The organism is Desulfosporosinus acididurans, from assembly GCF_001029285.1.
Classification (GTDB): Bacteria; Bacillota; Desulfitobacteriia; order Desulfitobacteriales; family Desulfitobacteriaceae; genus Desulfosporosinus; species Desulfosporosinus acididurans.
Genome location: NZ_LDZY01000012.1, coordinates 115,343 through 173,013, shown reverse-complemented (window position 1 = coordinate 173,013; position 57,671 = coordinate 115,343). Strand labels below are relative to the sequence as shown.

General features: G+C 42.9%; 57 protein-coding genes and 1 rRNA gene (2 of these 58 running past the window's edge). 3 read left to right on the top strand and 55 right to left on the bottom strand.

Annotated features, from left to right (window positions below; translation table 11 throughout):
- From DEAC_RS16795 to DEAC_RS16790, 3 genes are all read right to left on the bottom strand, one after another.
- Window positions 1-200 (bottom strand): 16S ribosomal RNA (locus tag DEAC_RS16795) (its annotated part extends 665 nt beyond the left edge of the window); the annotation flags it as partial.
- Between the two features lie 216 nt (window positions 201-416).
- Window positions 417-572: a hypothetical protein gene (locus DEAC_RS23630; protein ID WP_161796465.1), complete on the bottom strand. Its 156-nt coding sequence runs from the start codon at window positions 570-572 to the stop codon at window positions 417-419.
- Window positions 573-892: 320 nt separating this feature from the next.
- The gene (locus tag DEAC_RS16790) at window positions 893-2,557 is read right to left on the bottom strand and encodes a ribonuclease J (RefSeq protein ID WP_047811230.1); all 1,665 of its coding nucleotides are present in this window, start codon (window positions 2,555-2,557) and stop codon (window positions 893-895) included.
- 416 nt (window positions 2,558-2,973) lie between these two features.
- On the opposite strand from DEAC_RS16790, the gene DEAC_RS23340 reads away from it, so the two are divergent.
- The gene (locus tag DEAC_RS23340; protein ID WP_088187445.1) at window positions 2,974-3,117 is read left to right on the top strand and encodes a DUF1540 domain-containing protein; all 144 of its coding nucleotides are present in this window, start codon (window positions 2,974-2,976) and stop codon (window positions 3,115-3,117) included.
- A gap of 262 nt (window positions 3,118-3,379) precedes the next feature.
- On the top strand, window positions 3,380-3,535 hold the full coding sequence (locus DEAC_RS23625; RefSeq protein WP_161796464.1) for a hypothetical protein: 156 nt from the start codon (window positions 3,380-3,382) through the stop codon (window positions 3,533-3,535).
- Window positions 3,536-3,660: 125 nt separating this feature from the next.
- Here the strand turns inward: DEAC_RS23625 and dapA are convergent, their stop codons facing one another.
- From dapA to DEAC_RS16565, 45 genes are all read right to left on the bottom strand, one after another.
- Entirely contained in the window at window positions 3,661-4,599 is a 939-nt protein-coding gene (gene dapA, locus DEAC_RS16785) for a 4-hydroxy-tetrahydrodipicolinate synthase (RefSeq protein ID WP_047811229.1), read from the bottom strand.
- A 42-nt stretch (window positions 4,600-4,641) separates the two neighbouring features.
- Window positions 4,642-5,871, bottom strand: coding sequence for an aspartate kinase (dapG, locus tag DEAC_RS16780; protein ID WP_047811228.1), 1,230 nt, complete (start codon window positions 5,869-5,871; stop codon window positions 4,642-4,644).
- Window positions 5,872-5,991: 120 nt separating this feature from the next.
- The gene (locus tag DEAC_RS16775) at window positions 5,992-6,981 is read right to left on the bottom strand and encodes an aspartate-semialdehyde dehydrogenase (RefSeq protein ID WP_047811227.1); all 990 of its coding nucleotides are present in this window, start codon (window positions 6,979-6,981) and stop codon (window positions 5,992-5,994) included.
- A 90-nt stretch (window positions 6,982-7,071) separates the two neighbouring features.
- The gene (locus tag DEAC_RS16770) at window positions 7,072-7,659 is read right to left on the bottom strand and encodes a dipicolinate synthase subunit B (RefSeq protein ID WP_047811226.1); all 588 of its coding nucleotides are present in this window, start codon (window positions 7,657-7,659) and stop codon (window positions 7,072-7,074) included.
- Window positions 7,660-7,677: 18 nt separating this feature from the next.
- Window positions 7,678-8,589, bottom strand: a complete 912-nt coding sequence (gene dpsA / locus DEAC_RS16765) for a dipicolinate synthase subunit DpsA (protein WP_047811225.1) — start codon at window positions 8,587-8,589, stop codon at window positions 7,678-7,680.
- Window positions 8,590-8,674: 85 nt separating this feature from the next.
- A complete protein-coding gene (gene dapB, locus DEAC_RS16760) occupies window positions 8,675-9,478 on the bottom strand; it encodes a 4-hydroxy-tetrahydrodipicolinate reductase (protein ID WP_047811224.1) in 804 nt (267 codons plus the stop codon).
- A 112-nt stretch (window positions 9,479-9,590) separates the two neighbouring features.
- Window positions 9,591-9,860 carry a YlmC/YmxH family sporulation protein gene (locus DEAC_RS16755; protein ID WP_047811223.1) on the bottom strand — a complete coding sequence of 90 codons (270 nt, stop codon included), beginning with the start codon at window positions 9,858-9,860 and terminating at the stop codon, window positions 9,591-9,593.
- 7 nt (window positions 9,861-9,867) lie between these two features.
- Entirely contained in the window at window positions 9,868-10,182 is a 315-nt protein-coding gene (locus DEAC_RS16750) for a hypothetical protein (RefSeq protein ID WP_047811222.1), read from the bottom strand.
- A gap of 130 nt (window positions 10,183-10,312) precedes the next feature.
- Entirely contained in the window at window positions 10,313-10,762 is a 450-nt protein-coding gene (dut, locus tag DEAC_RS16745) for a dUTP diphosphatase (RefSeq protein ID WP_047811221.1), read from the bottom strand.
- A 14-nt stretch (window positions 10,763-10,776) separates the two neighbouring features.
- Window positions 10,777-12,048 (bottom strand): M16 family metallopeptidase, encoded by a 1,272-nt coding sequence (locus DEAC_RS16740; RefSeq protein ID WP_047811220.1) that lies wholly within the window; start codon window positions 12,046-12,048, stop codon window positions 10,777-10,779.
- Between the two features lie 13 nt (window positions 12,049-12,061).
- The gene (locus DEAC_RS16735) at window positions 12,062-13,306 is read right to left on the bottom strand and encodes a D-alanyl-D-alanine carboxypeptidase family protein (protein WP_047811219.1); all 1,245 of its coding nucleotides are present in this window, start codon (window positions 13,304-13,306) and stop codon (window positions 12,062-12,064) included.
- A 22-nt stretch (window positions 13,307-13,328) separates the two neighbouring features.
- Entirely contained in the window at window positions 13,329-14,087 is a 759-nt protein-coding gene (locus tag DEAC_RS16730) for a polysaccharide deacetylase family protein (RefSeq protein ID WP_047811218.1), read from the bottom strand.
- 68 nt (window positions 14,088-14,155) lie between these two features.
- The gene (locus tag DEAC_RS16725; RefSeq protein ID WP_047811217.1) at window positions 14,156-16,309 is read right to left on the bottom strand and encodes a polyribonucleotide nucleotidyltransferase; all 2,154 of its coding nucleotides are present in this window, start codon (window positions 16,307-16,309) and stop codon (window positions 14,156-14,158) included.
- A 196-nt stretch (window positions 16,310-16,505) separates the two neighbouring features.
- Complete coding sequence (gene rpsO / locus DEAC_RS16720; RefSeq protein ID WP_047811216.1) at window positions 16,506-16,772, bottom strand: 30S ribosomal protein S15; 267 nt, start codon at window positions 16,770-16,772, stop codon at window positions 16,506-16,508.
- A 148-nt stretch (window positions 16,773-16,920) separates the two neighbouring features.
- Complete coding sequence (locus tag DEAC_RS16715) at window positions 16,921-17,844, bottom strand: bifunctional riboflavin kinase/FAD synthetase (protein ID WP_047811215.1); 924 nt, start codon at window positions 17,842-17,844, stop codon at window positions 16,921-16,923.
- Window positions 17,845-17,862: 18 nt separating this feature from the next.
- Window positions 17,863-18,747, bottom strand: a complete 885-nt coding sequence (gene truB, locus DEAC_RS16710) for a tRNA pseudouridine(55) synthase TruB (RefSeq protein WP_047811214.1) — start codon at window positions 18,745-18,747, stop codon at window positions 17,863-17,865.
- The gene (locus DEAC_RS16705; protein WP_053006478.1) at window positions 18,731-19,711 is read right to left on the bottom strand and encodes a DHH family phosphoesterase; all 981 of its coding nucleotides are present in this window, start codon (window positions 19,709-19,711) and stop codon (window positions 18,731-18,733) included. Before DEAC_RS16705 ends, truB begins: the two co-directional genes overlap by 17 nt.
- Window positions 19,704-20,078 carry a 30S ribosome-binding factor RbfA gene (rbfA, locus tag DEAC_RS16700; protein WP_047811212.1) on the bottom strand — a complete coding sequence of 125 codons (375 nt, stop codon included), beginning with the start codon at window positions 20,076-20,078 and terminating at the stop codon, window positions 19,704-19,706. Before rbfA ends, DEAC_RS16705 begins: the two co-directional genes overlap by 8 nt.
- 20 nt (window positions 20,079-20,098) lie before the next feature.
- Complete coding sequence (gene infB, locus DEAC_RS16695; protein WP_047811211.1) at window positions 20,099-22,840, bottom strand: translation initiation factor IF-2; 2,742 nt, start codon at window positions 22,838-22,840, stop codon at window positions 20,099-20,101.
- A 44-nt stretch (window positions 22,841-22,884) separates the two neighbouring features.
- Complete coding sequence (locus DEAC_RS16690; RefSeq protein ID WP_047811210.1) at window positions 22,885-23,181, bottom strand: L7Ae/L30e/S12e/Gadd45 family ribosomal protein; 297 nt, start codon at window positions 23,179-23,181, stop codon at window positions 22,885-22,887.
- A complete protein-coding gene (rnpM, locus tag DEAC_RS16685) occupies window positions 23,178-23,441 on the bottom strand; it encodes an RNase P modulator RnpM (protein WP_047811209.1) in 264 nt (87 codons plus the stop codon). The genes DEAC_RS16690 and rnpM overlap by 4 nt, the downstream gene beginning before the upstream one ends.
- Before the next feature lie 21 nt (window positions 23,442-23,462).
- A complete protein-coding gene (gene nusA / locus DEAC_RS16680; protein ID WP_047811208.1) occupies window positions 23,463-24,794 on the bottom strand; it encodes a transcription termination factor NusA in 1,332 nt (443 codons plus the stop codon).
- Between the two features lie 39 nt (window positions 24,795-24,833).
- Entirely contained in the window at window positions 24,834-25,292 is a 459-nt protein-coding gene (locus DEAC_RS16675) for a ribosome maturation factor RimP (protein ID WP_047811207.1), read from the bottom strand.
- Between the two features lie 347 nt (window positions 25,293-25,639).
- On the bottom strand, window positions 25,640-27,364 hold the full coding sequence (locus DEAC_RS16670; RefSeq protein ID WP_047811206.1) for a proline--tRNA ligase: 1,725 nt from the start codon (window positions 27,362-27,364) through the stop codon (window positions 25,640-25,642).
- Between the two features lie 47 nt (window positions 27,365-27,411).
- Window positions 27,412-28,491, bottom strand: a complete 1,080-nt coding sequence (gene ispG, locus DEAC_RS16665) for a flavodoxin-dependent (E)-4-hydroxy-3-methylbut-2-enyl-diphosphate synthase (RefSeq protein WP_047811205.1) — start codon at window positions 28,489-28,491, stop codon at window positions 27,412-27,414.
- 29 nt (window positions 28,492-28,520) lie between these two features.
- Window positions 28,521-29,591 carry an RIP metalloprotease RseP gene (gene rseP / locus DEAC_RS16660; protein WP_047811204.1) on the bottom strand — a complete coding sequence of 357 codons (1,071 nt, stop codon included), beginning with the start codon at window positions 29,589-29,591 and terminating at the stop codon, window positions 28,521-28,523.
- 117 nt (window positions 29,592-29,708) lie between these two features.
- Window positions 29,709-30,848, bottom strand: coding sequence for a 1-deoxy-D-xylulose-5-phosphate reductoisomerase (locus tag DEAC_RS16655; RefSeq protein ID WP_047811243.1), 1,140 nt, complete (start codon window positions 30,846-30,848; stop codon window positions 29,709-29,711).
- Window positions 30,849-30,903: 55 nt separating this feature from the next.
- Window positions 30,904-32,007 carry a sporulation integral membrane protein YtvI gene (ytvI, locus tag DEAC_RS16650; protein ID WP_047811203.1) on the bottom strand — a complete coding sequence of 368 codons (1,104 nt, stop codon included), beginning with the start codon at window positions 32,005-32,007 and terminating at the stop codon, window positions 30,904-30,906.
- Window positions 32,008-32,017: 10 nt separating this feature from the next.
- Complete coding sequence (locus DEAC_RS16645) at window positions 32,018-32,800, bottom strand: phosphatidate cytidylyltransferase (protein WP_047811242.1); 783 nt, start codon at window positions 32,798-32,800, stop codon at window positions 32,018-32,020.
- Between the two features lie 10 nt (window positions 32,801-32,810).
- Entirely contained in the window at window positions 32,811-33,575 is a 765-nt protein-coding gene (uppS, locus tag DEAC_RS16640; RefSeq protein ID WP_047811202.1) for an undecaprenyl pyrophosphate synthase, read from the bottom strand.
- A gap of 74 nt (window positions 33,576-33,649) precedes the next feature.
- Window positions 33,650-33,868 (bottom strand): hypothetical protein, encoded by a 219-nt coding sequence (locus DEAC_RS16635; RefSeq protein ID WP_047811201.1) that lies wholly within the window; start codon window positions 33,866-33,868, stop codon window positions 33,650-33,652.
- Window positions 33,865-34,422 (bottom strand): ribosome recycling factor, encoded by a 558-nt coding sequence (gene frr / locus DEAC_RS16630; protein WP_047811200.1) that lies wholly within the window; start codon window positions 34,420-34,422, stop codon window positions 33,865-33,867. Before frr ends, DEAC_RS16635 begins: the two co-directional genes overlap by 4 nt.
- A complete protein-coding gene (gene pyrH, locus DEAC_RS16625; RefSeq protein ID WP_047811199.1) occupies window positions 34,419-35,144 on the bottom strand; it encodes a UMP kinase in 726 nt (241 codons plus the stop codon). Before pyrH ends, frr begins: the two co-directional genes overlap by 4 nt.
- A 98-nt stretch (window positions 35,145-35,242) precedes the next feature.
- Window positions 35,243-35,896, bottom strand: coding sequence for a translation elongation factor Ts (gene tsf, locus DEAC_RS16620; protein WP_047811198.1), 654 nt, complete (start codon window positions 35,894-35,896; stop codon window positions 35,243-35,245).
- A 132-nt stretch (window positions 35,897-36,028) separates the two neighbouring features.
- Complete coding sequence (rpsB, locus tag DEAC_RS16615; RefSeq protein ID WP_047811241.1) at window positions 36,029-36,763, bottom strand: 30S ribosomal protein S2; 735 nt, start codon at window positions 36,761-36,763, stop codon at window positions 36,029-36,031.
- Window positions 36,764-36,992: 229 nt separating this feature from the next.
- Window positions 36,993-37,451, bottom strand: coding sequence for a hypothetical protein (locus tag DEAC_RS16610; RefSeq protein WP_047811197.1), 459 nt, complete (start codon window positions 37,449-37,451; stop codon window positions 36,993-36,995).
- 24 nt (window positions 37,452-37,475) lie between these two features.
- Window positions 37,476-38,267 carry a GTP-sensing pleiotropic transcriptional regulator CodY gene (codY, locus tag DEAC_RS16605; RefSeq protein ID WP_047811196.1) on the bottom strand — a complete coding sequence of 264 codons (792 nt, stop codon included), beginning with the start codon at window positions 38,265-38,267 and terminating at the stop codon, window positions 37,476-37,478.
- A 38-nt stretch (window positions 38,268-38,305) separates the two neighbouring features.
- Window positions 38,306-39,688, bottom strand: coding sequence for an ATP-dependent protease ATPase subunit HslU (hslU, locus tag DEAC_RS16600; protein WP_047811195.1), 1,383 nt, complete (start codon window positions 39,686-39,688; stop codon window positions 38,306-38,308).
- A 17-nt stretch (window positions 39,689-39,705) separates the two neighbouring features.
- Complete coding sequence (hslV, locus tag DEAC_RS16595) at window positions 39,706-40,236, bottom strand: ATP-dependent protease subunit HslV (RefSeq protein WP_047811194.1); 531 nt, start codon at window positions 40,234-40,236, stop codon at window positions 39,706-39,708.
- A gap of 84 nt (window positions 40,237-40,320) precedes the next feature.
- Entirely contained in the window at window positions 40,321-41,235 is a 915-nt protein-coding gene (gene xerA / locus DEAC_RS16590; RefSeq protein WP_047811193.1) for a site-specific tyrosine recombinase/integron integrase, read from the bottom strand.
- Window positions 41,225-42,559: a methylenetetrahydrofolate--tRNA-(uracil(54)-C(5))-methyltransferase (FADH(2)-oxidizing) TrmFO gene (gene trmFO, locus DEAC_RS16585; protein WP_047811192.1), complete on the bottom strand. Its 1,335-nt coding sequence runs from the start codon at window positions 42,557-42,559 to the stop codon at window positions 41,225-41,227. Before trmFO ends, xerA begins: the two co-directional genes overlap by 11 nt.
- A gap of 28 nt (window positions 42,560-42,587) precedes the next feature.
- Window positions 42,588-44,678 carry a type I DNA topoisomerase gene (gene topA / locus DEAC_RS16580; RefSeq protein WP_047811191.1) on the bottom strand — a complete coding sequence of 697 codons (2,091 nt, stop codon included), beginning with the start codon at window positions 44,676-44,678 and terminating at the stop codon, window positions 42,588-42,590.
- Between the two features lie 214 nt (window positions 44,679-44,892).
- The gene (dprA, locus tag DEAC_RS16575) at window positions 44,893-46,017 is read right to left on the bottom strand and encodes a DNA-processing protein DprA (protein ID WP_047811190.1); all 1,125 of its coding nucleotides are present in this window, start codon (window positions 46,015-46,017) and stop codon (window positions 44,893-44,895) included.
- 106 nt (window positions 46,018-46,123) lie between these two features.
- Complete coding sequence (gene ku / locus DEAC_RS16570) at window positions 46,124-47,023, bottom strand: non-homologous end joining protein Ku (protein WP_047811189.1); 900 nt, start codon at window positions 47,021-47,023, stop codon at window positions 46,124-46,126.
- Between the two features lie 359 nt (window positions 47,024-47,382).
- Complete coding sequence (locus DEAC_RS16565; protein WP_047811188.1) at window positions 47,383-47,991, bottom strand: DUF3786 domain-containing protein; 609 nt, start codon at window positions 47,989-47,991, stop codon at window positions 47,383-47,385.
- A gap of 248 nt (window positions 47,992-48,239) precedes the next feature.
- Between DEAC_RS16565 and DEAC_RS16560 the strand changes: the two genes are divergently transcribed.
- On the top strand, window positions 48,240-48,425 hold the full coding sequence (locus tag DEAC_RS16560) for a hypothetical protein (protein ID WP_047811187.1): 186 nt from the start codon (window positions 48,240-48,242) through the stop codon (window positions 48,423-48,425).
- Window positions 48,426-48,677: 252 nt separating this feature from the next.
- Here DEAC_RS16560 and DEAC_RS16555 read toward each other — a convergent pair whose 3' ends face one another.
- From DEAC_RS16555 to DEAC_RS16525, 7 genes are all read right to left on the bottom strand, one after another.
- Entirely contained in the window at window positions 48,678-50,144 is a 1,467-nt protein-coding gene (locus tag DEAC_RS16555) for a hypothetical protein (protein WP_047811186.1), read from the bottom strand.
- Window positions 50,137-51,531, bottom strand: coding sequence for a HAMP domain-containing sensor histidine kinase (locus tag DEAC_RS16550; protein ID WP_047811185.1), 1,395 nt, complete (start codon window positions 51,529-51,531; stop codon window positions 50,137-50,139). The genes DEAC_RS16555 and DEAC_RS16550 overlap by 8 nt, the downstream gene beginning before the upstream one ends.
- 2 nt (window positions 51,532-51,533) lie before the next feature.
- Window positions 51,534-52,232, bottom strand: a complete 699-nt coding sequence (locus DEAC_RS16545; protein WP_047811184.1) for a winged helix-turn-helix domain-containing protein — start codon at window positions 52,230-52,232, stop codon at window positions 51,534-51,536.
- 308 nt (window positions 52,233-52,540) lie between these two features.
- A complete protein-coding gene (gene ade, locus DEAC_RS16540) occupies window positions 52,541-54,301 on the bottom strand; it encodes an adenine deaminase (RefSeq protein ID WP_047811183.1) in 1,761 nt (586 codons plus the stop codon).
- 129 nt (window positions 54,302-54,430) lie between these two features.
- Window positions 54,431-55,363 (bottom strand): ABC transporter permease, encoded by a 933-nt coding sequence (locus tag DEAC_RS16535; RefSeq protein ID WP_047811182.1) that lies wholly within the window; start codon window positions 55,361-55,363, stop codon window positions 54,431-54,433.
- A 4-nt stretch (window positions 55,364-55,367) separates the two neighbouring features.
- Window positions 55,368-56,441, bottom strand: coding sequence for an ABC transporter permease (locus DEAC_RS16530; RefSeq protein WP_047811181.1), 1,074 nt, complete (start codon window positions 56,439-56,441; stop codon window positions 55,368-55,370).
- On the bottom strand, window positions 56,431-57,671 hold the 3' portion of the coding sequence (locus DEAC_RS16525) for an ABC transporter ATP-binding protein (protein ID WP_053006477.1). The gene runs 265 nt beyond the window's last position; 1,241 of the gene's 1,506 nt are visible here — the last part of the coding sequence; the start codon falls outside the window, past its right edge; the stop codon is at window positions 56,431-56,433. Before DEAC_RS16525 ends, DEAC_RS16530 begins: the two co-directional genes overlap by 11 nt.

The window sequence follows — 57,671 nt, the reverse complement described above, 5'->3', positions numbered from 1 at the left end:
GATGCCAACCTATAAGCGTATCCGGTATTAGCCCTCGTTTCCAAGGGTTGTCCCGGGTTGTTGGGTAGGTTACCCACGCGTTACTCACCCGTCCGCCACTAAGATCCTTCTAAGTAAACTTAGAATTCTCTCCGTTCGACTTGCATGTGTTAAGCACGCCGCCAGCGTTCGTCCTGAGCCAGGATCAAACTCTCCAAAAAAGTTATTTCAACTTCTTTAAAGAAGATGATGACTTGCTCATGATTCCATGATTCTTTTTGAAACTCTTGCGAGTTTCTCTCATTGGCTGTCCTTGTTGTTTAGTTTTCAAAGACCAAGGAATTTCATTTTAACACTCTCTCTTAATGCTGTCAACAACTTTTTCATCAAACAACAGGTTTGAGAGGTATTTAGAAACGCTGTTCTTGAGCGCTTTGTTATAATACCACTTCTTCCTTAACTATGTCAACACTTTTATTTATTCTTTTTCGTAAAGCAGTAAATTTCTCAATTAAGATTTTTAACTGCTTTTTAACCAAGTGAACTCGTTCAGCAAAGCTGAACACCGGGGCTTCAGATACAATAATGTCCATTGGCCATTATTTCCGAGCCGCTTTTCCCAATAGGAATACTCAGAGGCGAAGGAGGACTCTACCCCTCTACCCCACCTAAAGTTACCGAAGACGGGGGGAGGTGTAGAAACTTAACCTTAAAAATATAAAGCGGGAATTCAATGTGGGCGCCAACAAGTTTTGCTACAGTTCCTCTCAAAAGCTGGCTAGAATAGTAGAATTCATAGTAATTATCACGATTTTATCTTAAAAATCCTGACATAACTATGAATTCTGGAATTCAGCTATTTACTTGCTCTTAACTCAATCAATTAAGGCTATACACTAAGGACAAAAATATCCTATTCAACTTCTTGAATAATTGGCAGAATCATAGGTCGGCGACGGGTTTTTTCATAGAACTGCTTACTTAAGGCATCCCTAATTTGACTTTTGAGGACAGCCCATTCCGTAATATGATTCTCGCGGCAGCGTGCCATGGTTTGCTTAACCTTTAATTTGGCTTCGTCAAGCATAGACTCCGATTCTCGAACATAAACAAAGCCACGGGTCACCACATCAGGTCCGGCAACAATCGCTCCTGTTGAACGACTAATCGTCATAACGACAATCAGAATACCATCCTGAGACAGTTGCTTGCGGTCTCTCAGAACAATATTTCCTACGTCGCCAATACCTAATCCATCTATCAAAACTTTGCCAGCTGTAACCTTGCCCCCAATAGCTGCTCCATGACGTGTAAACTCAACAATTCCTCCATTTTCAGAAACGAAAATATCTTCGCGAGGAACACCCAGTTGTTCAGCTAATTGAGCATGCTTAATCAGCATCCGATATTCACCGTGAACCGGCATAAAGTATTTTGGCCGAACCATATTTAGCATCAATTTTTGTTCTTCCTGGCTGGCGTGACCAGAAACGTGCATTCCCTCCGTCGATTCATAGATAACGTTGGCACCGAGTTTAAATAATTGATCAACCGTTCTGGCGACAGATTTTTCATTGCCCGGTATCGGACTTGCTGAAATTATGACCGTATCTCCGGGCTGAATAGCCACATGACGATGATCATGATTTGCCATTCTGGTCAATGCAGACATAGGTTCTCCTTGACTCCCTGTTGTTAGAATGCAAGCTTGATTACCAGGCAAGCCGATAATTTCATCGATATCAACCAACGTACCGTCAGGTATATCTAAGTATCCTAATTCTGCAGAAATCCCAACAATATTAAGCATACTTCGGCCTACAACTGCCACCTTACGATTGGTTTTGACCGCTGAAGTAATAGCCTGCTGTAAGCGATAAACATTTGAAGCAAAACTCGCCAGAATAACCCGTTCCTTGGCATTACGAAATGCCTCGTCGATCATCTCTCCAACATTTCTTTCTGACGGTGTAAATCCTGGTCTTTCCACATTGGTACTATCGGAGAGGAGGCACAAAACTCCTTTATCTCCTAACTCGGAAAATTTATGAATGTCTAATATTTCTCCTGATACAGGCGTATGGTCCAATTTAAAGTCACCGGTATGCACAACAGTCCCCAAGGGAGTATGGATAGCCAATCCAACAGAATCTGGAATGCTATGATTTACTCGAATAAACTCAATTCTAAATACTCCGAGCTTAATCGTATCCCGCGGTTGGACCACTGTTGCCTTAATATTATTTAAATTACTCTCTTTCATTTTGGATTGAATAATACCTAATGTAAGACGGGTTCCAAAAATAGGCACATCAATATCTCGCAAAAGATATGGTAATGCCCCTATATGATCTTCATGTCCGTGAGTTATTAAGATACCGAGAAGCATCTCTTTGTTTTCAATTAAATATGAATAATCAGGTATAACAATATCAATTCCAAGCATTTCGTCTTCAGGAAATGCCAAGCCAGCATCAACAAGCAACATCTGGTTATCATACCGTATGACGGTCATGTTTTTGCCGATTTCCCCAAGTCCGCCCAAGGGGATAATCTGTAGTTTATGCTCTTTGGGCAATAAAATCTACCTCCAGTAAATTATTTTATCTCTTGATTGTGCCTTAAAAGCTAAGGAGATCCCCGTGGTTTCTTTTGACGCCAAAATAAGGGCAACAAAAAAAGCGAAATACTCTAAGCGAACACAATGACGTCCAGTGTTCGTCAGTATTTCGAAAGCATCTATGAAACTAGCCGCACAACAAATATACTTCATTATAGCGCGCAAAACCCTTACTGGCAAGTTCCTTCAATCCTTTCGGGGTAATAGTAAATAATCTTACATTTTATTCACTAGAATATTTGATCCAGTTTCCTCTAATGATCAATTAATCCAATCCTTTTGCCAAATCTCTATGCTAATGTCATATGGAATAAAGTCATTTATTCTGGAGACTATAGTTTTAGATTTTGTTTGAGAAAGGTGGTAAACTTATCATGCCTAATACAAATGTAGTATGCTCTGCTACAGACTGCAGCCACAATGAAGAAGGACATTGCCAACTGGAGACACTCAGCGTAACGTCGAGTGTTGCAGATCGTGAAGCTGAATGTGCTTTCTATGAACCAAGTGAAACGTGAACTCGTCCAACTAAAGCTGAACATTGAGGCTTCGGTGACGAAAGTGTCCTGTGGACACTTTCGCCGAATGCGCCTAGCTCATTACACCTTAGGGGTAATGGCTATATTGTTTTCGAACAAAATATGAATTTAGAAATAGAATACTTCTTATAAAGTCGAAATATTCTTTTAAATTCACGAAAACATAAGAAAATCATTTTGGAACGCTTTCATTTCTTTAACCATTGAGTATTTCACTTGGTCGAAGTATGACACTCATCGCATGAAAAAAATCGCTGCAATTTTTATTGAATCAATTCTTCAATTCCAAAGACATGAATTTGGCGAATTTCAAGAACAACAACAAATAAACTCCGTACCATTTTCTGAAATGGGTACGGAGTTAGTATTCCTATTGGGAAAGGCGGCTCGGCAATAATGTCTACTGGACATTATTGTATCTGAAGCCCCGATGTTCAGCTTTAGCGTAAGCGAGTTTACTATATTCTCTGATCGTCATAAAGGACACAGGAACCAATTAAGCTGATTACAAATGACCTATTCTCAAACCATTTGGTCCATGGCTCTTGCAGAGGCTGCCTTAAGTTCCGATTTTCGCACAGGTTCTATCCGTTTAACGTTATTCATAAGATCTTGCAAAAATTTAAGTTCCTCTGCTGTCGCCTTAACTAAGGGTAGACGTACCCCCCCAACCTTGTGACCATACATGTTAAGGAGAGCTTTGACAGGGACAGGGTTAGCGGTGATAAAGATTCCCTTGAAGACTGGAAACAGTTCAAGATGCCAATCCGTGGCTTTGGCCGTATCTCCGGCAAACCAAGCATCTACCATAGCTTTCATTTCATCTCCGACCACATGGGCTGCCACGCTGATAATTCCGCTGCAGCCTAATGCTAACATTGGCAAGGTCATAGAGTCATCTCCGCTGTAAACAGCAAAGCCGGCTGGCAGCATTCTTTTCAGTTCACTTACCTGATCAAGAGATCCTGCCGCTTCTTTTAAAGCAACAATGTTCGGTATTTCTGACAATCGTTTTACGGTTAAAGGCATGAGATTAGCTGACGTTCTTCCCGGAACATTGTATAACATCAGAGGTAAAGGCGTTGCTTCGGCAATTGCCTTAAAATGTTGAAACATCCCTTCTTGAGAAGGCTTATTATAATATGGCACAACTGCCATTAAACCGTCTACACCCGTGGCTGCGGCTTTACGGGCCAGAGATATGCTTGCATCCGTGGAATTTGTACCAATTCCTGCAATGACCATACCCTGAGATCCCACGGCCTCTTTAACAACTTTAAAAAGTTCAATTTTTTCCGTCTCAGTCACGGTCGGAGATTCTCCTGTTGTTCCACATACGACAATCCCATCAGAACCATGGGCAACCAAATACTCCGCCAAGTGTTTTGCTTCTTGATAGTCTACCTCCATCGTTTCGTTCATAGGAGTCACCATGGCCGTGAGTATTCTTCCAAAAGACATTTTACTCATCCTTTCTCAATAACATCCAGTCTTCTCCTCTTCCTAACAAACACCTAACCGAAACTTCTGGTGTAAAGCCTGTACCGCAGTTGCCATGTCTTCCTTATGAACTAGAACCCAAATGGTAGTATGTGAATCTGCTGATTGTAAGATTGTTACACCAGCATCAGAAAGTGCTTCCACCATATCAGCCATCACACCGGGTACACCAGCAATTCCGGCTCCGACTATGGATACTTTGGCACAACTCGGAATAACACCCGGCTCAAAGCCCATATTTTGTAATATTTTAATGGCCTTCGAGGCTACTTCATCAGAAACAGTAAACTCAACAGCTTCCGTCTGAACACTAATAAAATCTACGCTTATATCGGCGAGCGCCAATGCTTTGAAAATCCGTTTGTCTGTAAGATGAAGATCCGGAGTATTCTCAGTTAACACTTTCAATTGAGTGACATTGGGAGTATGGGCAATCCCCGTAATAATACGGTCATTAGTTATATCTGTACCTATCCCTCGATCCGGAAGCATGTTTGTAACCAAGGTCCCTGGTGCATCGGAAAACGTGGATTTTATCCTCAGCGGGATGTTTCGCTGCATCGCAATTTCCACAGCTCTAGGGTGAATCACTTTAGCACCTTGATAAGCTAATTGACAAATTTCATTATAGGTTACTGTATCAATAATCCGAGCATCTTCTACAATTCTTGGATCAGCTGTCATGATACCATCAACATCGGTATAGATATCTATCGTTTCAGCTTCCAGGGCAACTCCTAAGGCTGAAGCAGTTGTGTCACTTCCTCCGCGCCCAAGAGTCGTAATCTGACCATCTTCCGTTATGCCCTGAAAGCCTGTTACAACAACCACTTTCCCCTTTTCCAATTGTTCTAAAATAGCTCCCGGCTCGACTCGAACAATCCGTGCATCACCAAAATCATCGTTGGTAATAATTCCAGCATGTGCTCCAGTAAAAAGAACAGCTTCAAAACCAATGCTATTAAGAGTGCTTACCAATACTGTTCCGGAAATAACTTCCCCGCAGCTCATCAACAAATCTAATTCCCGTTTTGGTAAATCTGAATAAATCCCTTTTGCCAGATTGAGAAAAGTATCAGTGGCATAGGGATCCCCGGATCTACCTATCGCCGAAACAACAACCACCGGCGAATATCCGCTATGCACAGCTTCTGAAACTTTTGATGCCACTTGAGCCCTGCGTTCTGGTGTCGCTACAGAAGTTCCTCCAAACTTCTGAACCAATATCCGCAAAACAATCCCCTCTTTCGAGGTCCGATTCTCGAACCTTACCCTTTACATTAATTCTTTTTATCATTAAGATCTAATCCTAGAGTAACACAAAGTTTTATATGTTACGTAGTTGCAGCCTAATTACAGTAAAAGTTCTGCGATTTGCACAGCATTTGTAGCCGCACCTTTACGAATTTGATCTCCTACCACCCACATATTGAGTCCTTGAGCAATTGAAAAATCCTTCCGCAATCGTCCGACATAAACTTCGTCAGTATCTGCACTAAACCATGGCATAGGATAACGATCACTGCTGGGATCATCATCAACGATAACACCCTTAGCCTTGCATAGGGATTCACGTATTTCAGCAATACTAACGAGCTTTTCAGTTTCTACATTGATGGATTCAGAATGGCTGCGGAAAATCGGCACTCGAACAGTTGTTGCGGTAATTGCCATGTCCGGTGCATGGAAAATTTTCTGAGTCTCTTTAACCATTTTCCACTCTTCTTTGGTATAGTCACCTTCTTGGAATACATCAATGCGCGGGATAAGATTAAAGGCAATTTGATAGGGAAAAACAGCAGGAGTCATTTCATCCCCTTTTGACCAGGCTTTGACCTCAGCCTCCAATTCTTCGATCCCTTCACGCCCAGCTCCGGACACAGCTTGATAAGTCGATACCACAATTCGCCGGATACCCGCCAAATCAAATATCGGCTTTATAGCCACGGCCATAATAATGGTGGAACAATTAGGGTTGGCAATAATCCCTTTATGGTTTTTTACATCCTCGGGATTAACCTCTGGAACAACCAGTGGGACTTCCGGATCGAGGCGAAAAGCACTGCTGTTATCGATTACAACTGCACCGCTTTTTACGGCAGAAGGAGCAAATTCCGTACTTGCAGAGCCACCAGCAAAAAGAGCTATGTCGATACCTTTGAAACTCTCATGAGTTGTTTCTTGAACTTCAAGTTCTTGACCTTGCCATAATACTTTCTTCCCTGCTGATCGTTTCGTGGCCAATAACCTTAACTCTTCAACAGGAAAGTGACGTTCGGCTAGGATCTTTAAAAATTCCTGCCCGACTGCACCCGTGGCACCAACAATTGCTACATTTGACATTCCCATATTCCTCCTTAGTAGTTGGGTTGATCAGGTGGGTGCCTTGTATTGAACAAGGCACCTTCTCATAATTTAATTAAACCAATTGATTTATCGATAATCCCAAAGAACAGGCTGAATCTGTTTCCCTTCAAGCGCCATGAGGATTGTTTCTGGAACTTTATCCATATGAGCGACTAATGAATTCGCTTTTGCTGTAGGATTATCTTGCCCAAATGGCACCAAATAGACATTCTTTGTGATAAGCAGCGTTCCAATATTACGAGCGTTTAATCCTAATCCATCATTCGTTGATACAGCTATGACCACAGGCCTTTGATTACGAAGATGAGATTTGGCGGCCATAAGAGCCGGAGTATCGGTTATCCCATTCGCTAACTTAGCGAGGGAATTTCCAGTACATGGAGCAATAGCAACACAATCAAACATTTTTTTGGGACCTATTGGTTCCGCATCAGGTATTGTGTGAATAATTTCTTGCTGTGTAATCTCCTCAAATTGACGTTTCCAATCATTAGCATTTCCGAAACGAGTGTCCATGGTATCTACAGAATACGAGATAATTGGTGTTACAATCGCACCTTCATCTACCAAACGTTTCATTACCTTGACCACTTCATGTAACATACAGTGTGAGCCAGTAAGAGCAAACCCGATTTTTAACCCGTCAAACTGCATCCCTTCGCACCTCCACATTTAAGACTGAACATTGGCAATCATGGTGGTCAAGTGACGAAGAATAAGTTGCGGATAAATTTGAGCAAGAATTCTGCCGGCAGATTTGGGAGCTACAATACCTGGGAGACCCGGAGCAAGGATAGCTTTGATGCCCAGCAATTGAGCAAACTCAAAATCTGTTCCTCCCGGGATAGAAGCCAAATCAACGATAACAGCATCCTTAGCCACCTTTTCCAACATTACGCGGTCTAAAATAAGATGTGGGACTGTGTTAAATATGATTTCCGCACGCCCAATCTCTTCTTCCAAATCCGCAAAATGTACGGCTTTGATTCCCATTTCTACTGCACGGGCTAAATCTGTTGGCTTACGGGCTACTCCTGTAACGTGGGCTCCAATCCCTTGCAGCATTCTCGCTAAGGACCAGCCGGTACGTCCCAAGCCCAGGACGAAACTTTCACTCCCGTGAATAGTAATGTTCGTAGCTTCCATAGCCATTTGAATAGCTCCTTCAGCAGAAGGAATGGAATTTAAGATGGCAAGTTCATCAAGATAAATCGTTTCTACTAACTGGATTCCCATTTTTTCTGCTGCGGACTTCAAAGCCGGACGCGCAAATCCGATTATCAGCGGAACGCGAGTTGAAATAGCCTGAAGTACGTCTTTGTTAAGCACAATTGGAGAAGCCGAGTATTTGGCTTTAACTGTCCCACGTTCATCGGTACCGAACATTGGAAAAAGCAACACATCCACCTGATCAACAGCTTCGATAAGGGATGATACAAATGTCACCCCTGGAATGGGTGAAGCCTTTTCAAATCCAACCCCGACTATGTAGGCTCCCAGTTTTTGAAGTTCGGGAATCAAATATAGTTCCCTTTCATCACCCCCAATTACTGCTACACGAATTCCTTTCAGATCCGCACTCATCTTTATGCCCCCTTTGAGACAATGTCCCATTGACTACTATCCATTATATGAGTGTGGAAGAGCAGCGGTTACGCGTGACAATTACCTAATCGAGGAAATTCTCTAGGCCAACCACAAGATCAGTTAAGTCAACAGCTTTACGTATGGCTAGCATTACCCCCGGCATATAAGTCTCTCTTGTATAAGCATCATGCCGAATTGTTAAAGCTTGTCCTAAGCCACCAAATAAAACTTCTTGATGTGCTATTAGTCCAGGCAGCCGAACAGAATGAATATGAATCCCGCCAATATCTGCGCCGCGTGCTCCAGGAATTTTCTCATATTCGTTCGGGTGTCCTTGTACCATCGGAGGACGAACTTCAGAAATGAGTTCAGCAGTTTTTAAAGCAGTTCCAGAAGGAGCATCGAGTTTTTGGTCATGGTGCAACTCAAGAATATCAACATGAGGAAAATATTTGGCCGCTTCCCGTGCAAATCTCATCATTAATATTGCTCCAATAGAAAAATTCGGTGCAATAAACGCCCCTACCCCTTCCTTTACTGCCAGAGTTCGAATCTCTTCGAGTTCGGCGTCATCTAAACCCGTCGTACCAACTACCGGAACAACTCCGGCAATAATTGCAGTTTTAGCATTCTTTAAGACCGATTGAGGGTTTGTAAAATCCACTAAAACATCAGCATTGGAAGTACGCAAACATTCTACATCTAAGGGACCAGAAATATCTAAACCCATTCGCGGAAGGCCCACGACAAATCCAACGTCCATTCCTTGGTGACGTGTATCTGAAGCTCCTACCAGAATTAGGTCATCCTCTTTAATGAGCGATCGTATTACTTCCTGTCCCATTTTTCCACTTGCCCCAGCTACAAAAACTCGGATTTTCTTCAAAGGAAACCCCTCCTGCGATAATAAGGCAAAACCCCGTTGCCAAACGCAATGCGGGGTTAAAGCTTTTCCCTTCATTTTATTGGGTATCCCGTTGTCTGTCAAATTGAATATTTTAGCGATTATTGTCAAACTTATCGTGCAAATCAATAATAATTACCTCTGAACCCACTTTTTTTATAGTTTGCCAAGGAATTACCAGCTGGTCACGGTCTCGATCCCCTCGTGAACTCCAAAACCCGGAAAATCCTCCTCGGGAGGCAAGTATGATCGCTTCAACAGTTCCATTTAAGGTAATATCAAGGTCTGCATCTCCGACAAGCCCCAGTTTCGCACCATCATGTAAATTTATTATTTCCTTTCCAGCCAGATCACTTAATAACATTTGCTTTTTACCTCCCTATCTTCTTCAGCCTCAGCCAGATCTTTAAGCCAAAAGGTTGCAAGATAGCTAATAGTAATGAAAAAACGGCTAAGGGTTCAACAAAAAAGCTCGAGTTATTCCACCAATCCTCCGGTATTTTTAAAAAGGAAAATAAGAGTTCAAGGGAAAGATAAATGCCTCCGGCCGTACCCACTAATTGGCTTAAGGCAGTCGCTAACTGGTTATTTGATGATGGCTTCGAGCGCCACATGATCATGAATTTTCGCTCGCGTACTGAAATTATCACCCCGATAATTAATAACGTAACCCCAAGGGCCTGCATGTTCATTCCCCCTCATGGGGATTGTATGATTAAGCTTAACACCCTAGAACAAGAAAAAGAAGGATATAATATTCCTTCTTTTTTTCATCTTTAACATTTTTTATTCATTAGCTGAACGAGTTCACTCATTTCAGACCCCTGTGGAGCCAAAACCTCCAGATCCCCGATTCGATTCTGTCAGCTCTAAAACCTCTTGCCAATGAACCTGAAATATAGGCATAACGACCATTTGAGCGATACGATCCCCGGGGTTTATAGCAACTGTCTCCGAACCGAGATTCTGCAGCAACACTTGAATTTCTCCTCGATAATCGGAATCGATGACTCCAACTCCATTAGTTAAGCCAATCCCAGAACGATTTGCCAATCCGCTCCGAGCAAAAACTAAAGCGACAGCATCTTGACCCGGAAGCTCAATTGCTATACCCGTCGGGATCTTCACATTATCTCCCGGATTAAGAAGGAGTTTTTCCTCAAGACAAGCACATAAATCGACACCTGCTGAGGCTGATGTTGCATAAGCCGGAAGGGATGCAGAAGGTGAAAGTTTTTTGATCTTAACGTTAAGCCAATTTGTCATCTGAAACTCCCACCTTAATCATCCCAGCCTATCTTCTTCAACAAATCCGCTAATACAACTTCATGACCAGCTGGGCCTAAGGTCATAATACTAATTTTGTCCTTCTGCCAAAGGCGTCCAATTACCCGTATGACGTCCTCTTGGGTCACCTTTTCAAGCTTTTCCACCACTTCTTCCGGAGAGAGCACCCGATTATAGGTTAATTCTGTTTTCCCCAAACGACTCATACGACTGCTCACGGATTCCAGTCCTAAATACAAGCCGCCCTTTATCTGAGCTTTTGTCCTTTCAAGTTCCTCTGAAGTAATCCCTTTAGTCTGAATGGCCTTAATCTCTTCAAGAATACATTCAATAACTTCTTGGGTATTGTTGGGACTTGTACCAGCATAAACAGCAAACAAACCCGTATCTACATATGTTGCGTGGTAAGAGTAAACAGAGTAGGCAAGTCCGCGCTGTTCCCTAATCTCTTGGAATAGGCGAGAGCTTAATCCTCCTCCTAAGACGTTGTTGAAGATATGCATGGCATGAATATCCTCATCATCTTGACCCAAGCCGGGAACACCGATAAGAATATGCATTTGTTCCGTATCTTTCGTTTGGTAGTGTTCTACCCGCTGTCCAGCCGGTGTTTCCTCAAGAATTCGGCGTCCCCCTCGTTTAAAGGTCCCAAATTGAGAAGAAAGTTTGGCCACAATATCATCGTGTTTAATCTTTCCTGCTACCGATATGACCACATTGTCCGGTGCGTAATGTTCGGACAGATAAGTCAAGATTTTTTCCCGATTTAAAGCACGAATGCTCTCTTCTGTTCCTAAAATGGGTTTGCCTAAAGGATGATCATTCCAAACCTTTTCAGAAAAAATATCATGTATCAACTCGTCCGGAGAATCTTCATACATTTTAATCTCTTCGATGACTACGTTCTTTTCTTTTTCGATTTCTTTTTCTTCAAAGAGGGAGCAAAAGAACATATCACTCAAAACATCAATAGCTAAATCCAGATCTTCATCGAGTATTTTGGCGTAGTAGCATGTATATTCTTTCGTCGTAAAAGCATTCAGCTGGCCTCCAACGGCTTCAAGAGACTCAGCGAGAGCACGGGCACTTCTATGTTCGGTGCCTTTAAAAAACATGTGCTCAATAAAGTGTGAGATTCCCTCATATCCAGTTTTCTCATCTCTCGAGCCTGCTCCGACCCAGATTCCAATGGCCGCCGATCTTACATGCTCGATTTCTTCAGTAATAATTCTAACTCCGTTCGGTAATACCATCTTTTGATACAATTAACTCACTCCCCTATTTCCCAAAGGAATAGAAACTTAACAACGAGTGATTCTTAGCAGCGTCACACTCACTTAATAAAGGAACAGTGCCTAGTTTTTGTTTTCCTAACCAAATTTCCCAGCGTCCTAGTCTCTCCCCGGCCTTTAGCGGCGATTCTCCATTCTTTTCCCATACAATATGAGTTTGAAGTTTCAAACGTTCTGTTTTAGTAATACTTACATCTACTGGAGCTTCTGTAAAAACTCGAACCGGATCCTTACTCTTAGTAAACTCCGCAATCGTCTGTCCGGCATTCGCTAAATGTACAATCTCAGTATTGTTAAAACCCCACTCCAATAATTTCTGAGCATCTCCAAAACGATCGGGAGCATGAAGTACAACAACTAAAAGTTGACGTCCGTCTTTAGTCGCCGAAGCAACAAGACATTTTCCTGCTGCTGTGGTCGTTCCAGTTTTAACCCCATCTGCATAGGGATAGTTCCAAAGCAGTTTATTCGTATTGCGCAAATCCATCATCACATCGGGTTCCAGAAAATGAATCTCCGTTTCTTTTTGACGAGTAATTGAGGCGAATTGAGGTATAGATAATCCATGCCGGGCCATCAGGGCAAGATCATAGGCTGTGGAATAATGATCCTTAAGAGGTAATCCGTTAGTATTTCCAAAATGTGTGTTTTGAGCACCTAAAGCCAAAGCTTTCATATTCATTAACTGAACAAATTGCTTCTCGCTTCCGGCGATATTTTCCGCAATCGCCACACAAGCATCATTTCCGGACTTAACCAAGGCCCCGGTAATTAGTTCGTAAAGATTAATTTTCTCACCCGGGTCAAGATGTAAGGTTGCTTCACCAACATTGGCAGCTTTTTGACTAACAGTAACAATTTCATCCGAATTTCCAAGTTCCAAACCTAAAATTGCCGTCATAATTTTAGTAGTACTGGCAGGGGGACGGCGTTTGTTTTCTTGTTTTTCAAAAAGAACGTCCCCTGTTTTAACGTCCATAAGCACCGCTGCATCTGCGCTAACGCTAATTCTGCCAGGTCCCTGTTGGTCGGCAACTGATTTCTTAGGCGCTGCAGACTTCAATGGGCTCGTGCGCTTTACAGGTTGTTTTGGCCGAGCAGCTTTGGCTGATTTTATTGAATTATCAGCTTGACTAGAAGAAGCATAGGCTGGTTCTACCCCATAGGAAGCGAAACATGTGATACAAAGAAAGACGCAGCACCAAGCACGCGTCCACGTTCGACTGATCATCAAACCACCTCGACTTTTAAGTTCATCGTGAGGTAGTATTTCCGATCTGATCAAATGTTATTAGTGCATCGAGTGTTTGGAAGGTAAATCCTTCGCCAGTCAACTGACTCAAAATAATCGGTAAAGCCTTTACTGTATTAAATTTCGGATGCATTAAAACGATGGCACCATTTTTTTTAGGTTTGATGCCAAATCTTACAGCTGGATTAACTACTCTTTGGGCAATGATTCCTGGTGTACTTCCCTCTCGCCAATCCACAGTATCTAAAGTCCACAAAATTGTCTGATACCCTAACAAATCAGCCGCCCGTAATCCTGGCGCTCCCTTTTCTCCATAGGGCGGTGCATAGAAGCGAGTTTTTCTGCCAATAATCCCCTGGATAATACTCTCTGTTTTTTTAATCTCTTCCTGATTTGCTCCAACTGATAAATTATCGGGATGGGGATGGGAATAGCCATGATTTTCAATCTCATGCCCGCGATTTGCTATCTCTTTTAACAATTCCGGGTTTTTTTTAGCCCAGCGGCCCGTTACAAAAAACGTAGCCTTCGCATGGCCTTTGTCTAAAGCGTCTAACATTACCGGAATAAACTCTTCTCCCCAATCAACATTGATTGTGAGGGCCATGACTTTCTGATCCGTATTGATTTGTTCCACAGGCTTAGAAACATGGGAATTGGAAAGCACCATCTTATGCTCAAAGATAATTCCTAGGAACAAGAGAAAGAAAATCCCGCCTAACGAGAGAATTCGTCGCGAGATTTTTAAGTTAATAAACATTCGCGTCCCCCCTTCCATAAATTTATGCTCAGAGGGGAATTAACAGACTGATCATTAAAAAATATTAACTACTTTGATGAACTAACGGAAGGATCCTTTCGAGCACTTGCCATCGCTTCTTTACGGGAAAGATTCAAACGTCCCTGTTTATCAATAGCCGTAGCTTTAACCGTAATTTCATCGCCAACTTTTACGACATCTTCAACCTTTTCGACTCGCTCCTGAGAGAGCTGTGAAATATGCACTAACCCTTCTTTTCCACTAAGTCCAAGGACTCCGGGAATAACCTCTACAAAAGCTCCAAAATCCATGACTCGGGTAACTTTTCCTTGATAGATTTTACCGACTTCGACATCTTGAGTTAGAGCTTGAATAATTTTTAAAGCTTGTTCCCCGCCTTCTCCATCAACAGAAGAGATAAAGACGCGGCCATCATCCTCAATATCAATTTTAACGCCTGTTTCATCAATAATTTTCTTGATAGTTTTTCCTCCTGGTCCAATAACATCACGTATTTTATCCGGATGTATTGAGGTGGTGATAATGCGCGGCGCATAGATTGAGAGTTCCGGTCGAGGATTATCAAGAACAGCCAGCATCTTATCGAGAATAAAGAGTCTGCCGGCTTTAGCCTGAGTGAGCCCTTGGGCAAGAATTTCGCGGGAAACTCCTTTAATTTTTATATCCATTTGCAGGGCTGTAACCCCTTTGCTCGTGCCCGCAACTTTGAAATCCATATCTCCGAAATGATCCTCTAGTCCCTGGATATCTGTAAGAATTGCGAAATTATCGCCTTCCTTAATTAGGCCCATGGCCACGCCGGCAACTGGTGCCGAAATCGGAACACCGGCATCCATCAGGGAAAGCGTGCTTCCACAAACCGAGGCCATTGAACTGGACCCATTGGATTCCAATACTTCCGATACTAAACGTATCGTATAGGGAAAGCCATTTTCATCCGGTAAAACTGGAACAAGCGCTCTTTCCGCCAAGGCTCCATGCCCGATCTCTCTGCGTCCCGGTCCACGCATGGGTCGTGTTTCTCCAACACTGTAGGGCGGAAAGTTATAGTGATGTATGTAACGTTTCGAACGTTCTAATCCTAAACCATCTAAAATTTGTTCATCTCCGGCAGCCCCTAGCGTAGCGACAGTTAATACTTGAGTTTGCCCTCTGGTAAAAAGGCCTGAACCATGAGTACGAGGTAAAATCCCTACCTCAACACTTATCGGACGAACTTCATCAACGGCCCGGCCATCAGGGCGAATATGTTCGTCAGTAATTAATTTGCGGACAATTAAATGAACCATGCCCTCCAAAATTGTTTCTACCGCCTTCAAATCATCGGGGAACTCAGCCTCGAAGAATTTCAGAGCATCGACTTTGACTTCATCAATAGCTCTTTCTCTGGCCTTTTTCTCCTCGACACGAACAGCAGCATCCATTTTAGTATAGGCATAGGCTTTGACTGCCTCAACAATGGTTTCAGGAATTTTATCGTATTGGACGTCCATTTTTTCCTTTGCCAATCCCAACTGGAAAGCATCTTCGCGATACTCTGCAATGAACTTAGCTAGTTTTTTGATTTCAGAATGCCCAAACATAATAGCTTCCAGCATTAACTGTTCTTCAACTTCTTGAGCACCGGCTTCAACCATCATAACCGCTTCTTCTGTTCCGGCTACGGTCAGATGCATCTTACTCTTGCCGCTTTGTTCAATCGTGGGATTAATAATAAATTCCCCATCCACAAGTCCAACTGTAACCGCCGCAACAGGTCCCTCGAAAGGAATATTTGAGACAGCAAGAGCGGCTGATGCGGCATTAATTGCCGTGATATCTGTTGCACAGTCTTGATCAACTGACATGACAGTCGCAACTACTTGAACATCGTTGCGAAACCCTTCAGGAAATAAAGGACGAATGGGACGATCTATTAAACGAGCCGATAAAGTAGCCTTTTCGCTAGCTTTGCCTTCACGTTTAATGAATCCGCCTGGAATCTTACCAGCGGCATACATACGTTCTTCGAATTCAACTGTTAGAGGAAAGAAATCAATCCCTTCCCTCGGCGCTGCACTACATGTTGCAAAAGCAGATACTACCGTATCCCCATAACGAAGGAAAATCGCGCCACCAGCCTGCTTGCCAATTTTCCCGGTTTGGAAAGTCATCGTTCGTCCGCCGACGGAGATAGACTTTTCAAATACTTCCTGTTTCACAATGGAACCTCCTTAAAACTTTCAATCCTTCTTTTTAACTTGTTTCCTCTTCGACATATTATTATTATTTCCTGCAATTTGTAAAAAAAACTCTCTGCTTAAGAATATCTCTGAAATATAAGCAAATATGAGGAAAGACTTTTAAAAACGTTAAAAGAAGTGGATCATATGACCCACTTCTATAGTGCTATCTTTATTATTTTCTCAAACCAAGGGCGGTAATAATATTACGATAACGGTCAAAATCAACTTTCTTCAGATAATTTAACAACGAACGTCGGGAACCGACCATTTTTAAAAGTCCACGCCGCGAATGATGGTCTTTTTTGTGAGTTTTAAAATGTTCCGTTAAATAGGTAATACGTTCCGTAAGGAGAGCAATCTGGACTTCCGGGGAACCAGTATCTCCTTCGTGTTGAGCATACTTAACTATAATCTCTTGTTTCTTTTCAGGTGTCATCATGTTAATTTCCTCCAGTAATCAATATTCCCTGCTGCCCAGCACACCGTCGGAGCTTCGATAAGCCGAGTCAACGGGTCCCATAGGTTCTATGATAGTATACATGGTTCTTGGGCTTTTGTAAAGTTCCAGGCCTGCTTTGAGACCTTCTTTACAGCAATCCCTTAAGAAGACTCTGTGCTTTTATTTTATCGGTTTTCAATTGAAGAAGAAGTTCGTTAATTCCATCAAATTTTTTCTCGTCACGCAACCGTTCCTCAATATGAATTGTTAATTCTTGACCGTATAAGTCTCCGTTAAAATCAAAGAAATTCACTTCAACACTCGTCCCATACATATCATGAAACGTTGGCTTCATACCAATATTCATCATACCAGCTGCAAAGGCACCATTGATATTTGCCCAAACGGCATAGACACCTCGTTTGGGAATTAGTATATCCTCATTTGACCGAAGGTTTGCTGTCGGGTAACCTAGTAATCGTCCACGTTCTTCCCCATGAATCACTGTTCCGCTTAAGCTGGGAGATCGGCCTAAGAGGGCGCTCGCCAAAGCAATATCTCCTTGCAGCAAAGCTTTACGGATACTGCTCGAAGAAATAACCCTTCCTTCAAGCATCTGTGCTTGAAGAACACTGACTCCAAATCCATATTGCTTGCCCAATAACTGAATTAGTTCTGGACTTCCCTTACCATGAGCACCAAACGAATAGTTAAAGCCCACAACAACGCGAACTACCCCCAGGGGCATAAGAATCCTGACGACAAAGTCTTCCGGTGTAGTATTGGCCATCTCACGAGTGAAAGGAATAAGAAATACTGTGTTTACCCCAATCTCCTCAAAATATTTCAATCGTTCTTGATTCGTCGTGAGTAACTGAATTCCTCGTTCAGGCTGCAGAACTTTCAATGGATGGGGCTCAAAGAGCAAAACACTAAGACCTACTCCCAAACGTTCAGCTTGTCTCAATCCATGCTCAAGCAAACGACGATGTCCAAGGTGCACTCCATCAAAATTTCCTAATGCCAATACACAAGGCTCTTTATTGGTTGGCATATTTGTTTGAACTTGCACGGATTTTGACCTCCTAAATCATCCAATAACCTTATAGGGAAAAAGAGAATTTTCACGCCACACTCCAATTCCAATTAACAACTCTCCCTCAAGAACTTGAACCTGAGAGTTTGAAATAGGTTCTGAGGTCCTGACTAGTTCTCTCTTTGTTGATAACCCATTGCGAAACGCATTAGCCCGAGCAGCTGATAAGTAGACCTTGGGCAGGTCAATACCGGCTGTTAAAGGCAAAAGAAAGGGAGCCAGTGATGTTTGAACAGTCTCATCGATCTCTTCCAGAGTCCAGCTGTCTTGAATTTCGAAAGGGCCGGACCGAATCCGAAGCAAGTACGACATATAAGCCCCACAGCCTAAGTCCTCACCTAAGTCATAACACAATGTTCGAATATAGGTCCCTTTGGAACATTCGATATATAAAATTGCTCTTGGAAATTCTTCATCATACCATTTCTTAAGCTCGATCTTATAAAGAGTTACCTCACGCGGCTCTCGTTCTATAGAAATTCCTTGCCGAGCATATTCATATAAACGCTTACCATCTTTGTGTACCGCTGAGAACATGGGAGGAATTTGCGAAATTTTGCCTGTGAATTTCCTTAACTCTCTCTCAACTTCAGCTCGTTTAAGAAAAGGCTGTTTCTCAAAGACCGTTTTCCCAAAAGAGTCTTGGGTATCGGTTTTAATTCCAAAGGTGACCTCAGCAAGATATGCCTTTCCCTGCTCAGTAATATATTCAGCAAGACGAGTTCCTTTTCCTACACAAATGGGCAAAACTCCGACAACTCCAGGATCCAAAGTGCCGGTGTGACCAACTTTTTTAGTCTTCAGTGTTCTGCGCATCCAAGCAACAACATCCGCAGAGGTCATTCCCGGCGGTTTTAGGACGTTAACGATGCCGTCCAAGGATTAACCCCTCCTCAATGACACTAATGACCTGTTGCTTTGCCTCAATGAGCGAAACCTTGAATGTACAACCAGCTGCCCGCTTATGTCCACCGCCGCCAAATTGTGATGCAGCCTTATTGACATCAAACCACACGTTGGAGCGAAAACCGCTCTTAATCTCTTGTGCCCCCACTTCTTTGAGCAAAACGGCTACCTCTACCCCTTTAATGCTCCGTGCATGATTAACCAATCCCTCACTAAGTTCCTGGTCTGCTCCGCTTTGCCGAAAATTCTCAAGAGTTAAGGTCATAACTGCCAACTGTCCATCAGCGTAAAGCTCCAGACTATTTAAGGCTGCTTGCAAGAGCTTAACCTGAGCAAGTGGTTTCTGGTCAAATAACTGATAATGGATGCTTGCTAAATCCAATCCTGTCTCAATAAGTTCTGCGGTTAGACGATGAGTGTGCGCTGTTGTATTGCTATATTGAAAACATCCTGAATCAGTAACAATACCTGTATAGAGATTTGTCGCTATTTCTCGATTAAGAGCAATCCCCAATTGTTTAAGCAAAGTTAGACAAATTTCAGCACAAGCGCTCGCCTGATCATTAATCCAATTATAATGCCCAAACTTTTGATTAGAAATATGATGATCAATATTGATAATAATACTATCACCAAAATAATCTGAAGTTAATGATACACGTCTTAGGTCCGTACAGTCCACAAAGACTAAAACTTGTGGCCTCGGATCCGGCAAAGTTTGCCGAATACGGTCAGAACCTGGCAAAAAAGCTAAAGCCATCGGTACGCGGTCCGGATTAAAGAACGTTACCTTTTTGCCCATTGTTTCGAGGGCAAGTCCAAGAGCCAACATAGATCCTAAGCAATCGCCATCCGGCGAGACATGGGAGAAAAGCGCCACCGATGGCGCTTTTCTCAGAACTTCTAGTATTTCTTCGGTTAATAGACGTTCACTCATGCGATTCATCCTCGTCTGCAGTATCCGCTGCACCAACGTCGCGCAGCAACTTAGCAATATGGGCGCCATGCTGGATCGATGGATCATTGACGAAAACTATGGCTGGTGCATGTCGCAAACGAATTCGTTTCCCAATTTCACTTCTGATAAAACCGGCCGCTCTATTAAGGGCATCTAAAGATGCTTTAGTCTCCTCCTCATTGCCCATAACACTGACATAGACTTTAGCATGAGCTAAATCATTAGCCACATCCACACTTGTTACTGTGACAAAGCCTATTCGAGGATCTTTGAGTTCAACTAAAATCATTTGAGATATTTCTTCTTTCAGAGTTTCAGCCAAACGGTTAGGTCGATGTTTTGACATAGATATCCCTCCTGGGATTACTATAATGTTCTTTTTTCCTCTTCAAGAGCAAATGCTTCAAGGATATCTCCTTCTTTAATGTCATTATATTTTTCGATTCCAATTCCACATTCAAAGCTCTCTAAGACCTCTTTGACATCATCTTTGAAGCGTCGCAGAGATTCCATTTCTCCTTCATGAATCACAATGCCATCCCTGATAACGCGTACCTTTGCCGAACGAAGAATTTTTCCCTCTGTTACCATACAACCGGCAACAGTTCCTGCTTTGGGAACTTTGAAAACTTGGCGAACTTCAGCTTTACCAAGAACAACTTCCTTAAAGGTTGGATCCAGGAGACCAGTCATAGCAGCCTTAACATCTTCAATGGCATCATAGATGACTCTGTAAAACCGCAAATCAACACCTTCAAGATCTGCTGTAGCTTTCATATTGGAATCTGCCCGAACATTAAAGCCAATGATAATCGCGTTGGAGGCAGAGGCTAACATTATGTCATTTTCATTAATTGCACCGACACCGCCATGAATAGGATTTACGCGGACTTCATCCGTTGAAAGCCTCAATAGGGATTGTCTAAGGGCTTCTACAGAACCTTGAACATCGGCCTTAATGATGATATTGAGCTCTTTAATTTCTCCTTCTTTGATCTTATCAAAGAGGTCCTCCAAACTGACTTTTACGACAGTACGCTTTGACTCTTCAACCTTTCTTACTGCAGTCCGTGCCGAGGTAATTTGACGCGCTAATTTTTCATCAGCTACCACAGCAAAAGGTTCTCCGGCTTCAGGTACTTCTGACAGGCCCTGTATTTCGACAGGCATGGACGGACCAGCCTTTTTAACACGTCGGCCCTTGTCATCGACCATAGCTCTAATTCGGCCAAAGGCACAGCCTGCAACAGCAACATCCCCAACATTGAGTGTTCCCTTGGAGACAAGTACTGTGGCTATAGGTCCCTTCCCTTTATCCAGCTCAGCTTCGATGACGGTTCCTGCTGCCAGTCGGTTAGGATTGGCCTTAAGGTCACGAACTTCTGCAACAAGGAGTATCATTTCCAAAAGCTGCTCAATATTAACCTTTGATTTGGCCGATACGGGAACAGCAATCGTGTCTCCGCCCCATTCTTCGACCACTAATCCGTATTCGGTTAATTCTTGCTTAACTCTTTCGGGGGTAGCATTTTCCTTATCGATTTTATTAATAGCCACAATAATCGGGACTTCTGCGGCCTTGGCATGATTAATGGCTTCAACTGTTTGAGGCATAACTCCGTCATCAGCAGCAACCACAAGTACCGCTATATCTGTTACTTGAGCACCGCGTGCCCGCATTGCCGTAAAGGCCTCGTGACCTGGTGTATCTAAAAAGGTAATTTTCTGGCCCTTGATTTCTACCTGATAGGCACCGATATGCTGGGTAATTCCTCCAGCTTCGGAAGAAGTAACATTTGTAGTACGAATTGCATCCAACAGAGAGGTTTTTCCATGGTCAACATGTCCCATTACTGTAACAACCGGCGGGCGGAGAGTAAGATCTTTCGGGTCATCTTCTATCTCTTCAATAACAGCTAACGATTTTTCTGCCTTTACCTCAACAGTGACGCCCATTTCATTAGCAAGAATGGTTGCTGTTTCCGAATCCAGTTCTTGATTTATGGTTGCCATAACTCCTAAATTCATAAGATGTTTTATGAGTTCTCCGGCTTTGCGGCTCATTTTAATAGCTAAATCTTGAACAGAGATTGATTCCTGAATGACAATGTGTTTCGGAGTAGTATCTTTAACTTCTTTCTTGGGCTGTTTTTGAACGCGCCTATGGGGCGCGCGGAGCACACTTTCTCGTTCTTTTTCCATTTCTCGTTTTCGTTCATAAGCTTTATCTTGCGCTTTTTTACTGGCAGGTGATTGTCGTTTCACTTGCTCCGTAATTACCGGAGTTGCTGGGATACCCGCCCCAGCGCGGGCAGATGAAGAACGCGGGCCTTGGGATTGTCCCTGGTAACCCTGTCTCGGGCCTTGGGATTGTCCCTGATAACCTTGTCTCGGGCCTTGGGATTGTCCCTGATAACCTTGTCTCGGGCCTTGGGATTGTCCCTGATAACCTTGTCTCGGGCCTTGGGATTGTCCCTGGTAACCTTGTCTCGGGCCTTGGGATTGTCCCTGGTAACCTTGTCTCGGGCCTTGGGATTGTCCCTGGTAACCTTGTCTCGGGCCTTGGGATTGTCCCTGGTAACCTTGTCTCGGACCTTGAGATTGTCCCTGGTAACCTTGTCTCGGGCCTTGGGGCTGTCCTTGATAACTGGGGCGTGGTCCTGATGGTTGTCCTTGATAGCCTTGTCTCGGGCCTTGGGATTGCCCTTGGCCATGATATCCTGGGCGTGGGCTTTGAGTACCCGTGCGGGGTCCTTGAGACGGTCCTTGGGCATTAGGACGCGGACCTTGGTTATGGACTTGATTTGAACGAGAACCTTGCGGTTGTCCTTGATAAGCGGGACGCGGCATTGAAGTCCGCCCTTCCGCAGTCCGATCTTCTTGACCGATTTCAGATGTTTTTGTTTTTATTTCCTCAGAATTTTTACGTTCAGAATGATCCAAATTTATCTCCTTTCCCTTCAGTTGATCCCTTAAACGATCAGCATCTTTTTGATCGACAGTACTTAAATGATTTTTAACATCCGTTCCTAAAGCTAAGAGTCTTGTAATCACTTCTTTACTGCTAAAGTTTAATTCCTTTGCTAATTCATGAACACGAATACTCATTTAACCACCCCCACATATTCGGCTCCCCCATTACGCTCCAAGCATCAGCTCCTTGCTAGTGAAATAGCTTTTGCAAACCCCTGATCTAATATAAGAACTGCTGAACGCGGCGAAAGTCCTATTGAATGCCCTAACTCGTGCTTAGTTCCAGTGACAACCACTGGAAGTTTTAAATCTTTTGCCCATTGATCGAATTTTTTATAAGCCCCTGGTGCATCTTCGGCCAAGATAAGGCAATATCCCTTCTTTTTTTTTAATAATGCCTCAACTTGTGCTTCCCCGGAGGCTATTTTGCCTGCTCGGCGTGCGAGTCCCATCAAGGCCTGGATTCGTGAATTCACGGAGAAATCTTCCCTTCTAAATCTGCCAATACCTTAGGATCAATATCCACTTCAAAGGCTTTTCTGAACCGATGCTCACGAACTGCCGTTCTAAAGCAAGTCAAGTCAGAGCAAATGTATGCTCCACGTCCATTCCTCTTCCCCGTTGAATCGAGTTCAACAGTTCCTTCCGGAGTTCTAACGATTCTCAGAAGCTCTTTTTTAGGTTTCATTTGTTGACAACCCAAACACATCCGCATGGGAATTTTCCGTGTATTCATACCTTCACCCGCTCTCTTTCATTATTTCTTATCAGAATTAATGGTTTCGTTCAAATCGTCCTCAGACACCCAATCCAAGATATCATCCATGTCTTGATCGGATAGTTGTTTAATCGATTCCTCGTTATATTCGTCAGAGTTTTGATATTTGTTAGTGTCATCATTGTCTAAAGCCGACTCATCTTCAACATATTCCTGCTCGTTATCCTGATTTTGATCTATATCTGCAAATTCATCATATTCCATATACTCTTCATATTCGCCGTAGTCCTCAAAATTTTCGTATCCATCCTCTGGATTTTCCGAAACAAGGTTTAAAGCAACTGCTTGAGATTCGCTTTTGATATCGATCTTCCATCCAGTTAGTTTAGCGGCTAAGCGGGCATTTTGCCCTTCCTTGCCAATAGCAAGAGATAACTGATAGTCGGGAACAACAACGACAGCTACTTTCTCATTAGTTTTCGGATAGACTCCCACAACCTTAGCCGGCGAAAGGGCATTGGCGACAAATTCGTGAGGGTCGGTGGAAAAATTAACGATGTCAATTTTTTCCCCTTTTAACTCCGTGACGATGGTCTGAACTCTCGTTCCTTTCGGGCCAACACAAGCTCCGACCGGATCGACATTAGAATCCCGCGAATAGACCGCAATTTTGGAGCGGGCGCCAGCCTCTCGGGAAACGCCTTTTATTTCCACAACTCCATCGTGAATCTCCGGTACCTCCAATTCAAATAATCGCTTTATCAGACCCGGATGAGTCCGTGACAGCATAATTTGGGGACCTTTCGTGGTTTTTTTTACTTCCACAACATAGGTTTTAATTCGCTCAAAGGATTGGTAAACCTCACCAGGAATTTGTTCTTGAGCCGGCAATACCGCCTCGACTTTACCTAAGTCAACGATAACATTCTTCTGTTCATACCGCTGCACAACACCAGTAACAATATCGCCTTCCCGATTAACATACTCATCATAAATCATACCTCGTTCAGCTTCTCTGATACGCTGAACGACAACCTGTTTGGCTGTTTGAGCCGCAATTCGTCCAAAATCCCGAGGCGTTACTTCATACTCGACGATATCTTCAAGCTGATAGCTGGGATTAAGTTTTCGAGCATCTTCTAAACTGACTTGAGTACGCGAATCTTCAACATTTTCCACGATCGTTTTGCGAGCGAATACTTTAAACTCTCCCGTCATGCGGTCGATAAGAACTCGTACGTTTTGTAAAGACCCGAAATTCTTCTTGTAAGCGGAAATTAGTGCAGCTTCAATAGCCTCAAATAAAATCTCAGCAGAAATCCCCCGCCCTTTTTCCAATTCATGAAGAGCCTCGATGAAGTCCATATTCATTTTTCCTTGTTCCTCCTTATTCTATTGTCCCTAACTAATCTAAAAATCTAATGCTAGGTGAGTATTCTTCGTCAAGGCACGTGGAATCGAAATCCGATTATTTTCATGCTCTAAAACAATTTCGCCGTCTATGAGGCCCACCAAATTACCGGTAAATTCATTGTATCCTTGAACCAGCGACGTCGTATGTACTGTAACTAACCTTCCCTGGAACCGGATAAAATCCTCGTCTTTTTTTAGAGGTCGTTCTAAACCGGGAGAAGAAACTTCTAACATATACGCCTGAGGAATTGGGTTTTTCTCGTCAAGCATATCACTCACGGCGTGACTCATCTCCGCACAATCGTCCATATCCACGCCCCCCTCCTTATCAATAAAGAGACGCAAATACCAGTGTGCACCTTCTTTTATGTACTCAACATCGACTAATTCAAGCCCTTTTTCTTTAGCATATGGCTCAACCAGCAATGCGATTTGTTGTTCCAAAGAATCATTCATAATTAAGCGCCCCTTTATCAATTTAACTAAGGAGAAAAGAAGGTTCCCAGTATATTCTAACGAAGATGTTCTCGAGTTATACTCAGCCCGAATTTATCCAGTCGCAAAACTCCCACTTCTACAAGTGAGAGTGGTTCCCATACCTTGCTTCGGTGGGGGTAGAGTTCATCCTTCAGCGCGATAGCATTTTTTAAAAGTTGATACTTTCCGATAGGGAACAAACGAAGGAGCGGGCTACTACCCACTCCTTTCCAACAATCACTACAAATTCCTTATACTAATATAGCATATCCATCCAACATGTGCAACCTTAGAACCATGGTCTTTTGCTCCCCCTCAAGGGACGATCAAAAGGACATGCCTTTTTCAATAATAGCTTTGACCTGCCCAGCAGTATCATTTAGAGAAACCAGGCGTGTATCTCCACCTTTTCGTTCTTTAAGCTCAACTTGTCCATTGGCTAGTGTCTTACTTCCGATGGTAATACGTAAGGGATAGCCAACCAAATCTGCATCTTTGAACTTAACACCCGCTCGTTCATCCCGATCATCTAAAATAACTTCAACTCCCAAGCTTTGAAGTTCCTGATAGAGTTTTTCAGCAGCTTCAACCACTTGAGTATCTTTCGTGCTTACCGGTACAAGAATGCAATGATAAGGTGCAATCGGTATTGGCCAAATGATCCCCGATTCATCATAATTCTGCTCAATCGCTGATGCCATTGTCCGACTCACACCAACTCCATAACATCCCATGACACAGGGCTTTTCCACACCGTTTTCATCTAAGAAAGTTGCCCCCAAAGCTTTACTGTACTTGGTCCCAAGTTTAAAGACTTGACCAACTTCAATGCCCCGAGCCTCTTTGAGAGAAGCTCTGCAATTCGGGCATGCTTCTCCTGGAACAATAGTCCTTAAATCATGAATCTGATCAATCCGCAGTTCTGTTTTCAGATTGATACCGACAAGATGATAATCATCCTTATTGGCACCACAAACAGCATATTCCATTAATGAGACCTCTTGATCAGCAATAACCAATAAACTTGGCGGTACCTCAACAGGGCCTACGGAACCTGGGGCACATCCCAATAGTTTCTTCACAGTCTCTGGCGAAGCGAGTTGGAGAGAAATAAACCCGCCTAAGGCGTTATTTATCTTGATCTCATTGGCCTCCCGGTCTCCGCGAACGAGTACGAGGAAGAGTTTGTCATCCCCTTGATAAAGCAGGGACTTAATAAAGCTGGTTGCCGGAATTTTTAAGAAATCTGAGGCTTCGTCAATTGTTTTTACCTTAGGTGTGTGCACCAATTGACGTTCTCCTTTTTCTGCTTTTGCTTCTACAGGCTGAGGCCGGCATTCTGCTTTTTCGACATTTGCCGCATAGTTACAATCTGGGCAATAAACAACAGAGTTCTCGCCCGAATCAGCCAACACCATAAATTCATGGGTACCGCCTGTACCACCAATCGCTCCCGCATCGGCCTCAACGGGGCGGTAGGCTAAACCACAGCGAGAAAAAATCCGGCAGTAGGCATCGTACATTTTCTGATAACTAACATCAAGTCCTGCTTCATCGCGATCAAAGGAATATAAGTCTTTCATAATAAATTCCCGTCCGCGCATTAAACCAAAGCGTGGACGGCGTTCATCCCGATATTTATTTTGAATCTGGTAGAGAAGAATTGGCAGTTGTTTATAAGAGCGAATTTCTCCCCGGATTAAATCAGTAATAATTTCTTCATGAGTCGGCCCCAGACAGAACTCTCTCTGGTGGCGGTCTTTTAAGCGAAACATTTCTTCTCCATATACATCCCAGCGTCCGCTTTCCTGCCATAATTCCGCAGGCTGCATAATTGGCATCAATACTTCTTGCCCGCCTTTACTATCCATTTCTTGACGAACTATGGCTTCAATCTTTTTTAAGACTCGTAAACCCAGAGGCAAATAGGTATATACTCCCGCAGCAGATTTGCGTATTAAGCCGGCTCGAAGCATCAATTGATGACTAATAATTTCCGCTTCAGCAGGTACCTCACGCAGAGTTGGATTTAATAATTGACTAACGCGCATTTATAGCCATTCCTTTCCTTTATGTAACAGTAAGAGGAATCCCGAGTTCACTGTTTTTTGTGAGCTGAGACGTAGTTTTCAATTTCCTCAAGTAACGCCGGCAACAGCTCCTCTTCGCTAAGACTGGCGACAATTTCTCCCTTACGGAATAAGAGTCCTTTTCCCTTGCCTCCGGCGATTCCAAAATCAGCATCTCGGGCTTCACCGGGGCCGTTAACCGCACAGCCCATAACGGCAACTTTCAAAGGTTTATCTAAGGAGGGGAGCTGGGAAAGCCGTTCCTCCACTTTTTCAGCCAAGGCCGCCAGATCAACTTGAGTTCGTCCACAAGTTGGACAACTGATTAAATCAATGCTCCGTTGTCTTAACCCAAGAACATGCAATATCTCAAGCGCGACAGGAATCTCGTGCACAGGATCACCAGTTAAGGATACTCGAATGGTATCTCCGATTCCTTCAGCAAGTAACGTACCAATGCCAACCGCTGATCTGACAACACCAGAACGAACTGTTCCTGCCTCAGTGACACCTAAATGCAAGGGGTAATCGACATATTCTGATATTTGTCGATAAGCTTGCAGCATTATGGGAACAGAAGAGGCTTTCAAGGAAACCTTAATCTTATCATAACCTTCGTCTTCCAAGAGCCGTATATGTCTAAGAGCACTTTCCACCATCCCGGCAGCCGTTGGCTCCCCATATTTTTCTAAAATTTCTTTTTCTAATGATCCCCCATTGACCCCGATACGAATAGGAATCTGCCGTTCTTTTGCCGCCTTCACAACTTCTTGAACTTTCCAGCGAGCACCGATATTTCCCGGATTGAGGCGCAAACCGTGGATCCCCTGCTCAAGAGCACGAATGGCCAGGCGATAATCAAAATGAATGTCGGCAATAGTCGGGAGAGGACTTGCAAGGACAATAGCATTCAAAGCCTCCGCCGCATCCATGTCCAAAACCGCCAGTCGTACAATTTCGCACCCGGCTTGAGCCAAGTTATTGATCTGCAGCAGTGTATTCTCCACATCACGTGTATCCGTATTAGTCATAGACTGAACAACGACAGGAGCTCCCCCGCCAATAACTACAGAGCCTATCTGCACCGGTTTAGTTTTTTTTCTTTGCAAAACATATAACCTCCAGATTCTCCCTTCGTCTAACCGGCCTTAACAAAAAGGCGCACCACATCTTTGTAAGTAACAGCAATCATTAGGGCCATGAGTAAAACAAACCCTACCAGATGAATCATATTTTCTTTTTCCGGGTTTAAGGGTTTCCCTCGTAATCCTTCAAACAGCAAGAAAACAAGTCGGCTTCCATCCAACGCCGGAATAGGAAACAAGTTAATAAGACCTAATTGAATGCTTAATACCCCAGTTAAGCCAAGCAAATTGGACAGTCCTTCATGAGCGCCTTCTCCGATTGCTTGGGCAATCATTACAGGGCCGCCCACCTCAGCTGGAATTTTGCCCGTAATCATTTGGGTTAAGGTCACGACAATGAACTTAGTAAAGTCTAAGGTGCGTTGGAATCCGAATCCCGTAGACTGAAGAATCGACGCATGCATATAAACAACTTCCGGTGCAATTCCAATCATCCCATACCCTGTTTGGGCATCTTTCTCAGTCTTGACCGATACAACATGAGTCTTATTTCCCTTGGCACTTTCGATGGTAAGGGCGAGTTGTTGATTCGGTTTGCCGTGAATAACTTCAGTAAGACGATTCCAATCGGGTGTAGATTCTTGGTTTACTGCCAGAATTTTATCTCCCGGCTGTATCCCTGCGGCTGCTGCAGGTTTTCCGCTGACAAGAGAACCAATAGCGTTGCTGTTGCTCTGAGTTGGCACTCCCAAATAGGCGAAAACACCAACAAACAAGACAATCGCTAAAACAAAGTTCATGAGCGGACCCGCAGCAATAACCGCCATCCGCTGCCAGACCGGCTTGTTCATAAAGCTTTGCTCATCATCAACAGGAGCTATGATTGTTCTCCCTTGTTCATCGATTTCCGCGTCCATACCGTGAAGTTTTACAAATCCACCCAGAGGTATAAGCCTCCAAGCATAAAGAGTTTCCTTCCCTTGATACCCAATAATTTTAGGACCAAAGCCAAAACTAAACTCTATAACCCTTACACCGATTAATTTAGCAACCATATAATGACCAAACTCATGAATCATGACCATACTTCCAAAAACGAAAATAATGGCGAGCGCTGTAGTCACATTTAACCCTCCTTTATCTCGACATTCAAAAACCTTCGACCATCTATGATAGAACACTTAGTTGAAGTTTTTTGAGTTCACAGTCATGAAACGTTACAATGTTTTTTGAAGCAACTCCTAAAGGAGTTCTAAGGTACGACCTCGTGCCCATGTGTCTGCATCGAGTATACTTCCCAATTCCGGATGATCTAAAACATGATGTTCAGAACAAACCCTTTCCACAATTTCATAAATTTTAAGATAGCTAAGTTTATTTTGCAGAAAAGCCGATACGGCAACTTCATTTGCCGCATTCATAACTGCAGGAAGCGTTCCGCCTCTTCGTCCTGCCCTATAGGCTAAAGCTAAAGCCGGAAAGCCTTCCAAATCAGGCTCGAAAAACGCAAGGGTCTTTCCCCTTAGATCGAGTCGCTCAAAGGGATTTTTCCAGCGTGTCGGATAACTTAAAGCATATTGAATTGGCAAGCGCATATCCGCTTTTCCTAATTGGGCAAGAACAGAGCCATCACGATATTGCACCATAGAATGAACAACACTTTGCGGATGGATGAGAACTTCAATGTGGTCATAATCGACAGCAAATAAATGATGAGCCTCTATGACCTCGAGTCCCTTATTCATCATTGTAGCAGAATCGATGGTAATCTTTGCTCCCATTGACCAGTTTGGATGACGCAAGGCTTTTTCAAGGGTGACATTCGCCAGCTCCTGCTTGGACCAGCCAAAAAATGGGCCTCCTGAGGCAGTCAAAATTATAGTTTCAAGGGTTTCAGGATTCTCTTCAAGACACTGGAAAACAGCCGAATGTTCGCTGTCGACTGGAATAATCGGGCAATTCATGGCTTTTGCTTTCGCCATAACCAACTCTCCACCGGCAACCAACGTTTCCTTATTAGCCAAAGCGATTGCCTTTCCGGCTTCAAGAGCCGAAAGGGTCGGTTCCAGCCCAATACGCCCGGAAAGCGCAGTAACGACGGTATCCACTTCTTGGGCAACTACCGAGTTTATCATACCATCCATGCCCTGCATGACTCTTATCGATGTATCCGACAATCGTTCCCGAAGTTCGCGAGCCGCATCTTCATCCATCATAACTACAACAGCCGGGTGAACAGAACGGGCCTGCTCTTCTATTAGTTTCACATTTTTATCAGCCGCCAAAGCATGAACCTTTAGCTGACCTTCTGAATGGTGAACAACGTCCAAGGTTTGACGTCCGATTGAGCCTGTTGAGCCTAAGATGGTTAGCGTTTTCAACTCAAACATCATCTTCTTCCTTTTAATAACTGGTTTAAGTGACCCTCCTGAACCTTTAATCCCTACGTCCAAAAATTCCAACTTTACGTAATGCCTCATAACTAATGACGATACCCGGACCGACCAAAATTCCAACAAATCCCAAAAGCTCAAGGCCGACATACATAGATATCAATGTAGGCAGAGGGTGCAGTCCAATTCCCTGAGACATAATTTTAGGCTCCAGAAACTGCCGTACCACAACCGTAACAACCCACATAATCAGGACCTTAAGAGCTACACCGAAAGAGCCCAGAATTAACAAGCCGATAATCCAGGGGCCGAATAAGAGACCCGTTCCTACAATGGGAACGGCGTCTAATAATCCTGCAAACACACCTAAGGTAACTGCATACCTGTTCCCAATAATCAGAAGGCCGATAATCGTTGAAAATGCCGTAACCGACATCAGAATAGCCAAAGCCCGAATATAGCCGACAACCGCAGCCCCTAAATCCTGACTAACTGCCTGTGCGCTGACATGCCAGCGGCGCGGAAAAAGGTTTGAGATAAACTGCCGAACATTAGGATAGCTAGAACTCATCATTAACGTTCCCACGAGGGAGACAACCATAACAATGAAGACACGAGGTAAAGCAGTAAGAAAGCCAAGCAAGAATAAGCTCCCGGATTTTGCCCATTCTTGAAGCATTCTTGCAAGGCTCTCGGTAGATGTGGTCAAAGTACTTTGGATCTGAGGATTAACAGTAACATACTTTTCGATGGTATCAATTTGATGAGTCACCAAATCCACCAAATAACCATAATTAGGTAGAGTAACCGCTAATTCGGATAGCTCAGTGTAGAGTCGGGCAACAATTAAAAAGACAAAAAGACTGAGAACAGCAATGGCTAGAATTAACGTAAGAATCGCAGCGAAGGGCCGTCGTATATGAATGATGTGCATAATTCTGACGACCAAGGGTTCGAGTAAAAAAGCAAGAATAAGCGCTATGATAAAAGGTAAAAATGCACCAAAGGCCTTCCCTAAAACGTCGCCAAAGACCGGCAAAAATACTTGAAAAAAATAGGTAAAAATCTTCAAGAGGACTAGAATACTCGTTACCAGAGCAAGTCTATTAAGATTAGTCCACAAAGGATGCTTTTGGTCTATGCTCATAACTCTCACCTCACGACAGCAAAATCACACCATAATATACCAATGGAAGAGCAAAAATCAGGCTGTCAAACCGATCTAAGATCCCTCCGTGTCCCGGTATTATGCTTCCCGAATCTTTAACACCCGCCGTTCGCTTTAAAGCTGATTCAAAAAGATCACCAATTTGAGCACTAATGCCAATCGTAATTCCTAAAACAAAATACGTAAGAAATGCTGCGTCATTCGCCAAGCGCCAAAACAAAAGAGCAACGACAACACTTGATAACAATCCGCCAATGGAACCTTCAACAGTTTTCTTAGGGCTGACCTGAGGAGCTAACAGATGTCTGCCAAATCCTCTTCCAATAAGGTATGCACCAGTATCCGTCGCCCATACCAAAAAAAATGTTAGAAAGGTCCACTCTAAACCATGGGGAAGCTGGCGCAGTAAGTATAAATGGGATAGTAAAACTGTTGAATACATGACAGCTAAAAAATTAAAACTTGCTTCTGTGAAGGGGGTTTCCGGGTAAGTCAGAGCAAGACGGCCAAAGGTCATAAGCAGCCAAAATATAATAGCTGTTGACATCCATTCAGAGCCGTACCTGAAAACAATAACGAGCCAGCCGACTGTCGCCAGGGCAGTCAATATGTTCCAAACCTTCATGCCCATATGTTTGCCTATGCGCAAAAACTCGCGTAAGCCTAATATGGCCAGTACAGCCACAAGAAAAGCTGTATAAGGGCCGCCCAGATACGTCAACCCCAAAAGAAGCGGAGCACCAATCAAGGCACTAATGGTTCTTTTAAACATCACAATTTCCTCAATTTGTATGTATTCCGCCAAAACGGCGATCTCTTTTCTGGTATACTTTTATCGCCTCTATTAAGGAGTTTTCTCCAAAGTCAGGCCAAAACTCTTCAACAACCATAATTTCTGTATAAGCCAGCTGCCATAAGAGAAAATTACTTAATCTCATTTCGCCAGAAGTTCTTATTAATAAATCCGGGTCAGGAAGTCCGCCCGTAAAAAGCTTCTCGTTAAAGAGTTTTTCATCAATATCATCAATTTTTTGTTTTCCTTCTAAAACATCTTGGCTCATTTTCTTGACCGCATCAATGATCTCGGAGCGTCCACCGTAATTTAAGGCCAGATTAAGGACTAACCCTGAATTGTTTTTAGTGCGCTCTACGGCATGTTCTAATTCATGTTGTGCTTCCTGAGGAAGATCATTAAGTATCCCAATGGCTCGAATGACAACATTATTTTGATGCAGTTCTTCGAGTTCCTTTCTGAGATATTCGGTCAACAACTTCATTAATATGCCAACTTCATCCTTAGGTCTGCTCCAGTTTTCTGTCGAAAAAGCATAAACAGTTAGGACTTCAATTCCTAATTTGGAACAAGTCTTAACTATTTTACGCAAAGCTTCAACACCTGCGCGATGTCCCATGGAACGAGGCAAGGCACGTTTCTGAGCCCAGCGCCCATTCCCATCCATGATAATAGCAATATGACGAGGGAGGCAGTCCATAGCAACCTGGTCTGGTAAATTATTTTTCGTTTGGTTCCAAGATTTGAACCACATTATTCCACCTCATAATATGATATTCGATTCTCAAATAGATCGGTCAGAATCACATAGAGAGGTCAAAGACCCCCTTAACAATTAGGGGGTCGATGCTCACAGCGTGAGTACTTCTCATGGGCCAAAATAATATCTACTCGATCTTCAAACTCCCGCAGACGGACAACTCGCAAGCTGCCCCCCGTTTCCATTTTACCACGCGGATAAGTGATTTGGAAAGCATACGGTTTACCCAAAGCTTCAAGATCTCTTCTTACTTCATCCCAATTTAATCCGTACCACGAAAATGTCATACTTCGGTGATTTCACTTTCCTTAGTTTCCATAACATGTTCAATCTCTTTTATAATTCGGTCAGTGATTTTTTGAACCTCATCCTGCGCGCGTTTAACTTCATCTTCAGAGGCTTCATGATCTTTTTCTAATTTTTTCAGTTTATCATTAACATCCCGACGGACATTTCTCACAGCAACTCGAGCATCCTCAGCCTCTTTTTTAACTTTTTTTACAATTTCTGCTCTTCGTTCAGCGGTTAATTGCGGAATCAGCAAGCGAATTACGCTGCCGTCACTTGAGGGATTAAGTCCAAGATCAGATTTCAAAATGGCCTTTTCGATGGCAGGCAAAACTGACCTATCCCAAGGTTGAATTACAAGCAGCCTTGGTTCCGGGGCAGAGACATTAGCCAGTTGATTAATTGGTGTAGGGGCACCATAATATTCAACCGTGACCTTATCCAAGACGTTCGGATTAGCTCGACCGGCTCGTATCGATCCATATTCTTTGCGCAGAGCATCAACTCCTTTACGCATTCGCTCTTCCGCATCCTTAATTACCTCAGAGATCATTGACTATCCCTCCCAACATATGTTCCTATTGATTCACCGAGAACGACTCGCTTGATATTGCCTTCTTTTGTTAAATCAAAAACGATGACAGGAATATTATTATCCATACAAAGTGACGTCGCTGTAGAATCCATGACTCCTAAACCCCTGCTTAGAACTTCAAGATAACTGAGACGATCGAATTTCTTAGCTTGAGGATTCTTTACAGGATCAGAATCGTAAACGCCATCAACCTTCTTAGCCATCAGTATGACTTCCGCTTCAATCTCAGCTGCACGCAGTGCCGCTGTAGTATCAGTGGAAAAATAAGGGTTCCCAGTTCCGGCGGCAAAAATTACAATACGACCTTTTTCCATATGGCGAATCGCTCGTCGGCGGATATAGGGTTCCGCCACTTGACGCATTTCAATGGCTGATAATACTCGGGTATCAGAGCCTGCTTTTTCTAAAGCATCCTGCAGGGCCAGAGCATTCATAACTGTCGCCAGCATTCCCATGTAATCAGCAGTAGCCCGATCCATCCCTTGAGCACTTCCGGCGATTCCACGCCAGAGATTACCGCCGCCGACAACCACGCAAACTTCTACTCCCAAAGCTCTGATCTCCGCCACTTGCCTGGCGACGGTGGTCAGCATATTATGTTCAAGACCAAACCCTTGATTTCCTGCTAACGCTTCTCCACTTATTTTCAGGATGACTCGACCATATTGCGGTTTTTCCATGGATAACCTCCAAATAATCCTTTTTCAAGTAAGTACTAAGTCACATTACATTCGAAAAAGAGAACACCAGGGTGTTCTCTAGATCAATTTTCTAACAACTATCGATTAATTTCTTTCATGACTTCTGAAGCAAAATCCTCTTGTCGTTTTTCAATACCTGCACCTAATTCATAGCGAGTAAAGCGACGAATAACGATTCGTTCCCCAATTTTAGCAGTTTTATCAAGCACTAAATCGCTAATGGTCTTATCAGGATCTTTGACAAAAGCTTGTTCCATTAAACATACTTCTTTATAATATTTCTCAATACGTCCTTCAACCATCTTTTCGATGATCTTTTCCGGCTTTCCTTCATTAAGAGCTTGAGCCTTCAAAATATCTCGCTCATGCTGCAGGACATCTTCAGGGACCTCTTCTTTGTTAAGATATTGAGGATTTGCAGCAGCGATATGCATAGCAACATCCTTAACCAGTAATTTAAATTCTTCTCCGCGAGCCACAAAGTCTGTTTCACAATTCACTTCCAGGAGCACTCCAATGCGTCCGCCTCCATGGATATAGGATTCAACAGTTCCTTCTGCGGCAACTCGTCCTGCCTTTTTAGCTGCTGCCGCTAAGCCTTTTTCACGTAAAAAGTCGCTAGCTTTATCCATGTCGCCATTACACTCAGTTAAAGCCTTTTTACAATCCATCATTCCTGCGCCAGTACGTTCACGTAACTCTTTAACCAGCGCTGCCGTAATTTCAGCCATAATCAACCCTCCGAATTCAATACACAATGCTCAGGGCACGGTGCCAATATTTAATTATTTGCAATAGTTTTTAGCGCAAAATTCGAGGCGCGAACTTCGAAATTTCGCGCCTCGAACTTCGAATTTCGAGTTTTATCCTTCAGCAACTTCTCCGGTTTCTGCTGCTTCTTCTGCTTCATCCACACTGCCTTGTTGTCCTTCGATAATTGCATCAGCCATTTTAGCTGTCAGCAATTTAACGGCACGAATGGCATCATCGTTAGCCGGAATTACAACATCAATTTCATCAGGGTCACAGTTCGTATCCACAATGGCAACAATCGGAATATTTAAGCGGCGTGCTTCTGCCACTGCAATACGTTCTTTGCGAGGATCAACAATGAATAACGCATCCGGAAGTTTCTTCATATTCTTGATACCGCCTAAGAAACGCTCCAGTTTCTCCATTTCATGGCGAAGTGCAGATACTTCTTTCTTAGTGAGTACTTCGAAAACTCCCTCAGCTTCCATTCTTTCCAGTTCGCGCAAACGGTCAACCCTCTTTTGAATTGTTTGGAAGTTCGTCAGCATTCCTCCGAGCCAGCGTTCGTTAACGAAAAACATGCCACAACGTTCAGCTTCTTCTTTAACAGACTCCTGAGCCTGTTTTTTAGTGCCGACAAAGAGCATAGTTCCTCCTTCGGTAGCCAGGTTACGGACGAAATTATAAGCTTCGTCAACCTTTTTTACGGTTTTTTGCAGATCGATAATATAGATTCCATTACGTTCTGTAAAAATATAACGGGCCATCTTAGGATTCCAGCGACGTGTTTGGTGTCCGAAATGAACACCGGCTTCCAGCAATTGCTTCATAGAGATAACTGCCATTTTTTCATACCTACTTTCATTTGTTTTTTTCCTCCGCAGGTTCATCCTCGAACGCCCTTTGTCCTTACAAAGAACAGCGTCCCAATCCCACTGCGTGTGTCAGTAAATCACACTGAGAATAGATTAGCATAATACGAACCTTAATGCAATTAAAAACAAGTTTAATTCAGAAGATCCTGTGATAAATCCTAACGTAAAGGGGCAACCTTAGCAAAAGACGATAAAGAACTCATTCATTTAATCCTAAATAGTTCTCTAAATTTGATCGCAGCCCATGCTGCCGGATAAAATTCTCCAAATCACTCATAAGTTCTGGAAAGGGAAAGTAAAATTCACTTACGTAGAAAAAGACATCTCCTGTGCGAATTTGCGCAACTTCTTGTCCCTTTCCGTCAAAATAAAAGGCAACTCGACGGATGTCCTTCGGATCAAGAACGTGTTTACCTAACAAGGAACTGAAGATAATCTGCTGCTCATTAATGAGTACACGTTTACTCTTACCGATAACCCATAAGGAGAGAATGCCAAGAACGCTAAGACAATATATCCCTATGAGTACACCTAATTCCATACTCGGAAACCTGTGAAATAAATAGATACACCCCAAAAGGATAGGATAAAGGACGAGAAAGAAGAGGCCAGGGATGACAAGCGGTCTCAATTTGTAAATATATTCATGCTCATCCACGAAAACCACCTCCGGCACGTCAGTTTACTTTGCATGTTTAATATGTTTATCCAATTCGTCGAGAAGATAATCATTCAAAACTCGAATATAAGTCCCCTTCATTCCCAAGGACTTAGACTCAATAACTCCGGCCGATTCAAACTTACGGAGAGCATTAACGATAACCGAACGAGTAATACCAACTCGATCTGCGATTTTGCTGGCCACCAATAATCCCTCTCCTCCGCCTAATTCAGCAAAGATATGCTCAACAGCTTCAAGTTCGGAGTAAGATAAAGTACCAACAGCGATTTGCACTGCTGCTTTTTTGCGTGCTTCCTCTTCAGCACGTTCAGCTTTAACCCTCAAAATTTCCATTCCTACGACTGTTGCACCATATTCGGCAAGGACAAGATCTTCTTCCTTAAATTCCTCATCATATTTTGCTAAAACAAGCGTTCCAACTCTTTCGCCTCCGCCTAAAATCGGAACAACGGTTGTTACTTTATTGTTGAAATGGCATGGCGTATTGCAGTCAAAGATACAACCGTTAGCAACTTGAGTGGTGTTCGTCTTCGTCTCGCTGATTTTCATAAGTCCATCATTATAGCTTTCAGGAAAGCGCTCGGAATGCATAACGATTTCATCCATCGTCCCACAAACGAAGTGATTCATAAAACTATAGCCTAAGATTTTCCCCCGACGTCCGACAATGTAACAATTAGCAATAATGGCTTGGCGAAGCACCTTAGCCATTTCTTCAAAATCGACGGGATTTCCGGCAGCACGCTGAATTAATTTATTGATAGCTCTTGTTTTTTCCAATAATTGTTCCATTAGTTTTTTGTCCTCCTTAACTTGCTTCGAATTTTAGATTATAAGATATAACGCGCCAAATCTTGGTTTTGAATTACATTACCCAAACGCTGCTGAACATATTCTCGATTAATCGTTACAGTGTAATCTTCAGGAAGTTCAGACGCTTCAAAGGACAGTTCCTCCAAAACCTTTTCAATAATTGTATGGAGACGTCGAGCGCCAATATTTTCAGTGGTAGAATTTACTCTGTAGGCAACTTCAGCTAATTCATCGATAGCATTCTCCGTGAATTCCACCCTTATCCCTTCTGTTCCTAGCAAAGCACTGTATTGTTTAATTAACGACGATTGAGGTTCAGTTAGGATACGTTTGAAGTCTGCAACACTTAATGATTCTAATTCAACCCTGATGGGGAATCTTCCTTGCAGTTCCGGAATTAGATCTGAAGGTTTGCTAAGATGAAATGCCCCGGCAGCAATGAAAAGAATATGATCAGTTTTAACCGGACCATATTTGGTAACTACCGTTGAACCTTCGACGATGGGAAGAATATCTCGCTGTACTCCGCCTCTCGACACATCAGGCCCTCCGGAACCTTCTCGCCCGGCAATCTTATCAATTTCATCCAAAAAGACAATACCCTCATGTTCAGTCCTGTGAATGGCTTCGTTAACAGCCTCATCTTGATCAATTAAATTTTGAGTCTCTTCATTGATTAAAATTTTTCGTGCCTCTTTGACGCTTACCTTTCTCTTTTTATGCCGTTTAGGCAGTATCCCGGACACCATATCCTGAATATTTAGGCCCATCTCCATCATATTATTACCTAACATATCCGATAGGGGTGTCGTCTCTTCAACGGAAATCTCAATAATTTTCTCTTCGAGTTCTCCACTTCGCAGGCGGTCTGCTGCCAGCGCCCGCTCCTTTTCAAGCTCAGGAGTAATATTATCGTCCTTCTCCGACTCCGAAGATTGTCCAAACAGCATCTGAAAGGGATTCGCTGAGGATTTCTCGGAATGTTTCCCAGGAACCAAGAGTTCAAGCAAACGTTTCTCAGCATTTATTGCGGCCTGTGTCTGAACCATTTCTGCGCGTTCTGCCTTGACCATCCTCAAGGCAATTTCCACTAAGTCCCGGATAATAGCCTCCACATCACGGCCTACATATCCCACTTCGGTAAATTTCGTTGCCTCGATTTTAATAAAAGGAGCTCTAACAAGTTTGGCTAAGCGTCTGGCAATCTCTGTTTTGCCGACACCTGTAGGACCGATCATTAAAATGTTTTTAGGGATGATATCATCCTGCAATTTTTCCGGCAGCAAAGAACGACGATAGCGATTGCGCAAGGCAACTGCAACAGCCCGTTTACCGGCATCTTGTCCAACTATATAGGAGTCCAATTCACGGACAATTTCTCGAGGAGTTAAGCTTTCCATGGTATCAATATCACCCCCTATAACTCTTCAACCATAATTTGTTCATTAGTATAAACACAAATCCCGGCAGCTACAAGCATTGATTCTCTTACAATTTCCGCCGGTGTTAGGTTTGTATGCTTAACTAAAGCGCGAGCAGCAGCTAACGCATAGTTTCCTCCCGAACCAATAGCGGCAATCCCATCATCGGGTTCAATGACTTCCCCAGATCCAGAAACAATTAAGAGATTTTGGCTGTCTGCGACTAAGAGCAGGGCCTCAAGATTTCTAAGCATTTTATCCATACGCCATTCTTTAGCCAACTCAACAGCTGCTCGTTGCAGGTTCCCATGATATTCTTCGAGTTTTTGTTCGAATTTATCAAAAAGTGTAAAAGCATCCGCTACTGAGCCCGCAAATCCGGTAATTACCTTACCTTGAAATAAGCGGCGCACTTTCCGGGCTTTATGTTTCATCACAGTGGCCTGCCCGAAGGTCACTTGCCCATCTCCAGCGATGGCTACATGATCCCCTCTTTTCACTGCGACGATCGTCGTTGCATGAAACATGATAACTCCTCCTTTATGCAGTTTACTAGGGCATTTTCAGCATGTCAAGTCAATTGTAGACAATTTGCAACTTTTTGTGAATATTTATTTTTCTAATGGGTCTATCATTGTTTTTGCTCGAGGATGTGATTTTCCGTAGACCTCTTTTAATCGTTCCCGAGTTAAATGAGTATAAATCTGAGTTGACGTTAGTTTTTGATGTCCAAGCAATTCTTGAACGCTTCTTAAATCTGCTCCGCCGTCTAAAAGATGGGTAGCAAAAGAGTGCCTGAGCATATGTGGATTCACATGCCGTTCCAAGGATACTCTCGTTACTAGCTTATCCAAAATCCGGCGCACAGAACGATCTGTTAAACGTGTCCCTTGATAATTTAAGAGGAGAGCTTCATTGTTGTCCCTGCGCATCTCCAGATAGTGTTTAACCGCTTCTCGCGCGAAATTTGTAATGGGCACAACCCTCTCTTTATTTCCTTTGCCCAAAACCCTAATCAATCCGCCATCCAAATCCAGGCTCTCACGATTCAAACTAACTAGTTCGCTAACCCTTAGCCCTGAGCCGTAAAGAAGTTCCATAATCACTTGATCTCGTGCACCTAGAAGCCGTGTACAATCAGAAGCATGGAGCAAACCCTCAACTTGATCCAGATAAAGGAAATGCGGGAGCTTTCTTCCTACTTTGGGGCTTGCGATTCGTTGTATAGGATTCATCTGCAGAATCCCTTCGCGGCAGAGAAACTTAAACAGCGATCTTAAGGCGGCAAGTTTACGGGCCATACTTTTGCGTGACAGCCCCTGGTCTGTTAGTATTCCCAAAAAACTACGAACAATATAAACATCGATCTGATCAACCCTTAAGTTTTCAGGTTCTTGCCCCAGCTCCTGAGCCGCAAAACGAAAAAATTGCCCCAGATCGTTTTGGTATGCTATAACCGTATGTTCTGACCGGTTTTGAGCATGCTGATAGCCCGCAAACAAACTTAGGGACTCATCAGCTAACACCTGTGCCGGCCTCCTCCAAGTTTTCTCGAGAGCAGAACTCACACAAAGATTCCAAAGCTCGCTGAGAAATTCTGCTGTTTTTTTCTCGTTTATTTCGTATTCGTTCACTTAAGGGCGGTAACAAACCAAAATTTATATTCATCGGCTGAAAACTCTGACTGGGTGAACCTTCAAGATGCCTTGCCAATCCCCCCAACGTTGTTTCCGCAGGAAACACCAAGGTTTCCAGCTGCTGTAAACGCCTCCAGGCATTAAGTCCTGCCAAAAGACCGCTGGCCGCCGATTCTACATACCCTTCCACACCGGTAATTTGCCCCGCAAAGAAAAGTGATGGTTTCCCCTTAAGGCTAAAGTCTGCTCTGAGGACTTTAGGAGCATTTAAAAATGTATTGCGGTGCATCACGCCCAAGCGTGCAAACTCGGCTTTTTCCAAACCAGGTATCAAAGAAAATACTCGTTTCTGCTCACCCCATTTAAGATGGGTTTGGAAACCTACCAAATTCAAAAGGGTTCCTGTCTGATTCTCCTTGCGCAGCTGAACAACCGCAAAAGGCTTTCTATCTGTTCGAGGATCTTGAAGGCCAACAGGCTTGAGCGGACCAAAGGTTAAGGTTTGAATGCCGCGCTTAGCCATGACTTCGACAGGGAGGCAGCCTTCAAATACCTCTCCCTGCTCAAATCCTTGAACTTCAGCCGTTTCCGCATTAGTCAATTCTTGATAAAACAATTCATATTCTTCCTGGGACATAGGACAATTAAGATAATCTGCTTCACCTTTGTTATATCTCGAAGCCCAAAAGGCCTTGCTCATATCGATAGATTCGTAGGTTACAATGGGAGCGGCTGCGTCATAAAAGGAAAGGGCTTCCTCGCCGGTTAAACGGGAAATATCCCTCGCTAGATCGTCTGAAGTCAGCGGACCACTGGCTACGACCACAATTCCTTCCTCTGGCAGAGAACGAACTTCCTCCCTGTGAACAGTAACATTAGGATGTTCCATTAATCGCTCAGTAATTTCCTTGGAAAACAAACTCCGGTCGACTGCCAGAGCACCCCCGGCAGGCACCATAGTATGATCAGCAGCACTCATAATTAACGAATCTAAGTGCCGCATCTCTTCTTTTAATAAACCAACGGCATTCTCCAATCCTGCCGCACGCAGCGAATTGCTGCAAACTAATTCTGCAAACCCTTCAGTATGGTGAGCAGGGGTAAATTTAGCAGGTCTCATTTCAAACAAGTCCACTTTCACCCCGCGTTTAGCAAGCTGCCAAGCAGCTTCTGAGCCTGCCAGCCCTCCACCGATAACAGTAACATTTTGCATGTTAAAACTCCCCTATCCCAGTAGATGCTTACTCTTCTTCGATAATCTTCGTAAATCGGCATTCCGGATTTGTACATACATACTTCTTTTGCCGCTTGGACGTCTTTATTACCATCATTTGCTGACATTCCGGACAAGGTTCAGGAGCCGGCATTTCCCAAGAAACAAAATCACACTCAGGGTAAGCGCTGCAGCCAAAAAACTTACGGCCCTTCTTTGAACGCCGCAGAACAAGGGGTTTGTCACATTTAGGACAATTAGCACCAACTTGTTCTAAAAATGGCTTTGTATTTCGACACTCCGGAAAACCGGGACAAGCTAGGAATTTACCATATCGCCCCATCTTAATAACCATATTGCGTCCGCAATTCTCACAAAGCTCCTCGGACACCTGATCCTCAATTTTCACCTTACCAATTCGTTCCTCGGCCAGAGCAAGAGTCTCGGAGAAAGGCAGATAATATTCTTGGACAACAGACTTCCAGGAAACCCTTCCTTCTTCAATAAGATCGAGTTTATCCTCCAAATTCGCCGTAAACTCCAGGTTTACGATACCCGGAAAATGCTCTTTAAGAAGAGAAATAACGATGTCTCCCAGTTCCGTTGGAATCAATTGTTTTTCTTCTTTGACAACGTAACCTCTCGTTTGAATAGTTTCAATCGTAGGCGCATAGGTGCTTGGCCTTCCAATGCCTTCCTCTTCTAACTTCCGCACTAAGGAAGCCTCAGTATAGCGCGGCGGCGGCTCTGTAAAATGTTGTTTTTCTTGCAATTGGATAAGTTTAAGCGGTTCACCCGGCAAAACAGAAAAAGTTAACGAACTTTGTTCATCATCTGATACGTCTTCCTCATCTTTTCCTTCTTCATAAACCGCTAAAAAGCCCGGAAAACGGATCGTTGAGGTGTTAGCCCGAAAAAGATTATCCCCCGCCATGATATCGACGGTCAAAGTATCCATAATAGCTGCACTCATTTGACTGGCAATAAACCGTTCCCAGATCAAACGGTACAGACGTAATTGATCCCGTGACAAAATCCCCTTTACCGATTCAGGAGACCGCAGCGGAAGGGTAGGCCGAATCGCTTCATGGGCCTCCTGAGAACGTCCCTTATTCGTAAACTGACGAGGTTCCGAGGGATAATAATCATTTCCATAATGAGCTAAGATCCACTCTTTCGCTTCGGTTTGAGCAATTTCAGCCACTTTAACAGAGTCAGTACGCATATAAGTAATAAGTCCGATAGTGCCTTCCTTACCTAAGTCAAGACCTTCATATAGCTGTTGAGCTAACATCATAGTACGTTTCGGTGAAAAGCTAAGTTTTCGATGTGCTTCTTGCTGTAAGCTGCTCGTCGTGAAAGGAGGTGCGGGCTGCTTTTTCTTTTCTTTAGCACGAACATCTGAAACGTTAAACTCTTTCCCCTTAATATCATCTAGAATTATTTCCATTTCAGCTTTGGAGGAGATAGATATTTTCTTGTCCGCTTTTTTTAATAGTTTTGCCCCAAATCTACCGCCCTTAGACTCAAGATTCGCAGTTAAACTCCAGTATTCTTCTGACACAAAAGAGCGAATTTGTTCCTCCCGATCCTCGATGAGACGAACAGCTACAGATTGGACTCGGCCGGCACTTAAACCCTTTTTAATTTTTCTCCAGAGCAAAGGACTTAATTGATAACCCACTAATCTATCTAAAACCCGGCGAGCCTGTTGGGCATCCACTCGATCCATATCAAGTTCACGAGGGTGTTTTATGGCTGCCTGAATTGCAGACTTGGTAATTTCATGAAATTCAATACGATTTTTCTCTCCTTGCGTCAGACCTAACAAGAAAGAAAGATGCCAGGCAATTGCTTCCCCTTCACGATCCGGGTCAGAAGCGAGAAAAATTTTATCAGCGCCTTTAGCAGCTGAGCGCAAATCTTTAATTAAATCTCCGCGGCCACGAATAGCAATATATTTCGGCTCAAAATCATGATCTAAATCAACTCCTAACTGACTTTTAGGCAAATCCCGCAAATGTCCCATTGAAGCTTTTACGGTATAGCGATTTCCTAAAAATTTGCTGATTGATTTAGCTTTGGCTGGAGATTCTACTATTACAAGCGTTTTCGACATAATTTCACCTCAAATAAACTTAAGAACCTTGCAGGTTTGTTTTCCGGACGATCAACTTGCCTATATTTTCTTATTGATTTACTGGTTTTGAAATTTATTAAATAATTATTAATACAGAAATTTCTAAATAAAGTGCCTAAAGGATGACTCACATCAAGATATAATTTGTGCCGGTAAAACTAATGCCTATCTTAACGCCTTTTTGGTCGTATGTCTAGCACTCACGAACTAATACATAATTTTGTCCCGGTAATTGCTTGATTTTTCCTTGTAATTGTAATTCCAACAAAGCCAGTGACAGCGAAGCTACCGATAACGACGAGTGTAACGCTAGTTGGTCAATATGGAGGGGAACGTCACTTAGTTGTTGAAGAATAGCTCTCTGATCGTCCGTTTCAGGAAATCTCTCTCCTTGATACGTTTGCTGTTCAGACAGAACGTTCTTTACAGCCTTTACTTCCAGTGAGGAAAAACATTCATTCCAAATATCTTCAATTCCTTCGGCGATTTTAGCTCCCTGGCGTAATAAAATGTGTGGGCCGCGACTTTGCGGACTGAAAATTGGTCCAGGGACTGCGAAAACCTCCCGTCCTTGTTCTAAAGCAAAATCAACAGTAATCATTGCTCCGCTTCTTTCAGCAGCCTCAACTACTATAACACCTTGAGAAGATCCGCTAATTAACCGATTCCGTGCGGGAAAGTTTGCAGCAAGGGGTGGTGTTCCGGGAGGAAACTCGCTGATCAAAGCACCTCTATCTAAGATTTCCTTAGCTAAATGATAATTTTCCCGCGGATAAATCTGATCTAAACCACATCCCAAAAAAGCCCAGGTAATTCCATATCCTTCCACTGACCCTTGATGAGCCGCCGTATCAATACCGCGTGCAAGTCCGCTTACAACAACAAGACCTTGAGCTGCCGCATCACGAGCTAACATACGTGCTGCAGATTTTCCGTAAGCAGTTGCCTGCCTTGATCCGACAATTGCTATGACCGCCGAATTGCTTTCAAGGTTTCCCTGATAATAGAGAAGGGGCGGAATATCGGTTAATTCAAGTAAAAGAGGAGGATAATTACAATCCTTGGGGGTAACGACCTTAATGTTCCGAGACTTAAGGTCTGCCCCTATTTTCCAAGGATCGATTCTTTTTCGTTCCTTCAGTACTTCAGCAACCCACTTCCCTCGAGGGGCAATCTTTAGATAATCCTTATGGCTGGCCTCCCACGCCTGCACAGCGCTTCCGAAGTAAGCAATAAGTAAACGCAGATGCTGACTCCCAACACCTTTTATTGTCCGAAATGCCGCCCGAAATAATTTCTCGTTATCTATTTCTTCCATCCTATGCCCCCCTTGCCCATCTTTTCGGGGCAAAAGGAGCCATCTCCTGCCTAAAACATTGTTGAATTTTTCGAGATTAAGTAAAATAATGTGGAATCCCTCAAACTTACGCTCCTTTAGCCCGTCGGACAGGTCGTTTCCTGGGGGTCAGGGTAGTTTTAGGATGGTGCTGCTCCTGTTCATTAGGAGCGACATCATCATGATTTGAATTTTTTATTGTTTCCGCTTCTTCTATTTTTTCCTTTTCTTGCTCCGTTAAGGCAATGCTGGCCCGCAGCGCTTCCATTAAATCTACAACCTGACCACCTTTGGCCGGAGCTTCTACCTTAAAGCTTTCTCCTGCAGCCTTACTTTCGATCATCTCCGCCACCTGTTCATGTACTTCATCTCTGTATTTTTCCGGTTCAAATGGACGTGCTAGATTATCGATTAATTGTCGGGCCATAGTTAATTCAGTTTCTGTTGGAACAATTCGGCCCCAAGCTGCCTCCATATGTCGAATTTCCTGCGGATAATGCATGGTCTCTAAAACCAGCCCTTCTTCAAAAACGCGCAGGCAAGCTAAGTGCTGCTTCGATCGCATGGTAACCCGAGCCAAAGCTGCTTTCCCGCTTTCTTCCATAGCTTGACACAACAAACGATAGGCTTTTTGAGCAGTCTCTTCAGGAGACAAATAATATGATTTATCATAATAGATCGGATCAATTTCACTCAAGTTAATGAAATCAAGAATCTCGATGGATCGACTCGTAGGCTGTTCAAGGGCAGATAGTTCTTCTTCATCCATAATTACATAGCGATCTTTCTCATATTCATATCCTTTGACCAAATCAGCCATTTCAACTTCCCTATCACAGTAAGGACATTTTTTAATTGAACGGATTCTATGCTGACAGTCTTTATGCAAATAATTAAATTTAAACTCTTGTGATTCTGTTGCAGCATGCATTTTTACCGGAACATTTACAAGGCCAAAACTGATTGAGCCTTTCCATAACGTATGCATAAGCTCACCTCTTCAAATATAGTGTGAACCATAAGGAATGGATTAATGCAATTCAACGATTAAACCCAAATCATAGCAAAATGCACACTAATACCCAATAACCATCATGGCTGTTTACTCTGGAGATATAACAGCGAAACTGTTAATATTTTCAGCAAAATTATAAGGCAGTCCGCCGAAGCCCCGATGTTCAGCTTCAGCTGAACAAGTTAACCCAGGATTAAGATAACCATTCCCGGCCCCGAAGACACTTGTAACCTCTTCAGATATAAAAATAAAACTTTGTTCCTCCCGAACAAAGTTTTATAAATACCAATTTCTTTAATTCCCAGAATAGGTCTCCTAAGGTAGTGACTTGTCTAAATCATAGAGCTTAGCCCTTTTAGCCTGGCAACAATCGCACTGGCAAGAACGGCATAGTCTTCAGTTGGCAGCATTAAAGATGCTGAAGAATCAAATAGAATATTCCCCGAAGCTGGAAATTCATCATCCCCCCTCCATAGTATCAACGTAACCGGTACGCGCGGAAAAGCCCTGATAGTCACTCCCACGTCTCCGAGGCTATTAGCATACCCTCCTAAATGACTGACCACTGCTTTTAGTTTATCCGGCTTATCCCCGAAGAATCTGACCAATGGATCAATGGCCCGGTGAGTAAAGGGCTGGATATAGATGCTCCCTCCGGGTAGTTCCTTAAAGGATATTAATTTTCCAGTCTCTTCAACCTCAGCAATATTTTCCAGGTAATGAAGGATTAATATTTGCGTTGGTATAGATAGTTCCTTTTCGAAGGAATTAACAGTTTTAAAAATTCCGCTGGGATAATCCAAAATGTATTGACCGCCCAGAAAATCAATGGAAAGGGCATTACCCACAAGAGGATACCTTGAATAGTGCGATATAACTTCTAAAGAATTTGCTCTAAACTTTTCCAACGCTAACTCCTGAGCTGCCGTATAATTAACCATACTCCTCTCCTTCTTTCTGCCTGCTGTTATTTTTATTCTTAATTATATCTTTTTTCCATTTAGAAGCCAACGAAATATAAGTTCTGCATTAATCAAGGAAGGACAAGTTTCAAAACCAATTTAGTTCCAAATTATTGAACCGGAGTAAATTTTTTAGTACATAGCTTTTCCTTATAATCATATACTAACAATGCTTTCATCAGAAACAGCATATTGAAAGAAACTACCATTTGAAGGGAGGATTCCACATGTCAAGACGACGCAGCAGCATGATGTCAAATGAGTTAAAAGAGCAAATTGCTCAAGAGTTAGGATTTGCTGGGACCCTTCATCAAGAAGGTTTTGGAGGAGTTTCTTCAAGGGACTGTGGAAATATGGTGAAAATGGCTATTGAATTAGCCGAGCGCAACCTTCCAGGGAACAGAATGTCATAAAAAACAGTTAACTTAATGAATTCCTTTGTTAAGAGCCGAGCATTTGCTCGGCTCTTCTAATTTGGACAGATTGGAGTTGCCGATTCCATATCCTTATTCTTTATTGATTTCCTTATTATGAGCCATCGTAATATAGCACAAACTATAACCTAAAATAGAAAATACAGAAGCTGTAAGAAAAAAATCAAAACTCATAGTGGTCAACCTTTCTATTATCATATTTAACAACTAGCAGTATTCTCTTTTGCTCCGTTACGGTGATGTTAGATCATACTTCTGAGCACCATTTGCCGCAAAAGCTTTCTCCCAATTATCAACATAAGATCCCGTAGCCCATTCAGCCATGACAACCGCCTCTCCTTCTTTCAAATTCAATTTCGTCAAAGGTTCGCTTCCTAACTGATCATTCGTAATTCCGTAAACATAGAGCTTGGCTTTAGTCTTAATTAAAGCGATATCTCGATTTGGTGAAGTAAATGCATCCATAGCATCTGGGACTCGGTCTTTGATATTTTGCCAGCTAAGACATAGCGTGTCATAAGAAACCATTTTGGCAGGAGGAATTAAATTCACATTATAATCCAGATAGCGGGGTGTATTCCCATCTTCATAGTTAATTCTTCCCTGAAGATACCAATGTCCATTTTTACGCAAAAGCCCAAAATTCTCCTCTCTGTCGTCATTATCCGTCGAGGAAATTCCCTTATTTCTTAACGATTGGATGGCTTGAGCCCTGGCATTGTTATAAACAACAGATCCGCTATTTTCCAGTAAGTCAGATATCTTAACTCCCTCTTGGGCTGAAATTTTATCCACAGGTAATACCTGCAATTGATCGACGCCATCAACTTTATTTTCGATAGCTACATAATCATTCCCAACATAATCAATAATTCTTTGATGTACCTTTCCAGGGATATCATGTTGAATAATTCCCATAGTTTTTGTTTCAATTCCGGAAATTTTAGTTGAAACGTCACGCGCTGATAATTCGTCCTCTTTTATAGACCCGGTCGACACATTATGGACCTGGAGAAACCAGAATCCACTACTCCGCGGAAAAAATATGTCTTTCTCCATTAACAGGGGATGGAGTTTTCCATTGCTTGCTGCTATCCAAAACGTCTGATAGGCATTACCATCATTTCCAGGAGTTTTTAGTCCCAGCAAAATACCTGACGTTGCAGGTTTGCCCTTTTGATTTTTATTTACGCCATCAAGATCGGCAGCAGTTAAGGAGCTATCTACTTGATCCGATACCCTTTTTAGCAGCAATACCTTGTTCTCGGCGAAGGCGATAAGCTTGGAATCATCGACCCTGATAAATTCACCCAAAAAGTTTTCAGAAGTTGATACGGTGGTTACTTCAATTACCGTATTATTCGGCACTAAACTACTTGAGAGCATCAAGTATTTCGTCATTAAATAATCTGTAGAATTGACCTTTTTTATTTTATAAGAAGGCTGGTTCCATACATAATTTCCGAGCATAGCTGCTCCCCGGGTAAACTGGGCAGTATTCCCAATCCATATCTGATCATCAGCTCCGCTGTGTCTGCTGCTGCTCAAGTCCTGAATCACAACCCATTTTCCTTCCAAAGGGCAGACATTACCGACAGGCGGAACAATTTTTCCCGCAGTAGTCCAGGAAAGTTTAGTACATCCGCCAAGCAGAAAAATAATAGCCACCATTATCAAAAGCCTGACAATCCTAGCCATCAAGAATCACCCCTTTGGGCAAGATGATAACAACATCAGTTCCTTGATCTAACACACTATTAATCTCTAATCTGCCGCCAATTAAATTGACAATCTCCTCGCATATTGATAAACCAATCCCATTTTTAGAACATGAGCTTTTCCCTTTATAAAATTTTTCTTTAACCATAGGTAATTCATCCGCCCTAATTCCACATCCATTATCAGAAATTATAATCATAATCACTTCTTCCTGAATCTTTGCCTGAAAGGTAATCGACCCACCAGGAGACGTGAAATTAAAGGCATTATCTAATATATTAATAAACAACTGTTTCAAGCGATCAGCATCTGACATGATTAGCGGCAAATTCCGGGGATATTGGAGGCTAAAATTAACATTTTCCCGGACTGCCCTGGGCGTTAATTGTTTGTGAATATATTCCATAAGATTTCCCAGGTTTATTTCTCCATTTTGGAGTTTAATTCTGCCGGATATAAACTTAGAGAAATCCAAAAGTTCTTCTACCATATGAGTTAAGCGTTCACTCTCTTTAGCAATGATGCCTAGCCCATCATTGAGCATATCTTTATGCTGAAATTGTTCATTTTGAAGCGTTATGGCCCAACCCATAATTGAGGTCAGCGGCGTACGAAGTTCATGGGACACCGAAGAAATAAAGTCGTTCTTAAGTTGTTCTTTTTTGACGATTTCATCAGCCATGTAGTTTAGTGTATCGGAAAGCTTGCCAATCTCATCTTGATGTGTTTTTTTACTGCGAGCTTGAAAGTTTCCGGCGGCCATCTCTTGAGCCGCTTCAGTCACTTCCTGCAAAGGGACAATTATTGTATTTGCCAGAAAGATACTGATTAATCCGACAATAACAACAACTACGACGCCAATGGCAATAAAAATAACAGCAGTATTTTGAATATCTTCATCGACTGCACTTAAAGAGCTGATAAAGCGCAGGGCACCAACGATCTGATCTTTGGCTTTTAAAGGATAGGCGACAGCCATAACTTTTTGCCCACTAAGAGTCCCAATCCATTTTCCCGTCTTGCCCATCAGGGCATCTTTTATATCGTTATAAGCAGCTTTCTCAGAAGGGATTGTTCCTTGTGAGTCCATGACAATATTTCCGTCCTTGTCAACAATCTCTACTTCTGCATTACTTTGATTCCAAAAAGCATCGACATTATACAGGACATTTTCTTTGAGCGAAGTATCTGAAAAATATTTGGCATATAAATCGGCTGAAATTTTTATCTGATTGGTAAGACTTCCTTCTAAACTGCCATAATAATTGCGACGAACTGTATAAATAAGAAGCAATTCCAAAATTGTGACTGTGATAATAATAACAATCATGAAATTAGCTGTAAGCCTCGCTCTTATACCTCTCATCCTTAAGACTCCTGCTGCCAACGATACCCTGAACCCCAAACTGTCCTGATATATTTAGGTTGAGAAGGATTATCTTCTATTTTCTCCCGCAAGCGCCTGATATGCACATCCAGTGTTTTAGTATCGCCAAAATAATCTTCTCCCCAGACAGCATTCAGCATCTCATTTCGTTTAAGTGCTCTTTCTGGGTTTTCCATAAATATTTTCAGCAAAGCAAATTCAGTCGGGGTCAACTCGATTTCCGTCTGCAGTTTGAAAAATTTGTTTGAAGTTATATCCAAACACAAATCTCCACAGCTGAGGATTTGTTTTGTCTCTCTAGGCCCCACACTTCGCCGCAGCACCGCCTTAATACGGGCAATTAATTCAAAGGGATTAAATGGTTTAACCATATAATCATCTGCGCCTAATTCCAAACCTAAGATTTTATCTGTATCCTGACCTTTAGCTGTCAGCATAATAACCAATGTTTCCGGCATGGATTGACGAATTTTTTGGCAGACTTCCAGACCACTAATACCGGGCAGCATGAGATCAAGCACGACAACGTCGGGAATAAACATCTTAAGTTTCGACAGAGCTTCTTCACCTGTAATTGCCTCTTCCACTTGATATCCCGCCGCAAATAAATTCAGAGTTATAAAGCGCCTGATTGATTCTTCATCTTCAACAACCAGTATTCTTGTTTTTTTCTCCTTCATCAGACCACTCCATCTCATCGAGTTTCTAAGGTTAAACCTGCCCCTTTATTGTAAACCAAGTTATACCGCCTAGGGTAATCATTTTAAACTTCTTCATTTCTTGAGCTTAACATGTCTTAATCGGGATATTTATACAATACACTTTTTTGTCCTTTTCTTTTTTACAAAGTTCTTAAAAAAGTTACAAAAAGATTAAGAAAGACAAAAAACGGGAATTCCCCTCGCTTTTTGTCTTTCTTTCAATTCAGGATCTTTAATTCAACCTAAACTTAAACCCGTTTCTTTAATCCTAGAGACCGCTGTTAAGATCATAGTTCTAGATCAATTAATTTGTGTGCGAGCACATCTATAAGCCCAAAATCTGTCAGGCCTAATTTAGGAACTGTTGGTAAGGAAATAAAGCATAAGGTCATAAACGGAGAAGGTAATGTACATCCTAATTGCCGAGCTGCCTTATTTACCTCTTCAAGCTCCCTGAGCACAACTTCGGCCGGTTTTTCACTCATTAAACCGCCAATTGGCAATTCCATCTTTCCAATAACCTCTCCATTATGAACAGCGGCCATCCCGCCTTGCAGCTTGTAAATCATGTTTACTGCACAGGTCATATCCTTATCATTTGTCCCCACACAGACGATATTATGATGGTCATGAGACATGGAGGTAGCTAAAGCTCCTTGCTTCAGCTGAAACCCCTTTACGAAGCCAATCCCAACCCCTCCTGTCTTACCATAGCGTTCAACAATGGCAAGCTTTAAAACATCTTTTTCAAGGTTATTTACAATTTGACCCTTAACGACAGATAATTCCTCGATATCCCATTCGTTAATAATTTGATCATTATAGATTCGAATCACATTTACCCGCGTGTTTGGCCCTTGTCTTTGGGCAGGTATGTGAAAGGAATCTTCAATAATAGGTTTTCGGAGTTTAACAGTCTCTTTGATCCACTCAGGATAACATCCCTGGTTGGTTTCCTTCACAAGCCGGCCGTTCTCAGCAACAATTTTTCCTTCATATATAACCTTGACAGGAGTAATATCCGACAATTCTTTGACGAGAAGTATATCCGCCAATCTCCCAGGGGTAATACTCCCGATCTCATCCTCTAAGCGGAAATGTCTTGCGGGATTCAAGGTTGCCATTTGGATAGCTTGCATTGGTCTCATTCCCAGTGAAATTGCTTTATTGACATTGTAGTTAATATGACCTTCGTTACGAATATCAATGACATGCTTATCATCGGTGCAGAATATTAAATGTTCAGAGCTCAATTCCTGCCTGATAACCCCGCGAATAAGTTCTTCAACATTACGTTCTGTGCTGCCTTCCCGAATCATCACCGTCATCCCTAACTGCACTCTCTCCAGAAGTTGTTGGAAAGTCACACATTCATGGTCATCAGACATGCCCGCACTGGCGTAGGCGTTGAGCTCCTGACCGGAACGACCAATAGCATGTCCGTTAACAATCTTCCGGCGGCCCAGGGCCGCAGCAATTTTTTGCAGATACTCATCTTGGATAAAAAGTACCTTCGAGGGATCAAGTTCGCCTAAACTAATACTTTCGCTCCAGTTTAACAATTCTTCGACTTCGCTCAGCCCTAAAACCCCTCCGGTCGTCTCTAAGCCCGGCGCTGTGGGGACACGGGAAGAAACCTGAATATAGGTTCGATAAGGAAGGCTCGCAATCGAATTTAATAAAGTTTTGACCCCTTCAATCCCCGCAACATTGGCTATCTCCATAAGATCAGCCATCAGGGTTGTCGTACCTTGTGGTACAAGAACTTCGGCCAGGGACTCCGGTGAGAGCAATGTAGTTTCAAAATGCATATGTCCGTCAATTAAACCCGGTATGGCATACATCCCCTGGCAATTGAGAGTTTCTTTGGCTGTTAAACTTGCTTGAGGATCAATAGATACAATCCGTTTTCCCTTAATATAGATATTCGTGGGATAAATCTGTGAGGAATAAACATTGACCAGATTAACATTATCCAGCTTCAGATCACAATCCTGAATTTTCAAACCCGCTTCAAGCACTGTTTTAATATCTTCGTAAGTTCGCATAGCTATCACCCCTAGTAAGAATACAAAGTAAGAGCCAACTTTTTTCGCGTTGGCTCCCTAAAATCAAATTCGTTATTCGCTATAGATAAGTACGAATTTGTATTCAATCATAAGACTCCCAGTTCCACACTAACGTTCCTCACGCGAGTAAGGAATTCCTAGAGCAGCCGGTGTCCCTGAACGCCTGGTTTTCGTTTCCCTCGTTGTGATTACCAAAACAATAAACGTAAAAATATAAGGAAGCATTTGCAAAAAATAAGACGGAATCATCACTCCTAAGGCCTGAAGATGTAAGCCCAGTGAAGCAATGACACCAAACAGCCAGGCTCCCAGCAAAGCGCGGGCAGGATCCCAGACGGCAAAAATAACAAGGGCTACGGCAATCCAGCCACGGCCTGCCGACATATTTTCAACCCAAGAAGGAGAATAAGCCAGGGATAGATAAGCTCCCCCGGCGCCTGCAAACATGCCGCCCCCTATGACCGCCGCATAGCGAACCAGAAAAATGTTATGTCCCAAGGCATCGACAGCCGACGGATTTTCCCCGGCTGCTCTAAGAAGAAGGCCTGCCTTTGTTTTATAAAAAACAAACCAAAGGACAATAACAAGTATCACGCTTAGGTAAACCATAAGATCCTGATTGAAGAGGATTTTGCCGATGATAGGAATTTGAGAGAGACCCGGAAGAGGAACGGTTTTAAATGTTGACGTTGGCGGAATTCCGACTAACGTACGACCTAAGTAAGCCGATAAGCCTGTACCAAAAATCGTCAAAGCCAAACCGCTCGCCACCTGATTGGCCCGAAAAGCAATGGTTATTACTGCATGAATTAGGGCCATAAGCCCGCCGGCAACGATAGCCACTAGTAAACCCAGCCATTTATTCTGGGAAAACGTTCCCACGTAAAAAGCACTTACTGCCCCCACGAGCATCATGCCTTCGACCCCCAGATTCAAAATGCCGGCACGCTCTGTGATAACTTCTCCAAGAGAAGCATATAAAATCGGAGTGCCTGCAACAACCCCGGAGGCAAGGATGGCGATTAAATAATTCAGATTCATACCATCATGCCTTCTTTCTTACCAAACGGTAATTATTAAACATTTCGCCTGCCAGTACGAAGAATAGAATCGAGCCTTGAAACATGGAAACCATGCTTGAAGGAAAACCGGAGGTCTGCAAACTATAGCCGCCTACAAGCAATCCGCCCATTAAAAAGGATACAAGGAGGATACTGATGGGGTTCAGACGGGCCAGCAGGGCAATGAGTATGGCGGTATAACCGTAGCCCGGAGAAATAGTCTGCTGTAAGCGGTGAAGAACACCTGATACCTCAGCCATCCCAGCAATTCCCGATATAGACCCGCTCAAAAACATAACCAATAAGACATTTTTAATATAGCTCATACCTGCATAATCAGCAGCTTTGCGGCTGGAACCGCTGACACGTATCTCATAACCCCATTTAGAATGCTTAAGAATAAAAAATAGAATAACTGCAATAATAAACATCAAAAAAAGCGCATAACTAATTCGAGTGTTCCCGAAAACCGGAATTGTTCCATTGTCTGAAAACGGCTTTGTCAGAGGAAAGTTATTTCCTTTTGGATCCTTCCAAGGGCCATATACAAGATAAGCAATCCAAAGGTAAGCCACATAGTTAAGTAAAAGAGAACTAATTGTTTCATTAACATTCCAAAAGGCCTTCGGCAGGGCCGGAATCAAAGCCCAAAGTCCCCCACAAATTAACCCTGCGAGTAACATCAGGGGCAGGAGTACCAGTTTAGGCAAACCGGAAAAGAAGAGAGCAAAATAGGTTGCCCCAAAAGCACCCATATAAAATTGGCCTTCTGCTCCGATATTCCATAATTGCATCCGGAAAGCCAGAGAAACCCCTAAGGAGCACAAGGCAAGAGGAATCATTTCCACGATCGTTTCACTTAAGCCGTAGATAGAACCTACAGAGGATTGCACGATCTCAGTGTAAAGTTCCAAAGGGTTTTTCCCGGTGAGCAGCACAAAGAGACCCGCAAAGATTAAACCCAGGATGATGGAAGTTACAGAGATGACAACCTTCTTTAACCCAGAGCTTGTATTTGTTTTCTTTATCTCCCAGCTTCCTAAAAGTTTACGCTTCATGAAGATCTACCTTTCTTTTGCCGGCCATCATCAGGCCTATTTCTTCACGCGATGTCTCGTTCGGCTTAACGACACCCATGATTTCTCCGCCGTGCATTACGATGATGCGGTCCGTCATGGAAAGGATGTCTTCCAAGTCTTCCGAGATAAGAAGTACAGTTATGCCCTTCTCACTCTCTCCAATAAGCAAACGTCTTACATAATCCGTAGCACCAATGTCCAGACCGCGCATGGGATAAACAGCAATAATTAATTTAGGATTGGACTCAATTTCCCGTGCCAAAAGAAGCTTCTGAATATTCCCTCCCGACATCATTTTTACGGGATTGGACATACTCGCCAGCCGAACATCAAATTTCTCAATCAATTGCTCAGAATCATGTTTGACTTTATCCCAGGAAATAAAGGGTCCAGGATACTTGCGGTAACTTTTAAGCGCAACATTTTCATAAGCGTTAAGCTCGGTTACAAGGCCGGTCGTCATACGATCCTCCGGTACATAGCTAATACCGAGGTTAATCCGCTTTTTACGCCCTGACTTTGTACAATCCTTGCCGCAGAAAGAAATAGCTCCTTGTTTAGCAGAACGCAGACCTGCCACCGTTTCTGCTAGTTCTTTCTGCCCGTTGCCGTCAACACCGGCTATGCCGAGAATTTCTCCTTTATATATATCCATTGAAATATTTTTCAATTTTAATAAACCATTGTCACCTAAGGCTGAAACATTTGCTAAAGTCATAAGTATATCTGTTTTGGCAGACAGCGTCTTCCCGGTTGTGGAAGAAATATTTCTGCCAACCATCATTTTGGCAAGCTCTTTTTCATTTGTTGTTTTCGTTTGAACAGTCCCAATAGATCTCCCGTCTCGGAGAACAGTGATAGAATTGGTGTTTTCCATAACTTCGTTCATCTTGTGAGAGATAATGACAATAGATTTACCGCTTACGGCCATTTTTTGCAGGGTAGTATAGAGCGCCTTGGCTTCTTGAGGTGTCAATACAGCCGTCGGCTCATCAAGAATTAAGAATTCAGCACCTAAAAGCAGTAATTTTATAATTTCCACCCTTTGCTGTTCACCGACCGAAAGCTGCCAGATTTTCGCTTTGGGATCGATAGAAAGTCCAAAGGCTTCCGATTGCCCAATAATTTGCCTTTCGATCTCTTTGAGGTTGTAAATTTGTTTCAGTTCTTTAATGCTGAGCATAATATTTTCAGCGACGGTAAAGGGCT

What these genes read in the sequence shown, in the direction of transcription:
- DEAC_RS16755 (WP_047811223.1), bottom strand. Translation starts at nt 9,860, where the DNA reads ATGTTATTAAGTGATCTGGCTGGAAAGGAAATAATAAATTTACATGAT.
- hslV (WP_047811194.1), bottom strand. Translation starts at nt 40,236, where the DNA reads ATGTTTCATGCAACGACGATCGTCGCAGTGAAAAGAGGGGATCATGTA.
- DEAC_RS16545 (WP_047811184.1), bottom strand. Translation starts at nt 52,232, where the DNA reads ATGAAGGAGAAAAAAACAAGAATACTGGTTGTTGAAGATGAAGAATCA.
- trmFO (WP_047811192.1), bottom strand. Translation starts at nt 42,559, where the DNA reads ATGCAAAATGTTACTGTTATCGGTGGAGGGCTGGCAGGCTCAGAAGCT.
- rnpM (WP_047811209.1), bottom strand. Translation starts at nt 23,441, where the DNA reads ATGAATACACGGAAAATTCCCATGCGGATGTGTTTGGGTTGTCAACAA.
- ytvI (WP_047811203.1), bottom strand. Translation starts at nt 32,007, where the DNA reads ATGAGCATAGACCAAAAGCATCCTTTGTGGACTAATCTTAATAGACTT.
- ade (WP_047811183.1), bottom strand. Translation starts at nt 54,301, where the DNA reads ATGCGAACTTACGAAGATATTAAAACAGTGCTTGAAGCGGGTTTGAAA.
- topA (WP_047811191.1), bottom strand. Translation starts at nt 44,678, where the DNA reads ATGTCGAAAACGCTTGTAATAGTAGAATCTCCAGCCAAAGCTAAATCA.
- uppS (WP_047811202.1), bottom strand. Translation starts at nt 33,575, where the DNA reads ATGTGGTTCAAATCTTGGAACCAAACGAAAAATAATTTACCAGACCAG.
- DEAC_RS16635 (WP_047811201.1), bottom strand. Translation starts at nt 33,868, where the DNA reads ATGACATTTTCGTGGTACGGATTAAATTGGGATGAAGTAAGAAGAGAT.
- rpsB (WP_047811241.1), bottom strand. Translation starts at nt 36,763, where the DNA reads ATGGCAGTTATCTCTATGAAGCAATTGCTGGAAGCCGGTGTTCATTTC.
- DEAC_RS23625 (WP_161796464.1), top strand. Translation starts at nt 3,380, where the DNA reads ATGAAAAAAATCGCTGCAATTTTTATTGAATCAATTCTTCAATTCCAA.
- rpsO (WP_047811216.1), bottom strand. Translation starts at nt 16,772, where the DNA reads ATGATGACACCTGAAAAGAAACAAGAGATTATAGTTAAGTATGCTCAA.
- DEAC_RS16705 (WP_053006478.1), bottom strand. Translation starts at nt 19,711, where the DNA reads ATGAGTGAACGTCTATTAACCGAAGAAATACTAGAAGTTCTGAGAAAA.
- ku (WP_047811189.1), bottom strand. Translation starts at nt 47,023, where the DNA reads ATGCATACGTTATGGAAAGGCTCAATCAGTTTTGGCCTTGTAAATGTT.
- DEAC_RS16645 (WP_047811242.1), bottom strand. Translation starts at nt 32,800, where the DNA reads ATGTTTAAAAGAACCATTAGTGCCTTGATTGGTGCTCCGCTTCTTTTG.
- DEAC_RS16535 (WP_047811182.1), bottom strand. Translation starts at nt 55,363, where the DNA reads ATGAATCTGAATTATTTAATCGCCATCCTTGCCTCCGGGGTTGTTGCA.
- dut (WP_047811221.1), bottom strand. Translation starts at nt 10,762, where the DNA reads ATGACAAATTGGCTTAACGTTAAGATCAAAAAACTTTCACCTTCTGCA.
- DEAC_RS16550 (WP_047811185.1), bottom strand. Translation starts at nt 51,531, where the DNA reads ATGAGAGGTATAAGAGCGAGGCTTACAGCTAATTTCATGATTGTTATT.
- codY (WP_047811196.1), bottom strand. Translation starts at nt 38,267, where the DNA reads ATGGAACAATTATTGGAAAAAACAAGAGCTATCAATAAATTAATTCAG.
- DEAC_RS16675 (WP_047811207.1), bottom strand. Translation starts at nt 25,292, where the DNA reads ATGAATGATTCTTTGGAACAACAAATCGCATTGCTGGTTGAGCCATAT.
- DEAC_RS16770 (WP_047811226.1), bottom strand. Translation starts at nt 7,659, where the DNA reads ATGCAGTTTGACGGGTTAAAAATCGGGTTTGCTCTTACTGGCTCACAC.
- nusA (WP_047811208.1), bottom strand. Translation starts at nt 24,794, where the DNA reads ATGAATATGGACTTCATCGAGGCTCTTCATGAATTGGAAAAAGGGCGG.
- DEAC_RS16775 (WP_047811227.1), bottom strand. Translation starts at nt 6,981, where the DNA reads ATGTCAAATGTAGCAATTGTTGGTGCCACGGGTGCAGTCGGGCAGGAA.
- dpsA (WP_047811225.1), bottom strand. Translation starts at nt 8,589, where the DNA reads ATGAGTGCGGATCTGAAAGGAATTCGTGTAGCAGTAATTGGGGGTGAT.
- frr (WP_047811200.1), bottom strand. Translation starts at nt 34,422, where the DNA reads ATGATCTCTGAGGTAATTAAGGATGCGGAAGAGCGAATGCGTAAAGGA.
- DEAC_RS16670 (WP_047811206.1), bottom strand. Translation starts at nt 27,364, where the DNA reads ATGCGCGTTAGTCAATTATTAAATCCAACTCTGCGTGAGGTACCTGCT.
- dapA (WP_047811229.1), bottom strand. Translation starts at nt 4,599, where the DNA reads ATGTCTTTTGGAAGAATACTCACGGCCATGGTGACTCCTATGAACGAA.
- infB (WP_047811211.1), bottom strand. Translation starts at nt 22,840, where the DNA reads ATGAGTATTCGTGTTCATGAATTAGCAAAGGAATTAAACTTTAGCAGT.
- hslU (WP_047811195.1), bottom strand. Translation starts at nt 39,688, where the DNA reads ATGGAAAGCTTAACTCCTCGAGAAATTGTCCGTGAATTGGACTCCTAT.
- DEAC_RS16530 (WP_047811181.1), bottom strand. Translation starts at nt 56,441, where the DNA reads ATGAAGCGTAAACTTTTAGGAAGCTGGGAGATAAAGAAAACAAATACA.
- DEAC_RS23630 (WP_161796465.1), bottom strand. Translation starts at nt 572, where the DNA reads ATGGACATTATTGTATCTGAAGCCCCGGTGTTCAGCTTTGCTGAACGA.
- DEAC_RS16730 (WP_047811218.1), bottom strand. Translation starts at nt 14,087, where the DNA reads ATGTTTATTAACTTAAAAATCTCGCGACGAATTCTCTCGTTAGGCGGG.
- DEAC_RS16555 (WP_047811186.1), bottom strand. Translation starts at nt 50,144, where the DNA reads ATGGCTAGGATTGTCAGGCTTTTGATAATGGTGGCTATTATTTTTCTG.
- DEAC_RS16565 (WP_047811188.1), bottom strand. Translation starts at nt 47,991, where the DNA reads ATGGTTAATTATACGGCAGCTCAGGAGTTAGCGTTGGAAAAGTTTAGA.
- dprA (WP_047811190.1), bottom strand. Translation starts at nt 46,017, where the DNA reads ATGGAAGAAATAGATAACGAGAAATTATTTCGGGCGGCATTTCGGACA.
- DEAC_RS16735 (WP_047811219.1), bottom strand. Translation starts at nt 13,306, where the DNA reads ATGATCAGTCGAACGTGGACGCGTGCTTGGTGCTGCGTCTTTCTTTGT.
- tsf (WP_047811198.1), bottom strand. Translation starts at nt 35,896, where the DNA reads ATGGCTGAAATTACGGCAGCGCTGGTTAAAGAGTTACGTGAACGTACT.
- pyrH (WP_047811199.1), bottom strand. Translation starts at nt 35,144, where the DNA reads ATGGAAAAACCGCAATATGGTCGAGTCATCCTGAAAATAAGTGGAGAA.
- DEAC_RS16750 (WP_047811222.1), bottom strand. Translation starts at nt 10,182, where the DNA reads ATGCAGGCCCTTGGGGTTACGTTATTAATTATCGGGGTGATAATTTCA.
- rbfA (WP_047811212.1), bottom strand. Translation starts at nt 20,078, where the DNA reads ATGTCAAAACATCGACCTAACCGTTTGGCTGAAACTCTGAAAGAAGAA.
- DEAC_RS23340 (WP_088187445.1), top strand. Translation starts at nt 2,974, where the DNA reads ATGCCTAATACAAATGTAGTATGCTCTGCTACAGACTGCAGCCACAAT.
- DEAC_RS16560 (WP_047811187.1), top strand. Translation starts at nt 48,240, where the DNA reads ATGTCAAGACGACGCAGCAGCATGATGTCAAATGAGTTAAAAGAGCAA.